At 72.6% G+C, this 57377-nt stretch carries 51 protein-coding genes (1 of these 51 only partly in view); 41 read left to right on the top strand and 10 right to left on the bottom strand.

From position 1 onward, the window contains the following. The 4 genes from smc to Ari01nite_RS05670 all read left to right on the top strand — a co-directional run. On the top strand, positions 1–3363 hold the 3' portion of the coding sequence (gene smc, locus Ari01nite_RS05685) for a chromosome segregation protein SMC (protein WP_203779978.1). Its footprint begins 216 nt before the window's first position; only the last 3363 of its 3579 coding nucleotides appear in the window; the start codon falls outside the window, past its left edge; it ends in the stop codon at positions 3361–3363. Between the two features lie 4 nt (positions 3364–3367). After that, on the top strand, positions 3368–3982 hold the full coding sequence (locus Ari01nite_RS05680; RefSeq protein WP_203779977.1) for an HAD family hydrolase: 615 nt from the start codon (positions 3368–3370) through the stop codon (positions 3980–3982). Between the two features lie 290 nt (positions 3983–4272). After that, the gene (locus Ari01nite_RS49620) at positions 4273–4773 is read left to right on the top strand and encodes a hypothetical protein (RefSeq protein WP_239162496.1); all 501 of its coding nucleotides are present in this window, start codon (positions 4273–4275) and stop codon (positions 4771–4773) included. Next, a complete protein-coding gene (locus Ari01nite_RS05670) occupies positions 4770–5141 on the top strand; it encodes a type II toxin-antitoxin system VapC family toxin (RefSeq protein WP_203779976.1) in 372 nt (123 codons plus the stop codon). Before Ari01nite_RS49620 ends, Ari01nite_RS05670 begins: the two co-directional genes overlap by 4 nt. 32 nt (positions 5142–5173) lie before the next feature. Here Ari01nite_RS05670 and Ari01nite_RS05665 read toward each other — a convergent pair whose 3' ends face one another. After that, a complete protein-coding gene (locus Ari01nite_RS05665; RefSeq protein WP_203780326.1) occupies positions 5174–6847 on the bottom strand; it encodes an alkaline phosphatase D family protein in 1674 nt (557 codons plus the stop codon). A 185-nt stretch (positions 6848–7032) separates the two neighbouring features. Between Ari01nite_RS05665 and ftsY the strand changes: the two genes are divergently transcribed. The 7 genes from ftsY (at position 7033) to Ari01nite_RS05630 (ending at position 16794) form a co-directional block, all read left to right on the top strand. Next, positions 7033–8220 (top strand): signal recognition particle-docking protein FtsY, encoded by a 1188-nt coding sequence (ftsY, locus tag Ari01nite_RS05660; protein ID WP_203779975.1) that lies wholly within the window; start codon positions 7033–7035, stop codon positions 8218–8220. Between the two features lie 40 nt (positions 8221–8260). Next, complete coding sequence (locus Ari01nite_RS05655; RefSeq protein ID WP_203779974.1) at positions 8261–9058, top strand: phosphotransferase; 798 nt, start codon at positions 8261–8263, stop codon at positions 9056–9058. Between the two features lie 219 nt (positions 9059–9277). Next, a complete protein-coding gene (locus Ari01nite_RS05650; RefSeq protein WP_203779973.1) occupies positions 9278–10666 on the top strand; it encodes an ammonium transporter in 1389 nt (462 codons plus the stop codon). A 25-nt stretch (positions 10667–10691) separates the two neighbouring features. Continuing rightward, a complete protein-coding gene (locus Ari01nite_RS05645) occupies positions 10692–11030 on the top strand; it encodes a P-II family nitrogen regulator (RefSeq protein ID WP_203780325.1) in 339 nt (112 codons plus the stop codon). After that, entirely contained in the window at positions 11030–13297 is a 2268-nt protein-coding gene (locus tag Ari01nite_RS05640; protein ID WP_203779972.1) for a [protein-PII] uridylyltransferase, read from the top strand. The genes Ari01nite_RS05645 and Ari01nite_RS05640 overlap by 1 nt, the downstream gene beginning before the upstream one ends. A gap of 36 nt (positions 13298–13333) precedes the next feature. Beyond that, entirely contained in the window at positions 13334–15811 is a 2478-nt protein-coding gene (locus tag Ari01nite_RS05635) for a glycosyltransferase family A protein (RefSeq protein ID WP_203779971.1), read from the top strand. Continuing rightward, positions 15811–16794, top strand: a complete 984-nt coding sequence (locus Ari01nite_RS05630) for a class I SAM-dependent methyltransferase (RefSeq protein WP_203779970.1) — start codon at positions 15811–15813, stop codon at positions 16792–16794. The genes Ari01nite_RS05635 and Ari01nite_RS05630 overlap by 1 nt, the downstream gene beginning before the upstream one ends. 184 nt (positions 16795–16978) lie before the next feature. On the opposite strand, the gene Ari01nite_RS05625 is transcribed toward Ari01nite_RS05630, so the two are convergent. Then, positions 16979–19315: a glycosyltransferase family 2 protein gene (locus Ari01nite_RS05625; RefSeq protein WP_203779969.1), complete on the bottom strand. Its 2337-nt coding sequence runs from the start codon at positions 19313–19315 to the stop codon at positions 16979–16981. A gap of 97 nt (positions 19316–19412) precedes the next feature. Here Ari01nite_RS05625 and Ari01nite_RS05620 point away from each other — a divergent pair, with 97 nt between their 5' ends. Genes Ari01nite_RS05620 through Ari01nite_RS05605 form a run of 4 tightly spaced genes read left to right on the top strand, consistent with a single transcriptional unit; the run spans position 19413 to position 24671 of the window. Continuing rightward, a complete protein-coding gene (locus Ari01nite_RS05620; protein WP_203779968.1) occupies positions 19413–21449 on the top strand; it encodes a glycosyltransferase in 2037 nt (678 codons plus the stop codon). Beyond that, on the top strand, positions 21433–22056 hold the full coding sequence (locus Ari01nite_RS05615; protein WP_239162494.1) for a hypothetical protein: 624 nt from the start codon (positions 21433–21435) through the stop codon (positions 22054–22056). Before Ari01nite_RS05620 ends, Ari01nite_RS05615 begins: the two co-directional genes overlap by 17 nt. A gap of 41 nt (positions 22057–22097) precedes the next feature. After that, on the top strand, positions 22098–23624 hold the full coding sequence (locus Ari01nite_RS05610) for a hypothetical protein (protein WP_203779967.1): 1527 nt from the start codon (positions 22098–22100) through the stop codon (positions 23622–23624). 12 nt (positions 23625–23636) lie between these two features. Further along, a complete protein-coding gene (locus tag Ari01nite_RS05605; RefSeq protein WP_203779966.1) occupies positions 23637–24671 on the top strand; it encodes an O-methyltransferase in 1035 nt (344 codons plus the stop codon). Here the strand turns inward: Ari01nite_RS05605 and Ari01nite_RS05600 are convergent. Then, positions 24649–25134, bottom strand: coding sequence for a CAP domain-containing protein (locus Ari01nite_RS05600; RefSeq protein WP_203779965.1), 486 nt, complete (start codon positions 25132–25134; stop codon positions 24649–24651). The two genes, Ari01nite_RS05605 and Ari01nite_RS05600, sit on opposite strands and share 23 nt — an antisense overlap. A gap of 233 nt (positions 25135–25367) precedes the next feature. Between Ari01nite_RS05600 and Ari01nite_RS05595 the strand changes: the two genes are divergently transcribed. Both Ari01nite_RS05595 and Ari01nite_RS05590 read left to right on the top strand, forming a co-directional pair. Further along, positions 25368–27545: a glycosyl transferase gene (locus Ari01nite_RS05595; RefSeq protein WP_203779964.1), complete on the top strand. Its 2178-nt coding sequence runs from the start codon at positions 25368–25370 to the stop codon at positions 27543–27545. 1 nt (position 27546) lies between these two features. After that, positions 27547–28218, top strand: coding sequence for a hypothetical protein (locus tag Ari01nite_RS05590; protein ID WP_203779962.1), 672 nt, complete (start codon positions 27547–27549; stop codon positions 28216–28218). On the opposite strand, the gene Ari01nite_RS05585 is transcribed toward Ari01nite_RS05590, so the two are convergent. Continuing rightward, the gene (locus Ari01nite_RS05585) at positions 28193–30307 is read right to left on the bottom strand and encodes an acyltransferase family protein (RefSeq protein ID WP_203779960.1); all 2115 of its coding nucleotides are present in this window, start codon (positions 30305–30307) and stop codon (positions 28193–28195) included. The genes Ari01nite_RS05590 and Ari01nite_RS05585 overlap by 26 nt on opposite strands. A 75-nt stretch (positions 30308–30382) precedes the next feature. On the opposite strand from Ari01nite_RS05585, the gene Ari01nite_RS05580 reads away from it, so the two are divergent. From Ari01nite_RS05580 to Ari01nite_RS05565, 4 genes are read left to right on the top strand one after another with little or no spacing between them, the layout of a single operon-like run. After that, on the top strand, positions 30383–31933 hold the full coding sequence (locus tag Ari01nite_RS05580; RefSeq protein WP_203779958.1) for a hypothetical protein: 1551 nt from the start codon (positions 30383–30385) through the stop codon (positions 31931–31933). Next, positions 31930–32907, top strand: coding sequence for a glycosyltransferase family 2 protein (locus tag Ari01nite_RS05575; protein WP_203779956.1), 978 nt, complete (start codon positions 31930–31932; stop codon positions 32905–32907). The genes Ari01nite_RS05580 and Ari01nite_RS05575 overlap by 4 nt, the downstream gene beginning before the upstream one ends. After that, complete coding sequence (locus Ari01nite_RS05570; protein WP_203779954.1) at positions 32904–34484, top strand: hypothetical protein; 1581 nt, start codon at positions 32904–32906, stop codon at positions 34482–34484. Before Ari01nite_RS05575 ends, Ari01nite_RS05570 begins: the two co-directional genes overlap by 4 nt. Further along, complete coding sequence (locus Ari01nite_RS05565) at positions 34481–34867, top strand: GtrA family protein (protein ID WP_203779953.1); 387 nt, start codon at positions 34481–34483, stop codon at positions 34865–34867. The genes Ari01nite_RS05570 and Ari01nite_RS05565 overlap by 4 nt, the downstream gene beginning before the upstream one ends. 33 nt (positions 34868–34900) lie before the next feature. Here Ari01nite_RS05565 and Ari01nite_RS05560 read toward each other — a convergent pair whose 3' ends face one another. Both Ari01nite_RS05560 and Ari01nite_RS05555 read right to left on the bottom strand, forming a co-directional pair. Next, positions 34901–36163, bottom strand: a complete 1263-nt coding sequence (locus Ari01nite_RS05560; RefSeq protein ID WP_203779951.1) for a nucleotide sugar dehydrogenase — start codon at positions 36161–36163, stop codon at positions 34901–34903. A 15-nt stretch (positions 36164–36178) separates the two neighbouring features. Further along, a complete protein-coding gene (locus tag Ari01nite_RS05555) occupies positions 36179–38065 on the bottom strand; it encodes a stealth family protein (protein ID WP_203779949.1) in 1887 nt (628 codons plus the stop codon). Between the two features lie 290 nt (positions 38066–38355). On the opposite strand from Ari01nite_RS05555, the gene Ari01nite_RS05550 reads away from it, so the two are divergent. The 5 genes from Ari01nite_RS05550 to Ari01nite_RS05530 all read left to right on the top strand — a co-directional run bounded on the left by Ari01nite_RS05550 (position 38356) and on the right by Ari01nite_RS05530 (position 42541). After that, positions 38356–38586, top strand: a complete 231-nt coding sequence (locus tag Ari01nite_RS05550) for a hypothetical protein (RefSeq protein ID WP_203779947.1) — start codon at positions 38356–38358, stop codon at positions 38584–38586. 65 nt (positions 38587–38651) lie between these two features. Continuing rightward, complete coding sequence (gene ffh, locus Ari01nite_RS05545; RefSeq protein ID WP_203779945.1) at positions 38652–40214, top strand: signal recognition particle protein; 1563 nt, start codon at positions 38652–38654, stop codon at positions 40212–40214. Positions 40215–40275: 61 nt separating this feature from the next. After that, positions 40276–40863 (top strand): Uma2 family endonuclease, encoded by a 588-nt coding sequence (locus Ari01nite_RS05540; RefSeq protein WP_203779943.1) that lies wholly within the window; start codon positions 40276–40278, stop codon positions 40861–40863. Further along, a complete protein-coding gene (locus Ari01nite_RS05535) occupies positions 40860–41447 on the top strand; it encodes a Uma2 family endonuclease (RefSeq protein WP_203779941.1) in 588 nt (195 codons plus the stop codon). Before Ari01nite_RS05540 ends, Ari01nite_RS05535 begins: the two co-directional genes overlap by 4 nt. Positions 41448–41464: 17 nt before the next feature. Further along, on the top strand, positions 41465–42541 hold the full coding sequence (locus Ari01nite_RS05530) for an amidohydrolase family protein (protein ID WP_203779939.1): 1077 nt from the start codon (positions 41465–41467) through the stop codon (positions 42539–42541). A gap of 5 nt (positions 42542–42546) precedes the next feature. Here the strand turns inward: Ari01nite_RS05530 and Ari01nite_RS05525 are convergent, their stop codons facing one another. After that, positions 42547–44238, bottom strand: coding sequence for a sigma factor (locus Ari01nite_RS05525; RefSeq protein ID WP_203779937.1), 1692 nt, complete (start codon positions 44236–44238; stop codon positions 42547–42549). 79 nt (positions 44239–44317) lie between these two features. On the opposite strand from Ari01nite_RS05525, the gene proS reads away from it, so the two are divergent. The 13 genes from proS (at position 44318) to Ari01nite_RS05460 (ending at position 53207) form a co-directional block, all read left to right on the top strand. Further along, positions 44318–45724: a proline--tRNA ligase gene (proS, locus tag Ari01nite_RS05520; protein ID WP_203779935.1), complete on the top strand. Its 1407-nt coding sequence runs from the start codon at positions 44318–44320 to the stop codon at positions 45722–45724. Continuing rightward, positions 45721–46374, top strand: coding sequence for a ribonuclease FAU-1 family protein (locus tag Ari01nite_RS05515; protein ID WP_203780323.1), 654 nt, complete (start codon positions 45721–45723; stop codon positions 46372–46374). Before proS ends, Ari01nite_RS05515 begins: the two co-directional genes overlap by 4 nt. A 189-nt stretch (positions 46375–46563) precedes the next feature. Next, positions 46564–47088, top strand: a complete 525-nt coding sequence (gene rpsP, locus Ari01nite_RS05510; RefSeq protein WP_203779933.1) for a 30S ribosomal protein S16 — start codon at positions 46564–46566, stop codon at positions 47086–47088. Continuing rightward, a complete protein-coding gene (locus Ari01nite_RS05505; protein WP_014447131.1) occupies positions 47066–47323 on the top strand; it encodes an RNA-binding protein in 258 nt (85 codons plus the stop codon). The genes rpsP and Ari01nite_RS05505 overlap by 23 nt, the downstream gene beginning before the upstream one ends. Before the next feature lie 43 nt (positions 47324–47366). Further along, a complete protein-coding gene (gene rimM / locus Ari01nite_RS05500) occupies positions 47367–47927 on the top strand; it encodes a ribosome maturation factor RimM (RefSeq protein WP_203780322.1) in 561 nt (186 codons plus the stop codon). Continuing rightward, on the top strand, positions 47928–48686 hold the full coding sequence (gene trmD / locus Ari01nite_RS05495; protein WP_203779931.1) for a tRNA (guanosine(37)-N1)-methyltransferase TrmD: 759 nt from the start codon (positions 47928–47930) through the stop codon (positions 48684–48686). It abuts the gene before it with no gap. Positions 48687–48812: 126 nt separating this feature from the next. Beyond that, positions 48813–49169, top strand: coding sequence for a 50S ribosomal protein L19 (gene rplS, locus Ari01nite_RS05490; RefSeq protein WP_203780321.1), 357 nt, complete (start codon positions 48813–48815; stop codon positions 49167–49169). Positions 49170–49342: 173 nt separating this feature from the next. Beyond that, entirely contained in the window at positions 49343–50224 is an 882-nt protein-coding gene (gene lepB, locus Ari01nite_RS05485; protein ID WP_239162493.1) for a signal peptidase I, read from the top strand. Further along, positions 50221–50868, top strand: a complete 648-nt coding sequence (lepB, locus tag Ari01nite_RS05480) for a signal peptidase I (protein ID WP_203779928.1) — start codon at positions 50221–50223, stop codon at positions 50866–50868. Before lepB (Ari01nite_RS05485) ends, lepB (Ari01nite_RS05480) begins: the two co-directional genes overlap by 4 nt. Positions 50869–50930: 62 nt before the next feature. Then, entirely contained in the window at positions 50931–51398 is a 468-nt protein-coding gene (locus Ari01nite_RS05475) for an NUDIX hydrolase (protein WP_203779926.1), read from the top strand. Further along, positions 51398–52297, top strand: a complete 900-nt coding sequence (locus tag Ari01nite_RS05470) for a ribonuclease HII (protein WP_203779924.1) — start codon at positions 51398–51400, stop codon at positions 52295–52297. The genes Ari01nite_RS05475 and Ari01nite_RS05470 overlap by 1 nt, the downstream gene beginning before the upstream one ends. Next, positions 52294–52617 (top strand): DUF2469 domain-containing protein, encoded by a 324-nt coding sequence (locus Ari01nite_RS05465; RefSeq protein ID WP_020517955.1) that lies wholly within the window; start codon positions 52294–52296, stop codon positions 52615–52617. Before Ari01nite_RS05470 ends, Ari01nite_RS05465 begins: the two co-directional genes overlap by 4 nt. A gap of 74 nt (positions 52618–52691) precedes the next feature. Beyond that, positions 52692–53207, top strand: coding sequence for a murein hydrolase activator EnvC family protein (locus tag Ari01nite_RS05460; protein WP_203779922.1), 516 nt, complete (start codon positions 52692–52694; stop codon positions 53205–53207). Positions 53208–53221: 14 nt separating this feature from the next. Here Ari01nite_RS05460 and Ari01nite_RS05455 read toward each other — a convergent pair whose 3' ends face one another. Beyond that, complete coding sequence (locus Ari01nite_RS05455) at positions 53222–54412, bottom strand: aminotransferase class V-fold PLP-dependent enzyme (protein WP_203779921.1); 1191 nt, start codon at positions 54410–54412, stop codon at positions 53222–53224. 17 nt (positions 54413–54429) lie between these two features. Beyond that, the gene (locus tag Ari01nite_RS05450) at positions 54430–55350 is read right to left on the bottom strand and encodes a tyrosine recombinase XerC (protein ID WP_239162492.1); all 921 of its coding nucleotides are present in this window, start codon (positions 55348–55350) and stop codon (positions 54430–54432) included. An 84-nt stretch (positions 55351–55434) separates the two neighbouring features. Here Ari01nite_RS05450 and Ari01nite_RS05445 point away from each other — a divergent pair, with 84 nt between their 5' ends. Together Ari01nite_RS05445 and Ari01nite_RS05440 are read left to right on the top strand one after the other, a co-directional pair. Beyond that, the gene (locus Ari01nite_RS05445; protein WP_203779917.1) at positions 55435–56013 is read left to right on the top strand and encodes a DUF6636 domain-containing protein; all 579 of its coding nucleotides are present in this window, start codon (positions 55435–55437) and stop codon (positions 56011–56013) included. Between the two features lie 36 nt (positions 56014–56049). Beyond that, positions 56050–56505, top strand: a complete 456-nt coding sequence (locus Ari01nite_RS05440) for a pyridoxamine 5'-phosphate oxidase family protein (protein ID WP_203779915.1) — start codon at positions 56050–56052, stop codon at positions 56503–56505. A gap of 7 nt (positions 56506–56512) precedes the next feature. Here Ari01nite_RS05440 and Ari01nite_RS05435 read toward each other — a convergent pair whose 3' ends face one another. Beyond that, on the bottom strand, positions 56513–56917 hold the full coding sequence (locus Ari01nite_RS05435; protein WP_203779913.1) for a winged helix-turn-helix domain-containing protein: 405 nt from the start codon (positions 56915–56917) through the stop codon (positions 56513–56515). Between the last annotated feature and the right edge of the window lie 460 nt (positions 56918–57377).

Genomic DNA, 57377 nt, shown 5'->3' with positions numbered 1-57377 from the left:
GCGCCGCTGGGCCGCGCCGAGGTGACGCTCACGATCGACAACAACGACGGCGCTCTGCCGATCGAATACACCGAGGTGTCGATCACCCGCCGGATGTTCCGCGACGGTGCGAGCGAATACGAGATCAACGGGAACTCCTGCCGGCTGCTCGACATTCAGGAACTGCTCAGCGACTCCGGCATCGGCCGCGAGATGCACATAATCGTGGGCCAGGGCCGGCTCGACGCGATGCTGCACGCCAAGCCCGAGGACCGCCGCGCCTTCATCGAGGAGGCGGCCGGCGTACTCAAGCACCGCAAGCGCAAGGAAAAGGCGATCCGCAAGCTGGACGCCATGCAGGTCAACCTCAACCGCCTCACCGACCTCACGGCCGAACTGCGGCGCCAGCTCAAGCCGCTCGGCAAGCAGGCCGAGGTGGCCCGGCGCGCGGCCGGTATCCAGGCCGACCTGCGCGACGCCCGGCTCCGGCTGCTCGCCGACGACCTGCATACGCTGCGCACCACGCTGGACAAGGAGATCGCCGACGAGTCGGCGATGCGCGAGCGCCGGCAGCAGGTGGAAGAGGAGAACCGCGAGATCCAGCGGCTGCTCGTCGACCTCGAGGCCGCGCACGCCGAGGACGCGCCGCAGCTCCAGGCCGCGCAGGACACCTGGTACAAGCTGTCCACGCTGCAGGAACGGTTCCGGTCCACCGAGCAGCTGGCCACCGAGCGCCTGCGGCACCTCGCGGCCACCCCCGACGAGGAACGCCCCGGCCGCGACCCCGACCAGCTGGTGGCCGAGGCCGAGCGGGTCCGCGAGCAGGAGGAGGAGCTGCGCGAGGCCCTCACCGACGACCAGATGCGGCTGGCCGAGGCGGTCGAGCACCGGCAGGAGCTGGAACGCCAGCTGGCCGCGGCCGAGGGGGCGCTGCGTACCGCGGCCAAGGCCATCGCCGACCGGCGGGAGGGCCTGGCCAAGCTCACCGGCAACGTGAACGCCGCCCGGGCGCGTACCGAGGGTGCCGCCGAGGAGATCGAACGCCTCGCCGCCGCGCACACCGACGCGCTGATGCGCGCCGAAGCCGCACAGACCGACGTCGACGCGGTGGCCGCCGAGTCCACCGAGGCCGACCGGGACAACGTCGAGCTGGACGCCCGGCACGCCGAGGCGGTCGCGGCGCATGACCGGGCCGCCGCGGTGGTCCGCGAGCTGTCCGACGCCGAGCGTGCCGCGGAAAAGGACGCGGCCAGCTGGAAGGCGCGCGAGGAGGCCCTCGGGCTCGGCCTCAGGCGCAAGGACGGTGCCGGGGCGCTGCTGGCCAAGGCCGGCGAGGTGCCCGGCCTGCTCGGCAGCCTCGCGTCGATGCTGACCGTCCGGCCCGGACACGAGGCGGCCCTGGCCGCGGCGCTGGGCGGACTCGCCGACGGTGTCGCTCTGTCCGGCGTGGACGAGGCCGTCGAGGCCATGCGTACGCTCAAAATTGCCGACGCCGGACGCGCCGAGCTGGTGGTCGCCAGTGCGGCCGCACCCGGCATGCGCGGATCGCTGGAATCGCTGCGACCGCAGCTGCCCGAGGGCGCCGTCTGGGCGCCCGAGGTGGTCGACTGCCCCGAGCAGATCCGGCCGGCGCTCAACCGGGCGCTGCGCGACGTCGTGCTGGTGCCCGACCTGCCCGCGGCCGTCCGCCTGGTGGCGCAAAATGCCGAACTGCGGGCGGTCACCCCGGACGGCGACGTGCTCGGTGCCTTCGTCGCGGCCGGCGGTTCCGGCAAGGCGACGAGCTACATCGAGGTGCAGGCCGCGGTCGACGAGGCCAAGGCCAACCGGACCATCGCCGAGGAGTCGATCCGCGAGCTCAAGGGCCAGCTGGTCGAGGCGCGGGCCGAGGTGGCCGAGCGCAAGGAAGCGGTGAACGTCGCGGCCGCCGCCAAGCGGGCCGCCGAGGGCGAGCGCAACGCCGCCGCCCGCCGGCTCGCCGAACTCGGTGCCGCCGCCCGGTCGGCCACCGCGGAGAGCGAGCGGCTCGGCGCGGCCCGGCAGAAGGCCGAGGCGGCCCGGGAGAGCGACCTGCTGCGCCTGGCCGAGCTCGAGGAGCGGCTGGAGGCGGCCGAGTCCACCCCGATCGACGAGGAACCCTCCACCGAGGAGCGCGACACTCTCGCCGCGCTGGTGCCGCAGGCCCGGCAGAACGAGATGGAGGTACGCCTCGCGGTGCGTACCGCCGAGGAGCGGGTGTCCTCGATCGCCGGCCGGGCCGACTCGCTGATGCGCCAGGCCAACGCGGAACGGCAGGCCCGGGAGCGGGCCGCGGCCCGCCGGGCGGCACGGGCCCGCGGTGCCGAGATCGCCCGGGCGGTGGCCCGCGGCGCGGCCGCCGCGCTCAAGCGGGTCGAGGTGTCGTTGGCCGCGGCCGTCGAGGCACGCGACGAACTGGCCCAGGCGCGCACCGCGCGCGAGGCGGAGTTGCAGGAGGTGCGCGCCGGCGCGAAGCGGCTCGGGTCCGAACTGGAGCGGCTCACCAGCGAGGTGCACCGGGACGAGATGGCCCGGGCCGAACAGCGGATGCGCATCGAGCAGCTGGAGGCCAAGGCCGCCGAGGACTTCTCGCTCGACGTGGACACGCTGATCAACGAATACGGCCCGGACCAGCTGGTGCCGCCGACCGCGGCCGAGACCGCGCAGGCCGAGAAGGACGGCAAGCCGGCGCCCGGCCCGGCCCCGTTCCACCGGCCCACCCAGGAGAAGCGGGGCAACAAGGCGGAACGCGACCTCCAGCTGCTCGGCAAGGTCAACCCGCTGGCGCTGGAGGAGTTCGCGGCGCTGGAGGAGCGTTTCAAGTTCCTCTCCGACCAGCTCGAGGACCTCAAGGCCACCCGCAAGGACCTGCTCACCGTCGTCAAGGACGTGGACGACCGGATCCTCGAGGTGTTCACGTCGGCGTTCGAGGACACCGCCCGCGAGTTCCAACTCGTGTTCCAGGTGCTGTTCCCCGGTGGCGAGGGCCGCCTGGTGCTGACCGACCCCGAGGACATGCTGACCACCGGCGTCGAGGTCGAGGCCCGCCCGCCGGGCAAAAAGATCAAGCGCCTGTCGCTGCTGTCCGGCGGCGAGCGGTCGCTGACCGCGGTGGCCATGCTCTGCGCCATCTTCCGGGCCCGTCCCAGCCCCTTCTACATCATGGACGAGGTCGAGGCCGCCCTCGACGACGTCAACCTGGGCCGGTTGATTACCCTCTTCGCACAGCTGCGGGAGAAGAGTCAGCTGCTCATCATCACGCACCAGAAACGCACGATGGAGGTCGCCGACGCCCTCTACGGCGTCACCATGCGCGCGGGTGTCACCCAGGTGATCAGCCAGCGCCTCAACACCGCGGAGGACTAACGGCATGCGCGACCGCGCCCAGGCCCTGCTCATCGACCTGGACGGCGTGCTGCGCCGCTGGGACCCGGCTCCGATGATCACCGTCGAGCTGGACTACGGGCTGAAGCCGGCCGCGCTGCTGGAGACCGCGATGTCCTGGGACATCTACCGCCCCGCCGTCACCGGCGAGATCACCGACGCCGAGTGGATGCGCCTGGTGGCGGAGCGCCTGCCGATCGACGGCGACAAGGCCACCGAGGCGGTGGCCCGCTGGCAGTCCTACCGCGGCGAGCCCGACCCGGACGCGCTGGCCTTCGTCCGCGAGGTCCGGGCCGCCGGCCGCCCGGTCGGTCTGGCCACCAACGCCACCGACCGGCTGCGCCCCGACCTGGACGCCCTCGGCCTGACGGCCGAGCTCGACGTGGTGATCAGCTCGTGGGAGCAGCGGGTGCACAAGCCGGCTCCGGAGTACTTCCAGCGGGCCTGCGAGCTGATCGGTTTCGAGCCCAAGAAGGTCCTCTTCGTGGACGACGACGACCGAGCGGTCCGCGGCGCCCGGTCCGCGGGCCTGTCGGCTTACCGCTGGAGCGGCCCGCAGCACCTGCCGTACCTCCGGAAGGCGCTCGACCTCCCGGGCTGACGCTCGTAGGACCTCCGCCGATTTTGCCGCCGCGCCGGCGCCCCTCGACTTTCGCCGTTTCGGTATGGGCACGCTCAACGGGTCGTCAGGGCCGGCGCACTTGGTCAACAGCGTCTGACGGTGCCAGGTCAGCCAGCCCTGAAGCAGGGTGCGCTCGGGGCCCTGCACGGGGCCCTGCTCGGGTAGGCAGCGCGGTCGACTTCGGGCGCGGTCCAGGTGGTTGCTTGGTTTGCTTTTTTTGCTTGCTTTATGTTCTTGATTTGCGTTACGTTGGCGGCGGAGGTGGCACGATGGCAACCATCGAGGTCGACGAGGACACCAAGCGCACCTTGTCCTTCGCCGCGCGGATGGCGCGACTCACCGAGGGGCAGATCGTTCGCCGCCTGATCGAAACGGGCCCCTGGGCAGAGGAACGCGCACCATCCCCGCCGGGCGTCGAGGGCGTGGCGATCTATGCCGACTACGAAGGTCACCGGGTGCGCGCCCGCTACCTCGAACCGGGCCGGGTGCACATAGTCGATGGGCCGCTTGCCGGTCAGACGTTCAAGACCCCGACCGCAGCTGCACGAGCCGTGATCCGGCATTTCAATCCGGCCGTCAACGACAATCGCAACGGCTGGACCTTCTGGCAGATCGATGAGGCAGGCGTACGGAAACCGCTGCAATCCATCCGTCCCGGCGCCCAACGGCCCGGGCGCGGTTCGTTGCGGGGCCGGCTGGTGCTCTCCGACGACTGGGACTCCGACGAGGTGAACGAAGGTATCGCCCGCGACTTCGGGCTGGCACCGTGAGCCTGCTTCTCGACACGCACGTGGTGCTGTGGTGGCTGGCGGACGATCCCACCCTGGCCGACGAGATCAAGGAACGCCTCGACCGTGAAGCCGACATCTATCTCAGTGCGGTGACCGTGTGGGAGGTTGCCATCAAGCAGGCCCTCGGCAAGATAGCGCCGCCTGACCTTCCGGAACAGATACGGGACAGCGGGTTCCCGATACTGGGCATCACCGCAGAGCACGGCATAGCGGCGGGGCGGTTGCCGATGCACCACCGCGACCCCTTCGACCGCATGCTAATCGCCCAGGCGCGGCTGGAGGGCCTGACGCTGGTGACCCGTGACGGCCAGATATCGAAGTACGACGTCGATCTGCTGACCGTCTGAAGGTCGGTCGCCACCTGCGGCTGAACCTCTCGTCAGTCCGGGTAGCGTACCCGGGCAACCTCGAACAGGCCGCCGTCGGCGTTGGTGCCCTCGACTATGGCGGTGGCGGCGGGGCCGGTCAGCAGCAGGGTGCTCACCGCGTTGCCGAAGTAGGGGCCGGCCAGGCGTTTCCAGCTCCAGGCGGGGCGGCGTACGCCGGCCGTGCGGGCCAGGCCGCGGACCCCCTGGGCGGCCGCTCGTGACCAGGCGAAGCGCATCAGCGGGCGCATCACGGCCGGGACCTGGTTGTGCACCGGTGAGCAGGTCAGCTGCATCACGGGGGTCGCCATGGCTACGCCGAATTCGGCCCGGGCGACGTACGAGTGGTGCACGTCGCCGGACAGCACACTGATCGTGGCCGGTGCGGCGTATGCCCCGCCGGCGCCCACCCGGTGGCTGGGCGCGCCGTCGCTGCCCTCGCCGAGGCGCTTGAACAACTCGCCGAGCGCCGCGAACGAGCGGCCGAACGCCGCCCAGTGCTCCAGGTCGACGGCCCGCCGCAGCTTTTCCGAGGCGGACGCCACCCAGGGGCGCGACGAGTCGGCGTTGCGCTCGTTCCACGCCTCCAGGTAATGGATGGCGGGCGGCATCAGCCACGGCAGCGACGAGCCCACCACCAGGTGGTCGTAGTCGCCGTGCGCCTGGTCGACGAACCAGGCCCACTCCTGCGGTGGCAGCATCTCGCGGGCGCCGGGGGTGAGCACCCGGTTGCACCGGTTGTCGAGCATCGCGAGCCGGGTGCGGCCCACGTCGAGGGAGAAGCTCCACTGGTAGCTCTGCGCGGTGTTGTCGACCGAGCGGCCGAAGTCGTGCAGCAGCACGGTGGCGTCCTCGGCCTCGGACACCTTCTGGAAGATCGGGTCGGCGGCCAGCTCGTCGGGGCTCAGGTTGCCCAGGTGCTGATAGACCCAGTACGACGCGAGGCCGCCGGCGATCCGCTCGACCCACCACGGCTGGGCGTTCATGTCCTCGCGCCAGGACGCCGAGGTGTTCCAGTCGTCGATCAGCTCGTGGTCGTCGAAGATCATTACGCTCGGCACGGTGGCCAGCAGCCAGCGGATCTCCGGGTCGCGCCACGACTCCAGGTACAGCTTGGTGTACTCGTCGAACGTCACCACCTGGTCGTCCGGGCCCTGGTGGCCGGCGCTGCGGCGGCGGCGCAGGAAGCGTCGCACCTTGGCCGAGGTCTTGTCGGCGTAGACCTGGTCGCCGAGCAGGACGATCAGGTCGGGGCGCAGGTCGGCGCTGGTGGGATCGGCCATCAAACGGCGCGAGTACGCGTCCAGCGCGTCCGGCGGCAGGCTCCGGGCGGTGGCGTGCGGTGTCGCCTCGCGGCACGACCCGAAGATCAGGCGAACGGGGGCGGCGCGGTCGTCGGCCGGGCGGGTGCGGATCATCGAGGCCGGGTACGGCGAGTCGGCCGTCGGCCAGACCTGCCGGTCGTCCAGGTACACCCGGTATTCGCTGGCCGCGTCGGGGGTCAGCCCCTCGACCACCACGAGCGCGTAGTGATGCCCGTACGCCGAAAAGGTGTGCGCGGAGCCGGCGCCGCCGCCCTCGGCCTCGACCCGGACGGTGGCCGGCTCGGTGATCTCGACCCAGATGGTGGCGCGATCGCCGACCACCCGGCGCAGGATCGGGCCGATAAGGAGATGAGCAGTCACCAGACTTTAGTCCGGTCAAGGGCGGTGGATGGGGCGGTCGGACGGGCGACCGCCATCCGGGTTTCGCGCATGGGGAGAGCCTTCCACGCTTGGTTACCAGGGGCGTCCCATCCTCCGTCAGAGCGGCCGTTGCCGCCACTGTGCGGCCGACGCCACGTGCCGACGGCTCATCTGTCAGGATTTCGGCTATGGAATACGTCGTCGCCGCAGTCATCCTGCTCGTCGTGCTGGTGGCCGGTGCCGTCGGCCTGATGGTGCCGCGGATGCGCCGCCGGGAGCTGCCGCCGACGGACACCGCACCGACCACCACCCTGGAGCGGCCCCCGGCGACCGTCGAGGAGCAGCCCGTCGACCAGGCACCGCCGCTGGTCGTGCCGCCGGTCGCGGACGAGGAACTGCCGCCGCTGGTGGTGGTCGAGCCGGAGAAGCCGGCGCTGGAGCAGCCGGAACCGACCGCCGGTCGCCTGGTGCGGCTGCGGGCCCGGCTGTCCCGCTCGCAGAACGTCTTCGGCCGCGGCCTGCTCAGCGTGCTCTCCCGGGACCACCTGGACGAGGACGCCTGGGAGGAGATCGAGGACAGCCTGATCACCGCGGACGTCGGGGTGGAGGCCACCCAGGTGATCGTGGAGCGGCTGCGCGAGCGGGTGCGCGTGCTCGGCACCCGGACCGTGGCCGAGGTGCGCGCGCAGCTGGCCGAGGAGCTCACCTCGGCGCTCGAGCCCGACCTGGACCGCAGCCTGCGGACCGCGCCGCACGACGGCCGGCCCGCGGTGCTGCTGGTGGTCGGCGTGAACGGGGCCGGCAAGACCACCACCTGCGGCAAGATCGGCCGGGTGCTGATCGCGGATGGGCGGACCGTGCTGTTCGGCGCGGCCGACACGTTCCGCGCCGCGGCCGCCGACCAGCTGGCCACCTGGGGTGAGCGGGTGGGCGCCGAGACCGTCCGCGGCCCGGAGGCCGGCGACCCGGCGAGTGTGGCGTTCGACGCGGTGAAGCGCGGCATCGATCTGGGTATCGACACGGTGCTGGTGGACACGGCCGGCCGGCTGCAGAACAAGGTCGGCCTGATGGACGAGCTGGGCAAGGTCAAGCGGGTGGTGGAGAAGCACGGCCCGGTCGACGAGACGCTGCTGATCCTGGACGCCACGACCGGGCAGAACGGGCTGGAGCAGGCCCGGGTGTTCACCGAAGTGGTGGATGTGACCGGCGTGGTGCTGACGAAGCTGGACGGCACCGCCAAGGGCGGCATCGTCATCGCGGTGCAGCGCAAGCTGGGAATTCCGGTCAAGCTGGTGGGACTGGGCGAGGGACCGGACGACCTGGCCCCGTTCGAGCCGGCCGCGTTCGTCGAGGCGCTCCTTGGTACCGACGCGTAGTCTCGGTGCGGGGCAGTTGAACGGAACTGGGGGAGGCTGGGTGGCGCAGGAGCCGGTGCGGGAGATTCCGCTGCACGGCGGCAACGTCAGCACGGTCTCGCGGATCGGCGACACCGTCCGGCGTAACACCGGGCCGTGGACGCCGGCGGTGCACGCCCTGCTCAACCATCTGGAGCGGGTCGGTTTCACCGGGTCACCGCACGCCCTGGGGGTGGACGAGAAGGGCCGCGAGGTCCTCTCCTACCTCGACGGCGAGTGCGGGGAATACCCGCTGGCCCCGCACTGGGTGACCGAGGAGGCACTGGTCACGGTCGCGACCATGTTGCGCATGTTCCACGACGCGCAGTACGGCTTCGCGCCGCCGCCGAACGCGGTGTGGCGCTCGTTCGGCCCGCCGCCGCCGGACACCGAGGTGATCTGCCACCACGACGCGGCCCCGCACAACGTGGTCTGGCGGCCGGACGGCACGCTCGCCCTGATCGACTTCGACCTGGCCTCGCCGGGTGCCCGGATCTACGACGTGGCGTACGCGGCGTGGACCTGGGTGCCGCTGTTCAGCGACCGCGACTCGTACACCCTCGGCTGGAAGCGCCCGAACCGGCCGCGCCGGCTGCGGCTGTTCGCCGACGCGTACGGCCTCATCCCGCGGGACCGGCACCGGCTGGTGCGCACCATCCGCAAGCGGATCGTCGATCACGTGGAGGGGATCCGCCGGATGGCGGCCGCCGGCGACCCCGCGTTCGTTAGAATCGTGCATAAGGGTCATTTGCGGCGTCCGATGCGAGATCTCCGCCTTCTCGATTACGAGCGTCATACCCTCGAATACGCGCTCCGCTGATCGACGATCGTCAAAACAACCCTCATTGCCCCGGTATAGGGTGTTTCGTGCGGGGGGCTGTGAGGGTTTCTTCACACGTACGAAACAACTGGTCACGTTCCCGAAACCGGGCGTAGACCGTGCGTGAAACAGCGGGTGGAGAGGCTTCCGCGCAACCGGCCAGAGGCGATGCTGCCACGCTGAGCCGGGAGGGAGGTTACTCAACTCTAGGAGGCCAGCGTGCCTGAAGCACCTGCGATCGATCCAGCGAACACCGTCTGGCTGCTGGTTTCGACCGCCCTTGTGCTGCTGATGACGCCGGGACTTGCGCTGTTCTACGGCGGCCTCAACCGCTCCAAGGGCGTACTGAACATGATGATGATGAGCTTCTCCGCCATCGGGCTCATCTCTGTTCTGTGGCTTTTCTACGGCTTCTCCATGGCGTTCGGGTCGGACCAGGGCGGCATCATCGGCAACATCGGTGACTACCTGGGCACTCAGACCTTCCTCGGCGAGGGCGACCTGTGGGGCGCCACCGACGAGAATCCGAGCGGCATCGGCGTCCCGTTGTACGTCTTCATGGCGTTCCAGATGGTCTTCGCGGTGATCACCGTCGCGCTGATCAGCGGTGCCATCTCGGACCGCACCAAGTTCGCCGGCTGGCTGCTGTTCGCCGGCCTGTGGGCCACCATCGTCTACTTCCCGGTCGCGCACTGGGTCTGGGGCGGCGGCTGGATCGGTGCGAAGCTGCACGCGCTCGACTTCGCCGGTGGTACCGCGGTGCACATCAACGCCGGTGCGGCGGCGCTCGGCCTGGTGCTCGCGCTGGGCAAGCGGGTCGGCTGGCCGCGTGAGACGTTCAAGCCGCACAACGTCCCGTTCGTTGCGCTCGGCGCCGGCCTGCTGTGGTTCGGCTGGTTCGGCTTCAACGCCGGGTCGGAACTCACCGTCGACTCGATCGCCGGCCTCGCGTTCATCAACACCCAGGTCGCGACGGCCGCCGCGGTGCTCGGCTGGATCTTCGTGGAGTGGATCCGGGACGGCAAGCCGACCCTGGTCGGTGCCTCCTCCGGTGCCATCGCCGGCCTGGTCGCGATCACCCCGGCCTGTGGCTTCATCGCCCCGTGGGCCTCGGTCCTGCTCGGCCTGGTGGCCGGTGTGGTCTGTGCCCTGGCCATCGCGCTGAAGTACAAGCTCGGCTACGACGACTCACTCGACGTGGTCGGCGTGCACTTCGTCGGCGGCTGGATCGGCTCGCTCTGGCTGGGCTTCTTCGCCAGCACCAACCTCAACGGCGCGATCAGCGACGTGGTCGGTGCCTCGGACGGCCTGTTCTACGGCGGCGGGCTCACCCAGCTCGGCCGGCAGGCGCTGGCCGGCCTGGCCGTCACGGTGTTCTCCGGCCTGGTCGCCTTCCTGCTCGGCAAGGCGATCGACAAGACCATCGGCTTCCGGGCCACGCCCGAGGCCGAGGTCGACGGCATCGACGTCGCCGAGCACGCGGAGAGCGGGTACGACCTGTCGCCGTCGACCGGCTCGAGCGGTGGCGCCTTCGCGATGGCCGGCATCACTCCGTCCGGTAACGCTGCCCCGGCTTCCGAGCCGAGCAGCGAAAAGGTCGCCGGTTAATTTTGTGCAGATGGAGGGACTGAGCATGAAGCTGGTGACCGCGGTCATCAAGCCATACCAGCTCGACGCGGTGAAAGAGGCCCTGCACGCGCTTGGCGTGACCGGCCTGACCGTGAGCGAGGTACAGGGCTACGGACGGCAGAAGGGGCACACCGAGGTCTATCGGGGTGCCGAATACACGGTGGAGTTCCTGCCCAAGATCAGGGTCGAGGTGGTCACCGACGAGATCGACGTGGAAAAGATCGTCGACGCCGTCGTCACCTCGGCGCGGACCGGCAAGATCGGCGACGGCAAGGTCTGGGTGACCTCCGTCGACGAGGTGGTCCGGGTCCGCACCGGCGAGCGCGGCCTCGACGCGCTCTGATGATTAACACGTCCAGCGAGCCGCCGGCGCCACCTGCCGTGCCGACCGGCGGCTCGCTCGACAAGCTACGCGAGCACATCGGCGCCGCGGCCCGGGTCGACCGGGCTGCGGCGCTCGACACCTGGCTGCGGGACATCTTCCCGGCGCACCTGGCCGGCGTCAGCCTCGTCGCGGTTGGCGGCCTCGGCCGGCGCGACTGCGCCCCGTACAGCGACCTGGACCTGGTGCTGCTGCACCACGGCACGGCCGGGATCGACCGGATCGCCTCGGCGCTCTGGTACCCGATCTGGGACGCCCGGCTCGGCCTCGACCACTCGGTGCGTACCCTGCCCGAGGCACTCTCGGTGGCCCACGACGACGTGAAGGTCGCGCTCGGCCTGCTCGACGCCCGGCACGTGGCCGGCGACCCGGCCCTGACCACCGAGCTGGTGACCGCCGCCGGTGACCAGTGGCGGCGCACCGCCGTACGGCTCCTGCCGCAGCTCAAGGACCTCACCACGCGTCGCTGGGCCAGCCACGGCGAGCTCGCCTTCCTGCTCGAGGGCGACCTCAAGGAGGCGGCCGGCGGCCTGCGCGACGTGACCATCCTGCGCGGCATCGGCCGGGCCGGGGTGGCCGACACCATGCGGCCCGCGGCCCGGGCCGCCAACCTGCGCCTGCTCGACACCCGCGACGCCCTGCACCTCGCGGTCGGCCGCCGGGTCGACCGGCTGGTGGCCCAGGAGCGGACCGCGGTGGCCGAACTGCTCGAACTCGACGACGGCGACACCCTGCTGCGCCGGGTGGCCGGCGACGCGCGGACCGTGGCGCACGCGGTCGACGACGCCTGGCGGGCCGTCGACCGGCTCCGGGCCGGGCGCCGCCGCGGTGGCACGCCCGGCACCTCCGGCCGCCGCCCGGTCGCCCGCGACGTGGTCGAGCAGGACGGCGAACTGGTGCTGGCGCGTACCGCCATCGGACCGGTGCCGGACCCGAGCCTGTCGCTGCGGGTGGCCGCTGCCGCGGCCACCGTGCAGTTGCCCATCGCCCGGGCCACCAGCGAGTGGCTGGCCGCGTTCTGCCCGCCGCTGCCCACGCCGTGGCCGCCCGCCGCCCGTGCCGCGCTGGTCTCGCTGCTCGGCTCCGGCGTCGGACTGCTGCCCGCCTGGGAGGCCTGCGACCGGTACGGGCTGATCGACGCCTGGCTGCCGGAGTGGGCCCGGATGCGCAGCCTGCCCCAGCACCACCCGGTGCACCGCTTCACCCTGGACCGGCACCTGGTGCAGGCCGCGTACGAGGCGACCGCGTACGCCCGCGAGGTGGACCGCCCCGACCTGCTGCTGATCGGCGCGTTCCTGCACGACGTGGGCAAGGGGTTGCCGGGCGACCACAGCATCGTGGGCGCGCCGATCGCCGCCGACATCGCCGCCCGGGTCGGCCTGCCACCCGCCGACGTGGCGACCATCGCCAAACTCGTACGCCTGCATCTGCTCTTGCCTGATGTGGCGACCCGGCGGGACCTGAGCGACCCGGTGACGATCTCGACGGTGGCCGGTCAGGTCGGCGACTCCGCCACCCTGGACCTGCTGCACGCGCTGGCCCGGGCCGACTCACACGCCACCGGACCGGCCGCCTGGTCGGACTGGAAGGGCCGGCTGATGGCCGAGCTGGTGGCCCGGGTGCACACCGCGCTGGACACCGGCGAACTGCCCGAGCCGCCGGCGCCCGAACCCGAGCTGCTCGAGGGCGACCTGCCGGCCGTGCACCTGGACGGCGACCGGCTCGCGGTGGCCGCGGCCGACCGGCGCGGACTGCTCGGCGCGGTGGCCGCCTGCCTGGCCATGCACCGGCTCGACGTGGTCGGCGCGAACGCCTCGACCGCCGGCAGCCGGGCCATCGTCGAATTCCTCACCCAGCCGCGGTACGGCTCGCCGTACGACCCGGTGGCGCTCGCCGCCGACCTGCGCCGGGTGGCGGCCGGCGACGTGTCGGTGACCCAGCGGGTGCGGGCCCGGGCGATGAGCGCCCGCGGCGGCACCGCCTCGCCCCGGGTGGTGTGGCAGCGCGACGTGGCCACCGACGCCGCCGTCCTGGAGCTGCGCGCGGCCGACTCGCCGGGCCTGCTCTACCGGGTGGCGACCGCGCTCGACGAGGCCGGTGCCGAAGTGCGCGCGGCCCGCATCTCGACCCTGGGTGGCGACGTGGTTGACGCGTTCTACCTGGTCGGATCGTGGGCCGACGCGGCCGAGCGGGAGCGGGTCGAGGCGGCCGTGCTGGCCGCGGTCTGACCGTCACCCGCCCGGCCGCGACCGCGTTGGTCGGGCATGCGGGATTCTGATCTGCTCGATGATCACATCCGGGCGATCGGCCCCGGGCTGCGGCTGGCGCTGACCGCCACCGCGTCCCGTAACCGCTCGTTCGACGCCCGGCAGCTGCTGGCCCGGGCCGCGCTCGGCGACGCCGGCACGCTCGACGACCTGCTCGCGGCCGCCCGGGCCGGCGATCGGCGGTGGCTGCGCCGGATCCGCCGCCGGGTGGTGCCCGGCCTGGTCGCCGCGGTCGCGCACACCATCGCGCTGCAGGACCAGACGCCCACCGACACGGCCGACGCGCTGGCGCTGTACGAGCTGATCCGGCGCGCCCTCGGTCCGCGCGCACTGTCCCCGGCCAACCAGGGCCTGCACGCCCAGCTGGCACTCGCCCACGAGGGGCCGGAGCGCTGCCGGCGGCTGCTGGCCGGATACCGGCGGATCGGCGAGCCGTTCCTGGCCGGGCTGCGCGCCGACCTGATCAACCCGTTCGTGGCGGACCGGCCGGTGGAGCCGTGGCTGCGCGCGTTCCAGGCGATGCTGCCCGAGCCCGGCCCGGTGGTGGGCGACGGCGAGGGGATGCCGTTCGACCGCCTGGCGGCGCCGCCGGCCGAGCGGGTCGAGGGCGCGCACCGGGTCTCGGTGGTGGTGACCGCGTTCAAACCGGACCGTGGGCTGCTCACCGCGGTCCGCTCGATCCTGGCGCAGAGCTACGCGAACGTCGAGATCGTCATCGTCGACGACGCGTCGCCGCCGGAGTACGACGAGGTGCTGCGCGCCGCGACCGCGCTGGGCGACCGGATCCGGCTGGTGAAGCTCGCCGTCAACGCCGGCACCTACGCGGCCCGCAACGCCGGGCTGGACGCGGCCGGCGGCGAGTTCGCGGCGTTCCAGGACTCCGACGACTGGTCCCATCCGCGCCGGCTGGAACTCCAGGTGGCGCCGCTGCTCGCCGACCGGCGGCTGGTGGCCACCACCTCGGACGGGCTGGCCGTCACCGACCAGTTGCTGCTCAACCGGCCGGGGGTGCGCAGCGGCCGGTTCAACCCGTCGTCGCTGCTGTTCCGCCGCTCCACGGTGCTGCGCACGGTCGGCTACTTCGACCGGGTGCGCAAGGCCGCGGACAGCGAGTTCATCGGCCGGATCCAGGCCGCGTTCGGCGTGCGCCGGGTGCGGCACCTCGACTCGCTGCCGCTGGCGCTGATCCGGTTGTCGGCGAACTCGCTGTCCCGCTCGGAGATCAAGCCGCACTGGATGCACCCGGCACGGACCTCGTACAGCTCGGCGTACCTGCGCCGGCACCAGCTGATCGCGGCCGGTGACGCGCCCGCGTTCCGGCCGGCGGACGGGTCGGACCGGCCGTTCCCGGCGCCCGCGCACCTGCTCGGCGCCGACCCGGACGCGGTCACCGGGTACGACGTGGTGCTGGTGGCCGACTGGCGGTTCCTGGAGAGTTGCCAGCGCACCGCGGTGGACGAGATGACCGCGCTGGCCGCGGCCGGACTGCGGGTGGCGGTGCTGCACCTGGAGTCGTACCGGGCGGTGTACCTGAAACGGCAGCCGATCTGCTCGCCGGTGCAGGACCTGATCAACGCGGGCGTGGTGACGCGGATCGGGCTGCACGAACGGGTCGAGGCCGCGCTGGTGCTGGTGCGGCAGGCCGCGGTGCTGCAGTTCGCGAACGTGAGCACGGACAGCCGGGTGCGCGCCGGGCGGACCGTGCTGGTGGCCGACCGGGCCCCGGTGCGCGGCGACGGGACGGACCGGCGCTATCTGCCGGAGGCGTGCGCGGCGACGGCCCGCAAGCTGTTCGGCGCCGACCCGGTCTGGGTGCCGCAGGATCCCGGGGTGCGGGCGGCACTGCGTACCCTCGACCCGGCCCTGCCGGTCGCCGAGCGTGACCTGCCCACCGCCGTGGCCCCGCCCGGCTGGGTCGAGCAGCGCACCGGCGCGGCTGCCGGGCCGGCCGTGGTGGGCACCGACCTCTGTGACGCGGCCGCCTGGCCCCCCGATCTGGCCGAGTCCCTCGCGGTCTGCCGCCGGCTGCCCGAGGCGGACGTCCGGGTGCGGCTGCCGCACCGGCCGCGGGCCGAGTTCACCCTGGAACTGCCCCGCGCCTGGCTCGGTTTCGAGGTGGCCGACCTGGGCCCGCGTCCGTTCCTCCACCAGGTCGACTTCTACCTGCACTTCCCGCCGCGGGAGAGCGCCGAATGGTACTCCCGGCCGGCGCTCGAGGCGGCCGCCATGGGCTGCGTCGTGGTGATGCCGGAGCGCTACGCCGGCTGGTACGGCGACGCCGCCGTCTACTGCGGACCGTCCGAGGTGGCCCCGCTGCTCGCCCGGTACCGCACCGACCGCGCGCTGTTCGCCGAGCAGAGCCGCCGGGCCCGCTCGGTGGTCGCCCGGGCGCACGACCCGGCCCTGCTGGTCGAGCGGATCTTGGACCTGCTTCCCGTAACGGCCGCCGCGACGGGCGCGTTACCGATGTTGTGATGTCCAAGCTGAAGCGCCTGGTGAAGCTGTTCTCCGTCCGCCAGGTGGCCGGTCTGCTGGCGACCGCCGCGATCGGTGCCGGGGTGGCGGTCGCGTCGCTGGCGGGCCAGGCCGCGGTGGCCACCTGCCTGCTCGCCCTGTTGCTGCTGGCGCTGCCGACCGGGGTGATGTATCTGTCCCGCCGGGTCGGCGGGGTCAACCGCAACACCCAGGCGGCCGTACGCGACCTGCGCGTGCTCGTCGAGCAGCTCCAGCGCCGGGTGATCGCGTCCGTGGAGAAGGAGCGCCTGGCGGCCGGTGACCGGCACCGCGAGCTGACCGAGGCGCTGGCCCGCACCGAGCGGCTCACCGGCCGCGGCGCCGAACTGCTGCTGCGCGAGCAGAGCCAGGAGATCGAGGCGCTGTTCCAGCTGTTCCAGCAGGTGACCCCGCGGGCGTCGATGCCGGCCGGTGGCACCCTCAACCCGACCGACCTGCTCGGCCTGCTGAACATCGCGGCCAGCCGGCGACCGCGGGTGACGGTGGCGCTGGGCAGCGGGCCGGCCACGATCTGGCTCGGCTACGCGCTGGAGGCGGTCGGCGGCCGGCTGGTCGCGGTGGACCACGACGCGCTGCGGGCCGAGACCACCCGGGGCATGCTGCGCGAGCACGGCCTCACCGCGGCCGAGGTGCGGCATGCGCCGGTCGCCGAGCTTTCGGTGGAGGGCCGGACCGTCGACTGGTACGACGTGGACGCGCTCGACGGTCTGAGCGACATCGACCTGCTGGTGGTCGACGGCACCGCCGCGCCCGGCCGGGAGGCGGTGGCGCCGGCCCTGCACGTGCTGGGCCGCCGGCTGGCCGCCGGTGCCGCCGTGGTGGTGGACGAGGCGCCGGCGCGCAGCGCGCCGCGGCAGGGCGGCGGTTTCGGTCTGACCGAGCAGCGCCGGCTGGCCGGCCGCTGGATCACCCTGGCGTCGCCGCAGGCACCGGTCTCCGCCTGACCGGCGACCGCGGGAAAGGACGCGACCCCGCCGCGGGGGACGGCGGGGTCGCGAGTCGCGGGGTCCAGGGGAAGTAGCCCACGACGAGCCGGCGGGGGCCGGCCGTTTTCGGTTGTCGTTGTCGTGCGCTGATCAGATCGGCGGCGACCGGGCCTCCTTGACGGAACTCCCGGTTGCCGGCCGGTCATCCTTGCGTTGCCAACCGGGCAGCGCGCTCCGCGTAGATCTCGTGGAGGTGGTGCCGGCGCACGTACTCCGGGCCACGGGCCGCCTGGGCCCGCAGCGCCGGCCGGTCCCCGTGCAGCATCCGGACCGTGTCCGCCACCTCGTCGGCGGTGCAGTACACCGCCGCCTCGCCGAAGGTGGCCGCGTACCGGTAGGGGAGCAGCACCACGCAGCCGGCCGCCAGCGCGGCCAGCAGGTCCGGGTCCGGGTCGGCCGGCGCGTCCGGCCGGGGCAGGTGCAGATAGAAGTCGACCTGGTAGAGGAACGACCGCAGGGTCACCTCGGCCGGCCGGTAGACCAGCCAGCTGCGCGGCGCCCCGAACCGGCCGAACGCCCGGTCGGCGGTGCCGTCCGAGTCCAGCAGCCGGACGTCGACCCGGGCCGAGTCGGGCAGTTCGTCGCGCAGCCGCCGCCATTCGGCCCGGCCGCCGCGGCAGTGCCGGCCGATCACCGGCCGGTCGGCCCGCGGCCCGCGCCGGTCCAGGCGCCACACCGCCGGGTCGACCGTGCCCGGCAGGTCGACCGCGGTGACCAGGTCGGCCGGTGCGCCGGCGGCCAGCGGGTCCTCGGCCAGCGCGGCGGTGAGCAGCCGGCGCCCGTCCGGCCCGGCCGGCGCCCAGAGCGGCCGGCGGCCGAACAGGCGGCGTCCCGCGGCCGCGGCCGAGCGGGACACGGCGGCCGACTCGATCACCACGCGCTGGGCCCGGACCCCGCTGATCAGATCGGGCGCGTGCTGGAGCACCCGGGCCGAGCGGACCACCACGAGCCGGGTCCGGACGTCGTCGGTGAGCTCCACCTGGGTGAGCTCGCCCGCGTTGATCAGCTCCTGCACGGCCGGGTCCAGGTTGCGCGGGCCCTGCCGCAGGTTGCCGAGCATGTCGAGGTGCAGCAGCGCGGCCCGCTGCCGGCGGCCGGTCAGCGCCCGCAACTGCCCGATCCCGGCGGTGCCGGCGCCGCCCGCGGTGGTCCAGTCGCCGGCCAGCACCACGTCGTACGCGCGGGCGCCGGTCTCACCGCGGATCCGGCGCGGTGCCGCGAACGCGCGCGGCTCCCGCGGCGACGCGAGGCCGGCCCGGATCCGGCCGTGCCAGGACTGGAACGCGGACAGGTAGGAGCGGCGGGCCGGGTGCATCCAGCCGGGCCGGTAGTCGGCGCTGGACAGCGAGCCGGTGGAGAGCCGGATCAGGGCCAGCGGCGGGCCGGTGAGGTGCTGGGTGGCCGGCCGGCCGAAGACCGCGCGGGCGCGTTCCACGTACTCGGCGTCGGCGCCCTTGCGGACCGGGTCGAGGTAGCCGACCCGGTTCAGCGCCTCGACCCGCCGGATCATCAGCGAGGAGAGGTTGTACGACCGGGTCTGCTCGACGCCGGGCCGGGTCACCACCAGGTCCGGCGTCACCCGCATCCCGGTGGAGGTGGTCGAGAAGATCGCCTCGTCGGCCAGCAGCGGGGCGACCTGCTTCTCCAGCCGCAGCGGGTGGGACCAGTCGTCGGCGTCCTGGAACGTGACGAAGTCGCCGGTGGCGGCGTCCAGGCCGGCGTTGCGGGCCACGTAGGTGCCGCCGTTGGCGACCATCCGGATCACCCGGACCCGCGGGTCGAGCGCGGCCACCGCCCGCAGCACCGGGTCGAATCCGCTCGGCGAGCCGTCGTCGACCACCAGGATCTCGTGGTTGGTCCAGGTCTGGCCGACCAGCGACCGGACCGCGGTGAGCAGGGCCTGGTCCGGTCGCCAGGTGGTGACGACGGTGGTGATCCGGCGCGGGTGGCCGGTGCGCTGGGCGGCGCCGGCGACCAGCCGGTCGAGCGCGTCGCCCGGGCCCTCCCCGACCCGCACCGCCGGATGCGGCAGCAGCGCCGCGAAACCGGTCGCCCAGCCCTCGCCAATCCAGTTGTCGCCGGTGCCGCCGGTGAACGGGTTGGCGAGGTCGAGCCGCACCCCGGCGCGGATCGGCGCGGCCACCTCGGGATACTCGTCGAGCAGCGTGGCGGCCAGCCGCCGGTCGCCGGCCGCGTACGCCAGCTGGCAGTGCAGCCCCTGGTGGACCGGCGCGATCGTGCCGGCCCGCCGCAGCCGGGCCAGGATCGACAGCGCGTCGGCCTGGTCGTCCGGGCGCAGATCCTGGAGCGCGATCACCCGGGCCAGTTCGCCGGCCAGCCACGGGTCGGCGGGTGCGCCCGCCACCACGGCCTCGGCCGACGGCGCGCCGGCCGCGCGGGCGAGCGGCCCGCGGGCGGCGATCGAGCGGGCCTGCAACGCCGCGACGGCGAGCGGGTCCGGTCCGGGTGTCTCCGGCATGCAACGGCCTCCTCGGTAAACTCTCGGAGGTTCAACGAGCCAGACCCCCGGGTGAATTGTCCGTATCGCCCCCTTGGTTCCCGTCGTTTGTTCCGTCGTGACCTTGTACGACGTCGCGATCCTGTCCGACCTGCGCTATCCGGGCGGCAACTCGGCGAGCATCGTCGCGGAGGTACAGGCGCAGGCCGCCGCGGGACTGTCCACGGTGCTCATCCATGTGCCGTCGCCACATCTGCGGCACGCCCGGCCGTTCCAGTCCCGGATTGTCGCCTGCCTGCGTGACGGCCTCGCCGACCTGGCCCACGACGACGGCACCGAGATCGCCGCGAAGGTGCTGCTCATCCGGCAGCCGCGGATCTTCACGGTGGAGCCGGCCCCGGTGCCACGGATCCGCGCCGAACACACCATCGTGGTGCTCAACCAGCCGCCCGGCGACGAGCAGGACGACGAGCGCTACTACGTCTTCGCCGACGTGCGGGCGCGTGTCGAGCGGCTGTTCGGCACCGGCGTGGTGTGGGCGCCGATCAGCTCACAGGTGCGCGACAACGTGCACCGGGTGGCGCCGCAGACGATCCTGCCGGACACCGACTGGCACGAGATCATCGACGTCGCCGAATGGCAGGTGGAGCGCCGGCCGCCCGGCCCGGTGCCGGTGATCGGGCGGCACGGCCGGCCGGATCCGGTGAAGTGGCCGCGCTCGGCCGGCGACCTGCTGGCCGCCTATCCGGACTCCCGCGAGGTCAAGGTCCGGATCCTGGGTGGCGGCGAGATCGGCGTACAGCGCCTCGGCCGTCAGCCGAAGTCCTGGGACGTCGTCGAGTTCGGCGCCGAGTCGCCCCGCGACTTCCTCGCCAGCCTGGACTTCTTCGTGTACTTCCACGACCCGGACTGGGTGGAGGCATTCGGCCGCACCATCCTGGAGGCGATGGCCAGCGGCGTGCCGGTCATCGTGGGCCCGCACTTCCGGGCCGTGTTCGGCGAGGCCGCGCTCTACACCGACCCGGTCGGCGTCCGCGAGCTGGTGCACCGGCTGCACGACGACCGCCCGGTGTACGCCGCCCAGGTGGCCCGCGCCCGGCGATACGTCACCGAGCAGTTCGGCAGCGCCTCGCACATCGCCCGGCTCGCCTCGCTGGGGGTGCTGCCAACGGGGCCGACCCGGCCCGAACCGTCCATCGAGGCACCGCCGCTGCTGCCGGCCGTCCGGCCGAACCGGCGGGTGCTGCTGGTCGGCGACGACGTGGACCGGTTCCGGGCGATCGCGCGCCGGTTGCCGGCCGGCCTCGAGGCTGTGGTGGTGGCCGGCTCGGCCGGCCTGGCCGACGCGCACGCCGCCGGCCTGCTCACCGAATACCTGCCCGGCGCCGGCGATCTCGGCGTGCCGGACGGCCGCTGGCACGGCTTCGTCCGGGACCGGCTGCGTCACCTGGTCGAGCTGTACCGGCCGCGGGCCGTGCTGGTCGGCGGCCTGCCGCACGACGGGATCACCGCGGCCATCGCGGACAACCCGGCGCCGCGCTGGCTCTGGCTGCGGCCGGCCATGTGGCGGCGCGGCACCGGCGGCGAATGGGCCGGCCGGGGCGCGGCCTTCGCCGGCATCCTGGAGCCCGGCGAGTTCGCCGCGGCCGGTGACGAGGGCTGGACCACCACCAGCCGGGCCGGGGTGTCCACCGTGGACCCGATCACCGACCTGCCGGCCCGGTTGCCCCGGCGCACCCGGGAGCAGACCCTGCTGTGCCGCGGCGTCGAGGCGTCGCTGCCCGGTTACCGGGTGGTCGAGCCGGGCACCGGTCCGGCCGGCGTCGCGGTGGCGGTGTCCCGGGCCGGCTACACGAGCTTTCACGAGCTGATCGGCGCCCGGGTGCCGACCGTGTTCGTACCCGATCCGGGGGCCGCCGACGACGAGCTGGCCCGGGCCCGGTTCGCGGCCGCCGCGGGGGTGGCGCTGTACGCCACCGACGACGAGGCGGCGGCCGCCCAGCTGCAGCGGCTGGCCGACCCGGCGGTGCGCACCGAACTGCGCCGCCGCTGCGCCGAACTCGCGTTCGGCAACGGTGCCACGGACGCCGCGGCCTGGCTGGCCGCTCACTGCCGGGGACGCAACGAGGAGGCAGATCTTGTCGGAGGCCGATGACCTGGCGCTGGCCCGGTGGGAGGTGGCCACGCTGACCGGCCGGCTGCGCTGGGTCGAGGACGAGCGCGACGCCGCGGTCCGCGACCGGGACCGCAACGTCGAGCTGGTGACGGCGCTGCGCCGCAGCCGCTCGTACCGGCTCGGCCGGGCCCTGGTCGACCTGGCCCGCGATCCGGTGCGTACCGGACCGGCGCTGGCCGGTCAGGCCTGCAGGCGGCTGCGCCGGCGACCGCCCGCGAAGCCGCGCCGCAAGCCGCCGGCCGGACCGGTGCCGGCCCGGGTGTACGTGGCGGTCGGGCTGGACCACCCGGCGTCGCACGCGCTGATCCGGGCGCTGCGGCAGCGGATCCTGGTCGACGGCGACCACCTGCCGGTGGTGGTGACCGACCAGCCGGCGCTGCGCGGCCTCCAGGTGCCGGGCGTGGTGCTGGAATACCTGCCGGACCCGAGGACCTGGTCGCGGCACGACCCGGGCGCGGACTGGGAGGCGCTGCTGGCCGGCCGGATCGCCCAGCTCTGCCGGGACCACCGGGCCTGCCGGGCGGTGGTGGTCGACCCGCGTGACCCGCCCAGCCTGGCCCGGTTGCTGGAGCCCCCGACTTATTGACCCTGCGTTACTGAGTCCGCTGCGGTCTCGTTGCCCTGCACATGAACCCGCTCTGGCGGCGGGCGCTGCTGCGGGCGGCGCTCGTTCCGCTCGTGGTGCTGGCGCCGCTGGTGGCGCTGGCACCGACCGCCGACCACCGGTTCAACGTGTACTGGCACGGCGGACTCTTCCGGGACGACCCGCTGCGGATCGTGCCGCACACCCTTGACTCGCTGCCCGGCTACCTGCGGGCCGGCAACTTCCGGCCGCTGGGCCGGATGCTGGAGAAGCTGCTCGACCTGGTCGCGTACACCCTCGGTGATGTCTTCGGGTTGCCGGCGAACGTGGCGTTCCGGCTGGTCTCGTTCGCGGCCGCGGTGTTGCTCTGTGTGCTGGCGCTGGTCTTCGCGCAGAGCGTGCTCACCCGCGGCCGGCTGTTCCGGGAACCACCGTCCACGGTGGCCGCGCTGCTGCCGTTCGCGGCCGGCGGCGGGCTGATCGCGGCCGGCAAGTCCAGCCCGGTGGTGCTGTTCGGCGGCCTCTACCTCACCTCGGCCGCCGTCGTGCTGGCGGTCGCCGCGGCGGTGTGCCGGATCGACCCGGACCGCCGGATCCGGCTGTGGTGGGTGCCGGCGGTGCTCGCCGCGGGCGCGGTCCTGGCGGTCTGCAACGAGATCGTCTATCTGGCACTGCCGCTGGCCACCGTCGCGGCCCTGGCGCGTGGCCGGTGGGTGCTCGGGCTGCCGCCGCGCCGGCTGCTCGCCGCCGCCCCGGCCCGGGTGCTGGCCCTGATGTGGCTCGGCTTCCTGCCGGCGTTCGTGGCGGCCCGGCTGGTCATCCAGGGTTACTGCGCCCGGGGTGCGTGCTACAAGGGCTCGGATGTGGCGGCCGGCCCGGCGGTGCTGGAGGCCTTTCCGGTACGCCTGGTGTCCTGGTTCCCGGCGCTGATGTGGCAGACCGCGGCGCGCGGCCGGGGCTGGCTCGGCGGCGTGGTGCTGATCCTCGCCCTGCTCGTCCTGGTCGTGCTGGTCGTGCAGGCGATCCGCGACCTGCCCGGGCTGTCCACGGTGGACCGTCCGGCGGCCGCCGCGCTGGCGGTGAGCGCGGCCGCGCTGGTTGCCCTCGGCGCCGGGCTGGGCTCGTTGAGCATCGACGTGCAGGACATCGTGGCCGCCGGGCGCTGGGGCCAGGCCTGGCGCGACTCGGCGGTGACCATGCCGGCCGGCGCGCTGCTGCTGGCCGGGCTCGCCCACCTGGTACGGCCGCGGCCGGTCGTGCTGGCCGGGCTGGTGCTGCTGCTGGCCGGCACGGCGAGCGTCTCGGCGGCGGCCAACAAACGCTTCCGGGACAAGGTGGCGGCCACCCCGGCAGCCCGGCTGGACGACCGGCTGGCGCAGTCGGTGGCCGAGTTCGACCCGACGCCGGCGGGCGCGGCCCGGCGCTGCGCGCTGCGCGCCGAGTTCTTCGCCATGTTCGCCGGCACGCCGTTCTCGCTGCGCCGCTTCGACCAGTCCTTCAACCGGGCCGCCCAGCAACGTGCCGGTGTCCCGTTCTGCCCGGGCGTAACCGGCACCGAGCAGGGCCGTTGACGAGATGTGAAGATGCGCCCGTTGCCGAGACCGACCCGTCGCCAGGCGGCCCTGCTGGGCGCCGCGGCCGTCCTGTGTGCCGCGGCCGGCGGCAGTGCGCTCACCGGCCATCTCGGCGTGGCGCTCACCGTGCTCGCCGTTTTTCTGGCCGGTCTGCTCGGCCTGGTGCTGCTGCTCGCCCGGCGGCTCGGCGCGCTGCTGGCCGCCAACCGCAAGACGCAGCGGGACGTGCGGTCGGTGCTCGACCAGACGCAGCGGCGGGTGCTCGGCGCGGTCGAGGAGATGCTGCTGGCGGCCGGCGACCGGCACCGCGAGCTGACCGACGCGCTGGCCGCCCAGCAGAAGGCCGCCGCGGCCGGCACCGACCGGTTGCTGCGCGCCCAGACCAGCGAGGTCGAGGCGCTCGTGCAGCTGTTCCAGGGCTTCACGCCGCGGGCGCCGATGCCGTCCTCGGGCGGGTTCGCGCTCAACCCCACCGACCTGCTCGACCTGCTGCACCTGATCCGCAGCCGGCGGCCGCGGCTGGTGCTCGAACTGGGCAGCGGCACGTCGTCGGTGTGGATCGCGTACGCGCTGGAGCAGACCGGCGGCAGGCTGATCTCGTTGGACCACGAACCGATGTACGCCGAGAAGACCCGCAGCGCGCTGGCCGAGCACCAGCTGACCGGCGTGGCCGAGGTCCGCGACGCCCCGCTGCGCCCGGTGGTCCTGGACGGCCGCAGCTTCCCCTGGTACGACGTCGACGCGGTGGCCGACCTGCGGGCCGTGGACCTGCTGCTGATCGACGGCCCGCCGGAGAAGACCGGGCCGGACGCGCGCTACCCGGCGATGCGGGTGCTCGAGGACAAGCTGGCCGACGCGGCCACCGTGGTCTTCGACGACGCGCACCGGCACGACGAGCAGCAGGCCCTGCGCCGCTGGGTGGAAACGATCGAGGGCCTCACCCAGGAAGGTGAGGCCCTCGGACGGCACGCGGTGCTGTCGTACCGGCGGATCGTGCGTCAGCACGGTCCGGTCGACGAGATCAGTAGCCGAAGTTCTGGGTGAAGTACGGCGTGCCGCTCTTGGCGTAGACCGCGCCCACGCCGACCGTCTTGACCGAGCAGTTCAGCAGGTTCTTGCGGTGCCCCGGGCTGGCCAGCCAGGCCTTCACGACGTCCAGGCCGGAGCGGTAGCCGAAGGCGATGTTCTCGCTGGCCGGCTGCGGGTACCTGGCGGCCTTGGCCCGGGTGATGAAGCTGGAGCCGGCGTTGCCGGTGTGGCTGAAGGTGCCGGTGCGGCCCATCCACGCGCTGTGGCCGCGGGCGGCGGTGGTCAGCCGGGCGTCCACTCGGACCGCCTTGCAGCCGTGCAGCGTGCGCTGCTTGTTGGTCAGGTAGACGATGTCGCCCTGGAGCTTCGCCTCGCTCACCACCGCGGCCGACGCCGGTGAGGCGACCATGACCAGGCCGAGCAGGGTGGCGGGGATCATCGCGATCAGGGCCAGACGCTTGGTGATCGAGGCACGCATCAGGTCGGACTGCCTTTCGGTGGTGGAGGCCCGGCTGCTACCGCCGGGTTCACCGACACAGTTCGGCCCGTGAGCAGCGGCGATGACCCCGTAGCGGTTGCCTTGGCGGGGTCCTTGGGTTGCCGCGCGGTTGGCTACCGGAGCCCGGTCGCAGCCGGGTTGCCGTCACGGTGCATGCCCGTTTTCGTTGGTATGTCCGGGAGCTGGATGCGCCTAACTGAGGAGACAGCACCGTGTACGACGTGGCCATCCTGTCCGACTTCCGGTATCCCGGTGGCACCTCGGCGAGCATCGCCGCGGAGGTGCACGCGCAGGCCGAGGCGGCCCTTTCCACGGTGCTCGTGCACGTGCCCTCGCCGCACCAGCCGCGGGCTCTGCCGTTCAGTCCGCGGATCAGCGAACTGCTCCGGGACGGGGTGGCCACGCTGGCCCGCGACGACGAGCCGGTCAGCGCCCGGCTGCTGCTGGTGCGCCAGCCACGGATCTTCACCGAGGACCTGGCGCTGCCGCCCCGGGTGCGGGCCGAGCGGACGGTCATGGTGATCAACCAGCCGCCCGGGGACGCCGGCAACCCGTACCGCTACTACGACTTCGCCGCGGTCCGCGAGCGCGTGCACCGCTACTTCGGCCCGGACGTGCAGTGGGCGCCGATCAGCTCGCAGGTGCGCGACCAGGTGCGCCAGGTGGCACCGGACGCCCGGCTCGCGGACGGCGACTGGCACGAGATCATCGACGTGGCGCACTGGTGGCGCGACCGGGACGGCTTCGTCGGCGACCTGCCGGTGATCGGCCGGCACGGGCGGGCCGACGCGGTGAAGTGGCCCCGCGACCCGGACGAGATCCTGCAGGCCTACCCGGACGACGACGCCCTGCGGGTGCGCGTGCTGGGCGGCGGTGAGATCGCGGTGAAGGCGCTCGGGCACACCCCGGCGAACTGGGACGTGGTCCGGTTCGGCAAGGAGGCGCCGGAGGAGTTCCTGCGCACCATCGACTTCTTCGTCTACTTCCACGACCCGGACCTGGTCGAGGCGTTCGGTCGCACCATTCTCGAGGCGATGGCCAGCGGCGTCCCGGTGATCATCGGTGCGCATTTCCGGCCCACCTTCGCCGACGCCGCGCTCTACACCACCCCGGCCGGGGTGCCGGCGCTGGTCCGCGAGCTGTACGCCGACCCGGCCCGGTACCGCGCGGTGGTGAGCCGGGCCCGGGAGTTCGCCGAGCGCCGGTACGGCCACCAGTCGCACCTGACCCGGCTGGCCGAACTCGGCATCCGGCCGCGGATCTCCGGCGGCACCTCGGGCACCTCCGGCTCGTCCGGCCCGGCGGTGCGCCGCCGGGTGCTGATGGTCAGCGACAACGGCGCCGGGATGGGCCACCTGTCCCGGCTCATGGCGATCGCCCGGCGGTTCCCGGCGGACACCGCCACGGTGATCGCCACCCAGTCGTACGCGGCCTCAGTCGCCCACCAGGAGGGCTTCCTCACCGAGTACATCCCGTCCCGCAAGGTGCTCGACTTCGCCAAGCCGCGCTGGTCGGCACTGCTGCGCGACCGGATCGACCACCTCGTCGCGCTGCACGAGCCGGACGTGGTCGCGGTGGACAGCGTGCCGCACCCCGGGATCGTCGAGGCGGTACAGGCGCATCCCGAGATCACCTGGGTCTGGGTGCGCCGGGCCATGTGGCAGCGCGGCGTGGGCGCCGAGTGGATCACCGAGGGCAAGGTCTTCGACCACGTGCTCGAACCCGGCGAGTTCGCGGGCGCCGCCGACCTCGGCCCGACCGTGGCCGACCGGGCGAACGCATACCAGGTCGGCCCGATCACCTTCCTGGACGAGAGCGAGCTGCTGGACGCCGCCGCGGCCAGGGCCGAGCTGGGCCTGGACGACCGGCCGGCCGCGCTGCTGCAGCTGGGCGCCGGGAACATCAACGACATCGCCTCGCCGGTCGGCCGGATCTGCCGGCACCTGTCCGGCCACGGCTTCCAGCTGGTGCTGGCCGAGTCCACGATCGCGACCACGCCGATGCCCCGGATCCCGGGTGCCAAGGTGGTCAAGCTCTACCCGGTCAGCCGCTACCTGCGCGCGTTCGACCTCACCGTGAGCGCGGCCGGCTACAACTCGTTCCACGAGCAGATCGGCTTCGGCATCCCCACGGTCTTCCTGCCGAACACCGCCACCAAGCTGGACGACCAGGTGGGCCGGGCCCGCTTCGCGGCGGCCACCGGTGTGGCGCTGTCGGTCGAGAACCCGGCCCTGGTCGAGCTCGAGGAAGCGCTGGACCGGGTGGTTCGTCCCGAGGTGCGGGCCGGGCTGACCCGGCGCTGTGCTGAGCTGGGTTTTCCCAACGGCGGCGCCGCGGCGGCCGCGTGGATAAGCGGGCTGCCGGCCCGCTCCGAAGGCTTCGGAGGCTGACGTGCAGGACCTGAAGGTGCCCGGGCACCCCGGGCTGGAGGCACCCGAGCGGGCGCGCTGGGAGCTGGCCGCGATGGCCGGCCGGTTGCGCTCGCTGGAGGCGCGGCTGGCCGAGGAGCAGCAGAACGCGGAGACGCTGCGCAAGGAGCGCGACCGCGAGCGGCTGCGGCTGGAACGGCTGCGCGACTCGGAGTCCTACCGGCTCGGGTACGGCCTGGTGTCGCTGGTCAAGGACCCGGTGCACACGGTGCCCCGGCTGACCCGGGCGGTGCTGCGCCGGATGCGCGGCCGTCGTCCCGCGGGCCGGCCGGCCACCGTACGACGGGCACCGGCCGCGCCCCAGCGCCCGCCCGCATACCTGTACGTGGCGCTCGGCCTCGACCTCGCCGCGGTCCGCGACTTCGTGCTGACCCTGCGGCAGCGGATGCTGGTCAGCCCGGACCACAAGCCGGTGGTGCTCACCGACTGCTCGTCCTTCGCGCTGCTCCGCGACCTCGGCGTGCTGCTGGAGTACGTGCCGGACCGGGCCACCTGGGAGCGGCACCGCCCGGACCGGCCCTGGGAGGACGTGCTGTCCCAGCGCCTGTCCCGGCTGTACCGCGACCACGAGACGGCCCGGACCATCGTGGTGGACCGGGACCAGCCGCTCAGCCTGGCTGATCTGCTGCGCTGAGGCGCGCCGCCAGCAGCGGCACCAGCGCCTCGGCGTACGCCGTGGTCATGTGGTTCGAGTCGCGGTAGACCAGCACGTTGCCGATCACCGGCGGGCACACGTCGGTGCAGAACCAGGCGAGCGGGTTGATGATCTCGGCGCGCCGGCCGCCGGCGTACGACAGGAACACCTCGCGCTGGTCCAGGCCGCGCAGCGCCGACCGGCGGCTCCGGGTGCAGTTGCCGGCCTTCGCGGCGTTGTCCGGCTTGGCCAGGCACTCCGGCACCGACCCGCCCATGTACGGGGTGTCCGCGATGGCCGCCACCCGGGCGCCGCTGCGGCGTACCTGGTCGAAGGTCCGGTCCCAGGCGGACCGCCACAGCGCCGCCGGGTCGCCCGCCGGGCGGGCCGGGGTGTAGTTGAAGCTGGACCCGATCACCACGAGGTCCGGCTTCAGCGCCTGGATCCGGGCGATGGCCGAACGATGGAACGCCGTGCACTCGGTGTAGGTGCGCTTCAGCGAGTCGTGCCACAGCGGCACGTCGGCCGCCGAGCAGGAACTCTTGGTCAACTCGACGAGCCGCCACCGGTGGGACACCGCGATCTGTTCCAGGGCCGGGAACCAGTGCGCCGCGTGCGAGTCGCCGAACAGCACCACCGTGGTGTCGCCGGCCGGATCGCCGTACACGCAGCCGGCCGGCGCCGCGGTGGCCGGCACGTCGGCGTGGCAGCCGTCGGCCCACACCCGGGGCCGGTTCTTGCCGGCCGCGGCCAGCTTGGGCCGCAGGTTGGCCGGCAGCCGGCCCAGCCGGCGACCGGCCTCGATGTGCCGGGTCAGCTCGGCCGCCGGGTCGGCCGCGGCCGACAGCGTCGCGCGCAGATCGGGCCGCCGCTCGCCGGCCGGCACGCCGTGCGGCAGCAGCAGGAGCGCCACCCCGGCGGCAGCCACCGAGCCGGACAGCGCGGCGCCCAGGCCCAGCCCACGGGCGGCCCGGTCGCGCAGGTGCGGCCGGTGCCGCAGCGGATTTTCCACCCAGCGGTGGGTGGCCCAGGCCAGCCCGAGTGCCGCCGCCGCGAGCAGCACCTTCTGCGGGAGCGTGCCGCGCACGCCGAGCGCCGCCGGGCCGATCAGCAGCAGCGGCCAGTGCCAGAGATACCAGGAGTAGGAGAGCCGGCCCACGGCCTGAAGCGGACGCACCGCCAGCAGCTTGCCGGCACCGGCGCCGCCGGCCGCGATCAGCGCGACCGCGCCGGCCACCGGGAGCGCGGCCCGCCAGCCGGGGAACGCGGTGCTCTCGTCGTAGCGGACCGCGGCCAGCAGGATCGCGGCCACCCCGGCCCAGCCGAGCGCGAACCGGGCCGCGGCGGGCAGCCGGCGCAGCCGGACCGCGGCCAGCGCCAGCAGCGCGCCGGCGCCGAGTTCCCAGGCCCGGGTGTGCGGTCCGAAGTAGGCCCACGGCTGCGACCGCACGGTCTCCGTGACGCTCAGCACGAACGAGCCGGCGACCAGCACGGCGAGCACCGCGGCCAGCGGGCGGCGGCGCTTGCCCAGGTACGCGGCGGCCACGATGAGCAGCGGCCAGACCAGGTAGAACTGCTCCTCCACGGCCAGCGACCAGAAGTGCTGGAACGGCGAGGGCGGTTGGTCCGCGGACAGGTAGTCGGTGCCGATCACGGCGAACCGCAGGTTGGCGACGTAGCCGGTGGCGGCCAGCGCGTCCCGGACGTACTCGCCCAGCCGGGTGGCCGGCAGGAACAGCCGGGCCGCGGCCAGGGTGGCGAGCAGCACCACGGCGGCGGCCGGCAGCAGGCGTACCGCCCGCCGGGCATAGAACCGGGCCACCGAGATCCGGCCGGCCTGCTCGGCCTCGCGCAGCAGCAGCGAGGTGATCAGGAAGCCGGAGATGACGAAGAAGACGTCCACGCCCACGTAGCCGCCGGCCAGGCCGGGCACCCCGGCATGACCGGCCACCACCAGCAGCACGGCAATGGCCCGCAGGCCCTCGATGTCGGTACGGAATCCGCGCTCGGCCGGCAGCACCGACGAGGGCAGCGAATCACGCTGGCCGGGCAACCGGGTGGCGGGGCTGATGGTGGCTACGTTGCGCACCTCAGCCCAACGCGCGCGGACCCCACCAGGTCGCGTGTCTCGCAACTTTCGACTCGGCGCGGTCGTTGGTCCGTCGTGACCGCCGAGATCGTCGAGGTGCCGCCACGGCCGCGCCGGCCGCTGCCGCCCACTGCCGAACCGGCCGGAACCCCGGACTCCGGGCGGCACTGGCGACGGCTCGCGCTGCGCGGCGTACTCGTGCCCCTGATTGTGCTTTTTCCGCTGTTGACCCTGACCCCGTCGGCGGATCACCGGTTCAACATCTACGCCAACGGCGGCCTGTACGCGAGCCGGCCCTGGCACCTGCTGCGGGTGGCCGTCGAGTCGGTGCCGATGTTCCTGGACCGGGGCAACTTCCGCCCGCTCGGCCGGGTCGTCGAATGGTCACTGGACGTCGTCGCGTTCGCCCTCACCGGGCTGGTCGGCCTGCCCGCGAACATCGGGCTGCGGCTGGTCTCGTTCGGCGCCGCGGTGCTGCTGACCCTGGCCGCCGTGCTGTTCGCCGCGGCGGTCACCACCCGCGGCCGGCTGTTCGGCGCGGCGCCCTCGGTGCCGGTGGCGCTGGTGCCGTTCGCGGTCGGCGCCGGGCTGGTGGCGGCCGGCCGGACCAGCACCACCGTCCTGTTCGGCGGGTTGTACCTGACCACCTCGGCGCTGGTGCTCGCGGTCGGCGCGTGGGCCTGCCGTAGCCGCCGGCCGGGCCTGCTCGTGGTGCTGGCCGGCGCCGCGCTGGCCGCGTTCAACGAACTGGCCTATCTGGCCGTGCCGCTGGCCACCGCGGCGGTGCTGCTGCGCGGCCGGGTGGTGCTCGGCAACGACTGGCGGACCACGCTGCGCGGCTCGGGGGTGCGGTTCGCCGGCCTGCTCTGGCTCGGGTTCCTGCCGGTCTTCGTGCCGGTGCGGCTGCTCATCATGCAGCGCTGCGCGGGCGGCGGCTGCTACACCGGCTCCGACCTGGCGCTCGGCGGCGCGCCCGCGGCCCTGCCCAACCGGCTGCTGTCCTGGCTGCCGCCGCTGATGTGGCGGCGGGCCGGGGGCGACCCGCTGCCGCACCTCGCCGCGCTCCTGCCGGTGCTGGCGTTCATGCTGCTCGCGGTGCTGGCCTGGCGGGCGCTCCGGCAGTTGCCGCAACTGCCGGCCCTGGACCGGGGCCAGGCGCTCGGCCTGGCCGGTGCCGCGGCCGTGCTGCTGCTCCTGGCCGGGACGCTGGCCGCCCTCAACGCCGACGTGCAGGCGATCGCCGGGCAGGGCCGCTGGGGGCAGGGCTGGCGGGACAGCGGGCTCACCACGGCCGCCGGCAGCCTGCTGGTGCTCGCCTGCTGGCGGCGCTTCGTGCCGGTGCTGCTGGTGCTGCTGATGGCCGGCGGCGTGCTGGCCGCGGCCGCCAACAAGGACTACCGGGACACGTCCGGGCGCGGGCAGTACCCGTACCTGCACGACCGGATCGCGCAGGAGATCGCCGGCTTCGACCGGACCCCGGCCGGCGACGCACGGCGCTGCGCGCTGCGGGCCGCCGTCATCACCATCGCCGCCACCGAGCGGGAAGTGGAGCGCTTCGACGTGAGTGTCACCCGGGCCACCCGGCACCTGGCCGGCCGTCCCTTCTGCACCCGGGCCGGCCGGTGACCAGCCTGGTGTCGGTGGTCGCGCCGATCTACAACGAGGGGCCGGGCGTCGACCGGTTCGTCCGGCGGCTCGGCGAGGTGCTCGGCGAGGCCGGCCTGCGCTACGAACTGGTGCTGGTCGACGACGGCTCGTCCGACGACTCCTGGGACCGGATCAGCCGGCAGGCGCTGCTCGACGACCGGGTCCGCGGGATCCAGCTGTCCCGCAACTTCGGCAAGGAACCGGCCGTGCTGGCCGGGCTCGAGCATGCGGCCGGCGACGCGGTGGTGGTCATCGACTCCGACCTCCAGCACCCGCCCGGCGCCATCCCGGCCATGGTGCAGCGCTGGCAGGACGGCGCGCACGTGGTCGAGGCGGTCAAGCGCAACCGCACCGGGCAGGGCCTGATCGGCCGGCTCGGCGGCAAGCTGTTCAACCGCGCGTTCACCGGGCTCACCAAGGTGGACCTGGTCGACGCCACCGACTTCCGGCTGCTGAGCCGGCCCGCGCTGGAGGCGCTGCTGCGGTTGCCCGAGCACTCCTCGTTCTTCCGCGGCACCAGCAGCTGGATCGGGTTCCGCCGGGCCACCATCGAGGTGGACATCGACCACCGGGAGGGCGGCGCGTCGCGCTGGACGTTCCGGTCGCTGTTCCGGCTGGCGGTCAACGGGATCACGTCGTTCAGCTCGGCGCCGCTGCACCTGGTCACCCTGATGGGACTGGCGTTCGCCGGATTCGCCGTGGTGCTCGGCGCGCAGACCCTGATCCGCTGGCTGCGCGGCGGCTCGGTGGCCGGCTTCCCGACCGTCATCCTGCTGCTGCTGGTGCTGGGCACCTTCATCCTGCTGGGGCTCGGTGTGATCGGGGAGTATCTGGCCCGGATCCATGAGGAGGTACGCGGCCGGCCGCGCTACCTGGTGCAGGAGAAGTCGGTGCGGGCAGCGGTGCCCGAGCAGTGGATGGCCGAGCAGGCTTCCCAGGCCGACCGCACGTGACGGCGGTGCTGGCCCCCGCCGCGACCGGCACGGGTGCCGCGGTGGGTGCCTGGCGGCGGCTGTTCCTGCGCTGCCTGCTGGTGCCGCTCACGGTGACGGCGCCACTCACGTACCTGGCCCTGGGTTTCGACCACCGGTACAACGTGTACTGGCATGGCGCCGTGGTGCAGGCCCGGCCCTGGAGCCTGGTCACCGAAAACCTGCGCACGGTCCCGATGTACCTGGACTTCGGCAACTTCCGGCCGCTCGGCCGGATGCTGGAGTGGTCGGTCGACGTGCTGGCCTACCTGCTCACCGGTCTGCTGCAGTTGCCCGCGCAGGTGGGGCTGCGGCTGATGTCGGCGCTGGCCGCGGCGGTGCTGACCGCGGCGGCCGTGCTGCTCGCCGAGGCGGTCACCGCGCGCGGCCGGATGTTCGGTGCGCCGCCGGCCCGGCCACTGGTGGTGGTGCCGTTCGCGCTCGGCGCGAGTCTGGCCGCGGCCGGGCAGTTGAGCAGCACGGTCCTCTTTGGTGGGCTGTATTTCCTGTCGGCGGCGATCGTGCTGGCGGTGGCCGCCTGGCTGGCTCGCGCGCCCCGCTCGATGCCGTTGGTGGTGGTGGCCGGCGCGGCGCTGGCCACGGTGAACGAAATGGCGGCGCTGGCGCTGCCGGTGGCCACGGTCGCGGTGCTGGCCCGAGCCCGCCTCGGGCCGGCGGCACTTCCCAATCCTGCATCGGCCGGCCCCGCCGGCCCCGCTCGGCCGCTGCGGGCGGTTGTGGCGCTCTGGGCCGGCTTTCTGCCGGTCTTCGTGCCGGTGCGCATCCTCATCTGGGCCGCCTGCCGGGACGGCGACTGCTACCGCAACTCCGATCTGCTCCTCGGCTCCGGCCTGGGCTCCGCGCTGCCGCACCGGTTGGTCGCCTGGCTGCCCCCGCTGCAGTGGGACGAGGCGCTGCGCGAGGCCGCGGCGCCCGGCCGGGTGGTGCTCGCGGCCGCGGTCCTGGCGCTCGCCGCGCTGGCCGTCCGCCCGCTCGCCGACCTGGCCCGGCTGCCCAGCCTCGGCCGCCGCCCGGCGATCGCCCTGGCCCTGACCGGCGCCGCGGTGCTGCTGCTCGGCGCCGGGCTCGGCTCGGTCAACCGGCAGGGCCAGCTGATGGCGTCGATGGACCGCTGGGGTGCCGGCTGGCGGGACAGCGGGCTCACCGCGGCCGGCGGCGCGCTGCTGCTGACCGGCCTGCTGGCGCTCGCCGCCCGGGCGGTCGTGCTGCGTACGGCTCTCGTCGTGGTCGCGCTCGGCGCGGCCGTCAGCACCGCGGTCAACCACGCCTACGCGCAGGCCGCGAACCGGCGTCCGGCCGCACTGGTCAGCGCCGCGATCTCCGCCGAGATCGCGCAGTTCGACACCACCGCGGCCGGCGACCGGCGGCGGTGCGAGCTGCGCGACCGGTTCGCCGCGCTGTTCGCCGACGACGCCTACTCGCGCTTCGCGGCCGGTGAACTGCCCGGCACCCGTAGCGCGGCGGATCGGATGCAGGTCACCGCCGACCTGGCGACCAGGCAGCGGTACGGGCGGCCGTTCTGCCGGGGTGCGGAGTGAACGGGCTGGGCCGGCTGGTCCGGTACGGGATCAGCGGCGGCGCGAGTGCCCTGACCCACTTCGGGATCGGGCTGGCGCTGGCCGAGGGCGCACAGGTGCGGCCGGTGGTGGCGTCGACGGCCGGATTCGTGGCGAGCATCCTGGTCTCGTACGGCCTTCAGCATGCCTGGGTTTTCCGCTCGTCCGCCGGTCATGCGGTGGCCGGCAGCAGGTTCCTCACGGTGACCGCGGTGGCGTTCGCGCTCAACACGATCGTGCTGTGGTGCGGCACGGAGCTGATGGCCGCACCGTATCCGCTGGTTCAGGGTGTCGCGCTGGTCGCCATCCCGGTCGTCAACTACACGCTGAACTCGCGCTGGACGTTCCGGGTGCGCTCCGGCTAGGTGCGCGGCCCGGGCGGACCGCGCACCCCCGTGTCACAGGCGGTGCGCTTGCTTGAGGGTGGTCACGCCGCGGGTGTCGAAGAAGCGCTTGGCCAGGCCGGCCAGGTGGTCGGCGTCGTATTCGCGGTGGTGTTGCACCAGGATCACCAGGTCGGCCGCGGCGGCCGCGCCCTCCAGGTCGTCGGTGCGGGCCACCTCGACGTCGCCCACGGTCCAGGACGGCACGTGCGGGTCGTGGTAGAGCACGGTGGCGCCGAGCGCGCTGAGCTGGCGGGCCAGCGGGGTGGCCGGGGACTCGCGCTGGTCGGCGATGTTGGCCTTGTAGGTGACGCCGAGCAGCAGGACCGTGGCGCCGTGCACCGCCTGGCCGTCCGCGTTCAGCAGGTTCTGCGCGCGCCGGGCCACGTAGTCCGGCATGGTCGCGTTGATCTCCTGGGCCAGCTCGACGAAGCGGAACGGGTAGCCGAGCTTGCTGCGCACATTGTGCGAAAGGTAGTTGGGGTCGATCGGGATGCAGTGCCCGCCCACGCCCGGTCCGGGGTAGAAGGCCTGGAAGCCGAACGGCTTGGTGGACGCCGCCCGGATCACGTCCCACAGGTCGATGTCCAGCTCGTGGCAGAACCGGGCCATCTCGTTGACCAGCGCGATGTTGACGTGCCGGTAGGTGTTCTCGAGCAGCTTCGCGGTCTCCGCCTCCCGGGTGCCCCGGGTGCGCACCACGGTGTCGACGAACCGGCCGTAGAACGCGGCGACCCGGTCGGCGCACCCGATCGTGTAGCCGCCGACCACCTTGGGCGTGTTGCGCGGGCCGAACTGCTCGTTGCCCGGGTCGATCCGTTCGGGCGAGAAGGCCAGGTGGAAGTCGATGCCGGCGGTCAGCCCGGAGAGCTTCTCGAGCAGCGGCCGGACCACCTCGTCGGTGGTGCCGGGGTAGGTGGTCGACTCCAGCACGACGAGCATGCCGGGGCGCAGGTTGCGGCCGATGGCCTCGGTGGCGCCGACCACGGCGCGCAGGTCGGGGCCGTCGCCCTCGGCGAGCGGGGTGGGCACGCAGATGACCGCGGTGTCGGCGGTACCGATCATCGCCTCGTCGGCGGTGGTGCGGAAGCCGCCGGCCAGCATTTCGGCCACGTCGGCGTCGCTCAGGTCGTCCACGTGCGACGCGCCGGCGGCCAGCGAGGCGACGACGCGCTCGTTGACGTCGAAGCCGAGGACCCGCATGCCGGCGCGGGTAGCTTGCTGGGCGAGGGGCAGCCCGACGTAGCCGAGCCCGAGGACCACAACATCATAAGACACGAAATTTCCCCTTAATCAGGTCAGCGATGAGTCCGGCAGGGCAATGTCCGGGTGCACCGGGCCGCCCGGATTGGCCCGCGAGCCTTGGCGGCCGGGGTTGGCCGCGGAGCCGGGGCGGGCCGGGTTGGCCGGGGACCCTGGCCGGGACCGGGAGCCCTGCCGGGCCACCAGCGCCGGGCGCGGCGCCGCGGTGAGTGCCGCGGTGAGTGCCGTGGTGGCCGGCCGCGGCGCTGTCAGCTCGTACGGCGACGGGAACGGCAGGTAGAGCGGCAGGAACTCGGCCAGCAGCGCCGCCTGTTCGGCCGCGGCGGCCGGCGACGAGTCGGTGTCGTTGAGGCAGAACGCGTCCAGGTGCCGGTCGTGCAGCGCCCGGGCCAGCCGCAGCGGCGTCACCGGGTCGGCCAGGTCGGTGTACATGTATTTGATGTCGCCGGGGGCGGCACGGCCGGTCAGGTACGCGTAGTACTGCTGCAGCGACGAGAGCATCGCGATGTCGTCCGGGTGCCGGAACTGGTGCCCGGCGGTGGCCGTCACGTGCTCGGCGAAGCGCAGTTCGATCTCGGCCAGCACACTGCGCCGCGACGGGTGCGGGGTGTGCTTCATCTTGCGGGTCAGCACCCGGCCGAACGCCTGCTGGATGAGCCGCCGGTTGTTCTTGCCGGCCGAGTTCGCGGGTGGGTCGGTGGGCTGCCGCGGCGCCGAGTCGACCAGGGCGGTGGACGGGAAGAACCGGGTCAGCCCGCCCGGCGTGAAGAACATCTCGGGCGCCACCGGCCGGCCCAGGATGACGTCGTCGTTCAGGTAGAGGAAGTGCTCGGCCAGGCCCGGGATCCGGTGCAGCCGGGACTCGATGGCCTGCGAGTTGAACGTCGGCAGCCGCCCGGTGTCACCGAAGATCTCCCGGTGCGTCACCACGGTCAGATCCGGCCGCCCGGTGTCCAGCCAGGCCGGCACCTGGCCGTCGGTGACCAGGAAGATGTGCCGGACCCAGGGGGCGAACGCGTGCAGCGCGCGCAGCGAGTAGCGCAACTCGTCCCGGGAGACGAACCGCGAGTCGTTGGCCGCCTGCCCGCTGACCTCGGAGACCCAGCCGTTCTCGCGCAGCGCCGCGGCCTTGCGGGCGCGCCAGTCCGGATCACCGCCGTCCACCCAGGTGTAGACCACGTCGATGGGGAAGGCCACCCGGTCCGGGCTGACCATGGTGAAGACCTCGCGGGTCCGGTACGTGCCGGGTTCGGACGCGGCCGCGAACGAACCGAAGACCGACTCGGACGCCACCACCGCCGGCTCGTCCGCGGCCACCAGGTTGGACACCGGGTTGCTGCGCGGCCCGGACAGGGTGCCGTTCTCGTCGCGCCAGAACTCGATCTCGCAGCCGTACTCGGTGCCGAAGGTGAGGCTGCCGCGCGGATCGGTGACCGGCCAGCTCAGCCGCAGCACCGCGGCCTTCTGCCGGGCTCGCCGCCCGGATCCACCCCCGACGGCCTCCAGCACGCCGGCGTCACTCGCGCTCAGCGTTTCCAGCAGAGGGAGTACGCGGTACCGGTCGCGCTCCGGCACGGCCAGGGCCGAGCCGGTCAGGGACTCCACCGGGACCCGGAACCACTCGATGCCTGCGATGTCGAGCGCGGCCACGATCCTGTCGAGGTTCGCCCGGCGTACGGCCGACGGGTTTGTCGCGGCAGTGGCCCGGGCAGCCAGCCGGCGCCGACCCACCCGGACCTTGCGGATGGCCGCCTCGGCGGTGGGACGCCGGGCCGTCGCACCCAGCGGAACCACCCGCCGGGAGACCGCCAGGCGACGCTCGGCCGGAACGTAGCGGAGCAGCCGGTGTTGCGCGCTGGCCAGCACCCGGCGCCGGACCGGCCAGGGCGTCAGCTGAAAGATCCGCCGTAGGGGCACGCCGTCGTCCTTCCGCCGGGGTACGTCTCCGACCGCGGGAACGGACGGCCCGCCGCGGTCACTGACCCTCAACGGCGGCTCCGGACTCGAAGTTGCGGTTTCTTGTCCTGTCCCGCGTCGGATGCACTTTTTGTGACGCCTGATAATGCCGGTATACGGCAATTGCCCTTTATGGCGTGCGGAAATGCCCGGGACGGACCCCTACGGGTGTGCTCAGGGTTACCGCCGATGGGCGGGCTTGCCCCGGTGCGGCATGGTGGAGTCAGGTTTATCGACCCGGGGAGGACCCGATGGGCAAGGCTCTCGCGTTTCTGGTCGCACTGATCGCCGGTGTGATCGTGGTCGGCTGGGTGGTCAGCGCACTGCTCGGGCCGGCGCTGTTCTACCTGATCGTGGGCGCGCTGGTGGTCGGCGGCGGGGCACTGGCGTACGCCAAGATGAAAAAGTCGCTGGCGCCCGGCACCCGCACCCAGCGGCGGATCGAGGCGGCGGCCAAGACGTACCGCATGCGCAACCAGTGAGCTTTCCCGCGGGCGGCTAGGCTAGCGGACATCGCCAGTACCTCTGACCTACCGGAAGTCGAGCCGTGTTTGACACCCTGAGTGACCGCCTGTCCGGGATCTTCACCAAGCTCCGCGGCAAGGGCCGGCTCACCGATGCCGACATCGACGCCACCGCCCGCGAGATCCGCCTCGCGCTGCTCGAGGCGGACGTTGCGCTGCCCGTGGTCAAGTCCTTCATCTTCAACCTGAAGGACCGGGCCCGGGGCGCCGAGGTCTCCCAGGCGCTCAATCCGGCCCAGCAGATCATCAAGATCGTCCACGACGAGCTCATCACCGTCCTCGGCGGCGAGGGCCGGCGGCTCCAGTTCGCCAAGACCCCGCCGACCGTGATCATGCTGGCCGGCCTCCAGGGTTCCGGTAAGACGACGCTGGCCGGCAAGCTGTCCCGCTGGCTCAAGGGTCAGGGGCACCAGCCACTGCTGGTCGCCTGTGACCTCCAGCGGCCCAACGCGGTCAACCAGCTCCAGGTGCTCGCCGGCCGGGCCGGCGTGGACGTGTACGCTCCGCAGCCCGGCAACGGCGTCGGCGACCCGGTGCAGGTGGCCAAGGACTCGATCGAGCACGCCCGGCGCACCGCCAAGGACATCGTCATCGTCGACACCGCGGGCCGCCTCGGTATCGACGCCGAGATGATGCAGCAGGCCCGCGACATCCGGGCCGCGGTCGACCCCGACGAGGTCATCTTCGTCATCGACGCCATGGTCGGCCAGGACGCGGTGCAGACCGCCGAGGCCTTCCGCGACGGCGTCGGCATCACCGGCGTGGTCCTCTCCAAGCTGGACGGCGACGCCCGCGGTGGTGCCGCGCTGTCCGTCCGGCAGGTCACCGGTGAGCCCATCCTGTTCGCGTCCACCGGTGAAAAGCTCGAGGACTTCGACCTCTTCCACCCCGACCGGATGGCCAGCCGGATCCTCGGCATGGGCGACGTGCTGACCCTCATCGAGCAGGCCGAGCAGGCCTTCGACGAGGATCAGAAGGAAAAGATGACCTCCAAGCTGCTCGGTGGCGAGCAGTTCACCCTGGAGGACTTCCTGGACCAGCTGGTGGCGGTGCGCCGGATGGGCCCGATCGCCAACATCCTCGGCATGATGCCCGGCATGGGCCAGCTCAAGGGCCAGCTGGACGACCTGGACGACAGCCACTTCGACCGGGTCACCGCGATCATCCGCTCGATGACCCCCGGCGAGCGCACCAACCCGAAAATCATCAACGGCTCCCGCCGCGCCCGCATCGCGAACGGCTCCGGCGTCACCGTCATGGACGTCAACCAGCTGCTCAACCGCTTCGCCGACGCGCAAAAGATGATGAAGCAGATGACCGGCATGATGGGCCTGCCCGGCGCGCGGCGCAAGGCCACCAAGAGCCCGAAGAACAAGCGCAAGGGCACCAAGGGCGGCTCGAGCCGTCCCCGCACCGGCGCCGCCGGCGGCGGCCTGCCCGCCGGCTTCCCGGGTGGCATGCCCCAGCTCCCTCCGGGCCTCGACCCGAACGCCCTGGGCGGTGCCCCGGGCGGCGGTTTCAAACTGCCCAACCTCGACTTCAACAAGCTGATGAAGCCCCCGAAGGACGACGACGACAAGCAGTGAGCGGGCTGGCGCCTCTAGTCATGGGTAAGGATGTCTGGTGACATCCCCCGAGGAGGTCCCGATGACCGCGGCCCTAAAGCTGCCGAGCCTGCTGGATGAAAAGCAGGACTGGACCGTCGACGACCTGGCGAGCCTTCCTCCGGATCTTCGCTATGAGTTGATCGACGGAAGGCTCATCGTGCCGTCCCCTACCGGATTTCCTCAGATCCTTGGTGTCGAGATCGTCCTGGCGTTACGGCCGAGCTGCCCGCCCGGCTATGCGCCCGCACCCGATCTCTCGCTGAGTATCGATCGGCGTAACGAGCCGCGTCCTGACGTGGTGGTCATCCCGGAACGGGAACTGCATCGGAGTCCCGTGCCGGTGAGCAACGCGCTTCTCGCGGTCGAGTTCGTGTCGCCGAGTTCGCATTTCCGCGACATGACGGCCAAGGCTGCGGCCTATGCGACCGCGGGAGTGCGGGGCTATTGGGTGGTCAACCCGGCGGTCCCGGACGGCATCGTGCTCACCGAGTTCCGGATGGGCGCGGACGCCGGCTACGACATGGTGACGAGCACCAACAAGGTGTTCGAGACGACCGAGCCCTACCCGGTGACGCTCGACCTGCCCGCCCTCACCCGGGTCCGCGACCGGGTGGCCGGGCCCGCATGAACCGGCCCGAACCCGGCGATTGGACCGTCGACGAACTGGTCCGGGCGCCGAACGATCGCCGGTACGAGCTGATCGACGGCTGCCTCGTGCCCGTCGATCACCCGCCGATCTTTCAGTTTCCGATGCTCGACCTGGGCCGGGCGCTCGAGGCGGAGTGCCCGCCCGACCTCGTTGTGCTGCCTCGGATACCGCTGCGGGTGGACGCCAGGAGTCAGCCGTGTCCCGATGTCGTGGTTCTGCAGCCCGATCATCTTGACCGTAGCCCGGTCCCGATCGCCGACGCTGTCCTCGTCTGCGAGGTTGTCGCGCCCGATTGGCATTTCCGCGACCAGAACGCGAAGACGGGAATCTATGCACGCGCGGGCGTGACCGACTACTGGCTGGTGGATCGGTCGGAGCCCGCCGGATTCACCCTCATGGTCTTCCGTCCGCGGGCGAAGGGCGGCGGTTTCGACATGGTCGACTCCACCCATGACGTGTTCTCCACCAAACGGCCGTACCCGGTGACGATCGATCTGCCGACGTTGACGGAGAGATGGCGGAAGCGGTGGGAACGGATCCGTTCGGCGGGTGTGCGGTGTTGATCGGGTAGGAAGTAGCCATGGCGTTGCATGTGCGTGGGACGGTGCTACCCGACGACGAAGTGCGGGATCTGTGGCTGGTGGGGGATCGGGTCACGCTCGAGCCCGTCGCCGGGGCCCAGACGATCAGTGACGGCGGGTTTGTGGTGCCGGGGCTGGTTGATGCGCACTGTCACCTCGGCATTGCCTACGGCGCTCGGCCCATCGAGAGCCTCGACCAGGCCCGCGACCTGGCCCGCACCGACCGGGACGCCGGCGTTCTTGCGCTCCGGGACGCCGGGTCGCCGTACCCCTATCCGGAACTGGACGACGAGGACGGCATCCCGCGGCTGGTCCGGGCCGGCCGGCACGTCGCCCCGCCGCGGCGCTACCTGCGGGACATCGGGATCGAGGTGGCCGCCGAGGACGTCGCGGCCACGGTGACCGCGCAGGCCAAGGCGGGCACCGGGTGGGTCAAGCTGGTCGGCGACTGGATCGACCGCGAGGTGGGTGACCTCGCGCCCTCCTGGGACGCGGCCACCATGGCGTCCGCGGTCGAGGCCGCGCACGCGGCCGGTGCGCGGGCGGCGGTGCACACCTTCTCCGAGGAGGGCGTGGAGATCATGGTGCGCGCCGGCGTCGACTCGGTCGAGCACGGCACCGGGCTGTCAATCGACCTGATCGACGAGATGGCGCGGCGGGGGACCGCGCTGGTGCCCACAATGATCAACATCCGGACGTTCGGGACCATCGCCGAGCAGGCCCGGGCCAAGTTCGGCGGGTACGCGGATCACATGATCGCGCTGCGGGACCGCTTCCCGTCGGTGGTGCGGGCGGCGCACGAGGCGGGCGTGCCGATCTATGTGGGCACCGACGCGGGCGGCGGCATCCGGCATGGTCTGGCTGCCGAGGAAATGCTGATCATGCAGGAGGCGGGGCTGCCGGCCGCGGACATCCTGGCCAGCGCCTCGTGGAAGGCGCGGGAGTGGCTGGGCTTCCCGGGGCTGGTCGAGGGTGGCCTCGCCGACCTGGTGGTCTACGAGGCCGACCCCCGGCAGGACCTGCGCGTGGTGCGGGCGCCGCACCGGATCGTGCTGCGCGGTCAGGTGGTGCGCTGAGGACGTCACCGTACTCGGAAGATCTTGAAGGACCGGCCGGTCGCGCAGGCCAGGCGGTCCGTGGTGGACGTGCAACCGCCGATCAGATCCAGGTACGGGATGTTCAGCGGGGTCAGGCTCGCATCCACGGCCGACCACCGGGACAGCGCCTTGCTGCCGTCGGGATTGGGCACCACGAGCGTGTCCGGGCCGAGCCAGCCACCGGCCGCGGCCGAATAGACCGTGATGCCGGACGCGTCGAAGAAGTCCAGGCCGGCGCCGCCCTCACCCTGCACCATGATCCGGCCGTGCGCGGACGAGACGACGTCGCCGCCGCGCGGTCCGGTGGTCGAGAGCCAGGCCCGCTGCCCGGTGTGCACGTCGAACGCGGTCAGCACGGGCGGTCCGGCATGGCCCTGGGTGACCGAGCAGACCCGGGCCGGACCGCACGCCGCGAGCCGCAGGAAGTGACCGTCCGCGGTGCCGACCTCGACCGTGCCGCCGGTCCCGATCAGGTCGGTGGAGCGGATCCGCTGCGGTCCGTCCCGATCGGCCGTCCGGTCGCGGGCGTAGAGCCGGCCGTCCTGGGCCACCATGCTCGCCGGATCGCCCGGGCCGACCGCCACCTCGCGCAGCAGCCGTCCGGTGCCGGCGTCGCGCACCTGGGCCATGCCGTCCGCGGTGACCACCACGACCCGGTCGTCGCTGAAGGTGGCCGGCGGCCCGGACCGGTCGATCCGTTCCTCGTCGGACGCCACCCCCATGCCGAGCGCCCGCACCGGCCGGTCACCGTTCACCGTCCAGGCCACCCGCCCGCTGGCCCAGTCGACGCCCTGGGTCCGGTCGGTATCGGTGACCACCAGCGCCCGCTCGGTGAAGACCAGCGAACTCCCGGCCGGGCGGGACCGGTCCCACTGCAGCGCACCGGTCGACGGATTGAGGGCGTACACGATCCGGGCCTGCTCGGAGCGGGTGACCACGAGCACCGCGCCCGGCACCGACACCACCCGCTCAAGCGTGGCACTGCTGCCGGCCAGTGCCCGCGGCGCCGGCCAGGCCGAGGCCCCGGTGCGCAGGTCGGCCGCGGTCACCCAGAGGCTGTTGTCGTCCTGGCGCACCCACGCCAGATAGGCCCGCCGGCCGTCGGTCGCCGCCCGCGAGGCGGCCACCTCGCCGCCCAGCGAGAGCGGCGAGCCGACGAGCGGCCCGTCGGTGGCCGGGAGCGGGTGCGGGGTCGCCGGCCGCCAGACCATCACCCCGGCGGCGAGCAGGGCCACCGCGAGCGCCGTGGACAGGCCGGCGCGGAGTTGACTGCGCTGCCGGCCCCGGCGGCGGGCCGAGCCGGCCCCGCCGAGCGCCACCGAGCGGTCGAGCAGGTAGTGCAGGGCGAGCGCCCGCCGCTGTGCCGCCGGCAGTCTGCGCATGGCGGTGACCAGCAGCACCACGTTTTCCGACGGCGGCTCCACCGGCGGCTGCGGCGGCTCGGCCCGCTGCCGCCGCACGCCGAGCCGGCGCCAGCGGTCGGTGGCCAGCCGGTTGACGACCAGCCGCAGCCAGGCCTCGGGATCCTCGTACCGGGTGAGGCGGCGCCACCGTTGCCAGCCGCGGGCGTACGCCTCCTGCACCAGATCTTGAGCTTCCGCCGGATCGCCGGTCAGCCCGTACGCATATCGCAGCAGCCGCCGGGAGGTGTCCCGGTAGAACGCGTCGAAATCCATCAGCCACCGCCCTTTCACCGATTGACACGGCATGCCCACTCGGCTGGTTGCATCCGGGACGCGGCTAAGATGCACCCTCATGGCTCGTGTGCTCACACCCCGCGCGGAAGACTTCCCCCGCTGGTACCAGGACCTGATCGCCAAGGCGCAGCTCGCCGACAACGGGCCGGTGCGCGGCACCATGGTGATCCGGCCGACGGGTTATGCCATCTGGGAGCGCATGCAGGCCGACATGGACGCGCGCATCAAGGAAGCCGGCGTGCAGAACGCCTACTTCCCGCTGTTCATCCCGGAAAGCTACCTGCGCCGCGAGGCCGACCACGTGGAGGGCTTCTCGCCCGAGCTGGCGGTGGTCACCCACGCCGGCGGCAAGCAGCTGGCCGAGCCGCTGGTGGTGCGCCCGACCAGCGAGACCGTGATCGGCGAGTTCATGGCCAAGTGGGTCGACTCGTACCGGGACCTGCCGTTGCTGCTCAATCAGTGGGCCAACGTGGTGCGCTGGGAGCTGCGGCCGCGCACGTTCCTGCGCACCACCGAGTTCCTCTGGCAGGAGGGGCACACCGCGCACGCCACCGAGGCCGACGCCCGGGAGCACGCCCGGGACATTCACAAGAACGTGTACGAGGCGTTCATGACCGACCTGCTGGCGGTGCCGGTGGTGCCGGGCCGCAAGACCAGGGGTGAGCGGTTCGCCGGCGCCACCAACACGATGACCGTCGAGGCCATGATGGGCGACACCAAGGCGCTCCAGATGGGCACGTCGCACGAGCTCGGGCAGAACTTCGCGAAGGCGTTCGACATCACCTACTCGTCGGCGTCCAGCACGGTCGAGCACGCCTGGACCACCTCGTGGGGCACGTCCACCCGGATGATGGGCGGGCTGATCATGGTGCACGGCGACGACAACGGCCTGCGGCTGCCGCCGCGCCTCGCGCCGATCCAGGTGCAGGTCATGGTGGTCAAGGCGGGCGAGGGCGTGGTGGAGGCGGCGGCCAAGCTTCGCGACGAGCTCAAAGCGGCAGGCGTACGCGTGAAGCTCGACGACCGGGCCGACGTGCCGTTCGGTCGCCGGGCCGTGGACGCCGAACTGCAGGGCATCCCGATCCGGGTCGAGGTGGGCCCGCGCGACCTGGCCACCGGCAACGTTACGGTGGCCCGCCGGGTGGACGGCTCGAAGTCGCCGATCCCGCTGGGTGACCTGGTGGGCGCGGTCACCTCCGCGCTCAAGGCCGACCAGCAGCGGCTGTACGACGACGCGCTGGCCTTCCGCGAGGAGCGCACGGTCGACGTCAAGACCCTGGGCGACGCGATCGAGGCGGCGCAGACCGGCTGGGCCCGGGTGCCCTGGTCGGCGGTCGGCGAGCAGGGCGAGCAGGAGGCGAACGGCAAGGCCGTCACGGTCCGCTGCCTGACCCGGCCGGACGGCACCATGCCCGACTCAGATGAGGAGCCCGGCCTGATCGCGTACCTGGCCCGCTCCTACTGATGTTCGAGACCGGTCGCACCGTTCTCTACCGCAACATCGACGAGAACCGGCTGGCGTGCCTGCGCCCCGGCCGGGTGATCTCGGACGACGAGCGCGGGCTGCTCATCTGGGTGGCCCGCGGCTCGATCACCGCGGTGCAGATGGCCGCCGACGGCCGCGGCATCCGGGACATGCCGTTCACCGAGTGGGTCGGCCAGTCGTACCGGATCGATCTGCTCACCTGGCAGGGCCCCGGCCTGCTCAAGTTCTTCCCGGCGGAGGCCGACCACTCGGTCTGGTTCTTCCGGGACGACCAGGAGCGCTTCGCGAACTGGTACGTGAACCTGGAGGAGCGGGCGCTGCGCTGGGACGACGGCGCCGCGGCCGGGATCGACACCGTCGACCAGGACCTGGACATCGTGGTCGAGCCGGACCGCACCTGGTGGTGGAAGGACGAGGACGAGTTCACCGAGCGGCTCGCGCTGCCCGGGCACTACTGGGTCCGCGACGAGGCCGCGGTCCGGGCCGAAGGGCTCCGGGTGGTCAAGTTGATCGAGGCCGGCGAGTTCCCGTTCGACGGCACCTGGACCGACTTCCAGCCCGACCCGTCCTGGCCGGTGCCGCGGGAACTGCCGCCGGGCTGGGACCGGCCGGCGGTGGTCCGCGCCTGACCGGCTGCCAAAAACCCGCCCGATTGGGAGCCGCCCGCCACCGTCTGGCAGAATGGACCCCCGGTATTCGGCACGCGTGAGGCGCCCTCTAACCCTGAGCGCGTTGCCAGTCCATGAGACAACGGTCCCGCATCCCCACGTGGGCTCCGTCGGCTCAACCTCACGCAGTCATCAGGAGCGAAGAGAACCGTGGCCGTTAAGATCCGGCTCCTGCGGATGGGCAAGATCCGCAACCCGCAGTACCGCATCGTCGTCGCCGACTCGCGCACCAAGCGCGACGGTCGCGCCATCGAGTACATCGGCATCTACCAGCCGAAGGAACACCCCTCGATCATCGAGGTGAAGTCCGACCGGGCGCAGTACTGGCTGTCGGTCGGCGCGCAGCCGAGCGAGGCCGTCCAGCGCCTGCTGGAAAAGACCGGCGACTGGCAGAAGTTCAAGGGCCTGCCGGCTCCGCCGCCGCTGCTGGTGGCCGAGTCCAAGAAGTCCCGCACCGAGGTGTACGAGGCCGAGGCCAAGTCGGCCGCCGGTGTCGCCGACACCAAGCCGGCGACGACCCCCAAGAAGTCGAAGAGCGACAAGGTCGCCGCGGCTCCGGAGGCCGCCGAGGCCAAGCCGGCGCAGACCAAGGCCGCCGACCCGGCCGAGCCGAACCGCGAGGCCGTCGCGGAGACCGCAGGGGATCCGGCCGGTGCCGGCGCCGACAAGAGCTGACGGGGCGCTCCGGCCGGCGCTGGAGCACCTCGTCAAGGGCATCGTCGACAACCCGGACGACGTCCGGGTCCGGCTGGTCGACTCGCGTCGCGGCAAGCGGCTCGAGGTTCGCGTGCACCCCGAGGACCTCGGTACGGTCATCGGCCGGGGCGGGCGGACGGCCAAGGCCCTGCGGCAGGTCATCGGGTCGATCGGTGGGCGCGGCATCCGCGTCGACATCGTCGACGCGTACTGAGCTTCCTGAACGGCTTCGCCGTACTGCAAGGGGAGTTTGAGTGCTGCTAGTCGTCGGTCAGATCGGTAAGCCGCACGGCGTCCGGGGCGAGGTCTCGGTGGCCGTGCGGACGGACCAGCCCGAGGAGCGTTTCGCTGCCGGCGCGGTGTTCGCCACGGAGGTCCCCCGGGACCGCCGGGTGGGCGCCGGGCCGGCAGTTGCCGTGCCTTCGTCCTTCCAGGTGCCGGAAAAGCTGGTCGTCGAGTCGGTGCGCTGGCATCAGGGCCGCGGCATCGTGGCCTTCGAGGGTGTCCAGGACCGCAACGGGGCCGAGGCCCTGCGCGGCGTCCTGCTCCAGGTCGACAGCTCGTCCCTGGAGCCGCCGGACGACCCGGACGAGTTCCACGACCACCAGTTGGTCGGTCTGCGCGTGGTGTCCGTCGACGGCACCGACCTGGGCACGGTGGCCCGGATCGAGCACGCGCCCGCGTCAGAACTCATTGTTCTAGACAAAACGGGCGGCGGAACCGGGTTGATCCCGTTCGTCAGCCAGATGGTCCCGACCGTCGACCTTCCCGGCGGCCGGATCGTCGTCGACCTGCCCGAGGGACTGCTGGACCTCTAGATGCGCGTCGACATCATCTCGATCTTCCCGGACTACTTCACTCCGCTCGACCTGTCGCTGATCGGCAAGGCCCGCACCTCGGGCCTGCTCGACCTGGTCGTGCACGACCTGCGTACCTGGACCTCCGACGTGCACCGGACGGTCGACGACACCCCGTACGGCGGCGGCCCCGGCATGGTGATGCGCCCCGAGCCGTGGTCCCAGGCGCTGGACGCGGTGGGTCCCGGCACCCTGATCGTGCCGTCCCCGGTCGGCAAGCCGTTCACCCAGGCCGACGCCCACGAGTTGGCCGCCGCCGAGCACCTGATCTTCGCCTGCGGCCGGTACGAGGGCATCGACCAGCGGGTGATCGACGACGCGGCCGGGCGGATGCCGGTGCGCGAGGTGTCGCTCGGCGACTACGTGCTCTTCGGTGGCGAGGTCGCGGTCATCGTGATCATGGAGGCGGTGACCCGGCTGCTGCCCGGGGTGCTGGGCAACGCCGACTCGCTGACCGAGGAGTCGCACGCGGCCGGGCTGCTGGAGGCGCCGGTCTACACCAAGCCGGCCTCGTGGCGGGGCCGGGACGTGCCTGAGATCCTGCGTTCCGGCGATCACGGCCGGATCGCGCGCTGGCGCCGCGACCAGTCGCTGCTGCGGACCGCGGAGCGCCGGCCGGACATGTTCGCCGCCTACCCGCCGGCCCAATTGGACAGGGCGGACAGGCGAGCGCTGGACGAGGCCGGATTTCAGATCCCGGGCCCGGGTGTGGCAGAGTAGGGAGGTTGCCGTTTTCCCTCCGCGCCGCGGCGGGAAGCGAGGATCCTCTGGAGTGGCGGAGGATCAGTAGTGCCCACCTCGCGCATCGAACTCCCGATGCGCTTTGAGTACGACGAGGATGCAGCGATGAACACGCTGGACGCTCTCGACGCCCAGTCGCAGCGCACCGACATTCCTGACTTCCGCGCCGGTGACACCCTCAAGGTGCACGTGCGGGTCCAGGAAGGTAACCGGTCCCGGGTCCAGGTCTTCCAGGGTGTCGTGATCGCCCGTCAGGGTGCCGGCCTCCGCGAGACCTTCAAGGTCCGGAAGATCAGCTTCGGCGTCGGTGTCGAGCGGACCTACCCGATCAACAGCCCGGCGATCGACCGGATCGAGGTCGTGACCCGCGGCGACGTGCGTCGCGCCAAGCTGTACTACCTCCGCGAGCTCCGCGGTAAGAAGGCCAAGATCAAGGAGCTCCGGGAAAAGCAGACCGTCTGATACCCGTCGATCCGGCGATCGGCGAACTACGCTTGCGCCAGTGCCGGACGGGATCAGTGTGAACCCTTCCAGCACTACCGCCCGTAAGACCTCGCGAGGGTCGACTCGGGCGGTAGTGCTGTATCCGGGGCGGTTCGGCCGGCCGGCGGCGGGAGATGCGAAGCGTGGAACCGATGCAGGGCTATCGTCCGTCCGAGCGACGGCGGCGCGCGATGGTGCGGCGCAAGGAGATGCCTCTCTGGCAGGAGCTTCCGCTGCTGCTGGTAGTGGCCTTCTGCCTGGCCGTGCTCATTCGTACGTTCCTGGTCCAGGCGTTCTACATCCCCAGCGGGTCGATGGAAAACACGCTTGAGGTCAAAGACCGCGTGCTGGTCAACAAGGTCGTCTACGACATGCGCGACCCGCTGCGCGGCGAGATCGTGGTCTTCCGCGGCACCGACAACTGGGCGCCTGAGGTCACCGAGCAGGTCAGCAACACGTTCGCGGCCAAGCTCGGCCGGACGATCGGCGACCTGGTCGGGGTCAGCCGCCCGGGCGAACGTGACTTCATCAAACGGGTGATCGGCCTGCCGGGTGACAAGGTCGCCTGTTGCGACGACCAGGGCCGGATCACGGTCAACGGCGACGGCATCGACGAGGCGTACATCTCCGAGGGTTTCAACTCCGACCTGAACCAGCCGCCGAACCCCAACCAGTGCACCAGCCGCCGGTTCGCCGAGATCACCGTCCCCCAGGGTGAGATGTTCGTCATGGGTGACCACCGTTCGGTGTCCCAGGACGCCCGGTGTCAGGGACCGGTGCCGATCAAGAACGTGATCGGCCGGGCATTCGTCATCGTCTGGCCGAGTGACCGGTTCACCAGCCTCTCCGTGCCGGACGTGTGGAAGACGTACGCGATCGACCATCCGACGGCCGCCGCTGCCGAGCCCGGGATTCCGGCACGCCAGGACAGTCCCGCCACCGAGGCGCTTGTTCTCCCGTTTCTGCTTAGTGCGGGGTTATCCGCGCGTTCCGGACTGCCCTACGTGACTCGGCGTCGTAGGCTCCGTTCGTGATTGACGAGCAGACCGCCAAGCGCCGTGGTTCCTTCTGGCGCGAGCTTCCAATTCTGCTGGGTGTGGCGATCCTCGTTGCCTTTCTGGTGCGAGCCTTCGTCCTGCAGACCTTCTACATCCCGTCGCCGTCCATGGAGCACACGCTCAACGTGCTGGACCGGGTACTGGTCAACAAGCTCGTCTACGACTTCCGCGACCCCCGCCGGGGCGAGATCATCGTGTTCAAGGCGCCGCAGAACTGGCAGTCCGGCGCCGACGGCGAAGACTTCATCAAGCGCATCATCGGCACTCCCGGCGACCGGGTGGAATGCTGCGACGCCCAGGGCCGCCTGATGATCAACGGGCACTCGCTCGACGAGCCGTACATCTACCGGGATGCCGACGGCCGCCAGGACAAGCCGGCCGAGGACAAGTTCGCGATCACCGTGCCGGCCGGGCGTCTCTGGGTGATGGGCGACCACCGGTCCGCCTCGGGCGACTCGCTGCAGCACTACGAGGACACCGAGAGCGTCGACGAGGCGACCATCCCGCAGGACTCGATCATCGGACGCGCCTTCACCGTCTTCTGGCCGGTCGGCCGGGCCACCTGGCTCTCGGTGCCGGACGGCTTCGACGACATCCCGGACGCCACGGCGGCGAAGTAGCGGCCTGCCGCCCCGGTCGGAAGATCCATCGCGGGCGCAATAGGCTTGGTCGCGTGACCGGCATGAGTTCTCCCGTCATCGAGCGCCGCGCGGCGCGCGTGCTGCTGGTCGACCGGGCTGGCCGCACCCTGCTGCTGCACGGCGGCGATCCGGCGCGGCCCGGTCTGCACTGGTGGTTCACCCCCGGCGGCGGCCTGAGCGGCGACGAGACCCCCACCCAGGGCGCCGCGCGCGAGTTGCACGAGGAGACCGGCCTGCGGATCGACCCGGCCGAGCTGGGCGAGCCGGTGTGGCGCGACGTCACCGAGTTCAGCTTCGACGGCCGGCAGTACCGCCAGGACCAGGATTTCTACCTGCTGCGGGTCGACGAGTGGCAGGTCGACACGGCCGGCATGGACGACAATGAGCAGCGCACCATCACCGAGCACCGGTGGTGGGCGGCCGCCGAGATCGACGCGAGCGACGAGCTGATCTACCCGCCCGAGCTGGCCGATCTGCTGCGCCGCCTGACGGTCTCAGAGGGGCGCTGATGCTGGCCCCTCCCCGCACGGTGGTCCGTCGCGAGGGCGGTCTCTACGCCCTCGAGCGTGCCCTGCAGCGGCGCGGCTTCCGCAACGTGGCCGGTGCCGACGAGGCCGGCCGGGGCGCCTGTGCCGGTCCGCTGGTGGCCGCCGCCGCGATCCTGCCCGAGGGCAAGCGCGGCGAGATCGCCGAGCTGGCCGACTCCAAGCTGCTCACCCCGGCGGCCCGCGAGCGTGTCTACGAGCAGGTGGTGGCCCGGGCGCTCGCCTGGTCCGTCATGATCATCCCGGCCACCGAGGTCGATTCCCGCGGCCTGCACGTGTGCAATCTCGCGGCGATGCGCCGCGCGCTCGCGTCGCTGACAACCCCGCCCGAGTACGTGTTGACCGACGGCTTCCCGGTCGACGGCCTGGGCGTTCCGGGTCTCGCGGTGTGGAAGGGCGACCGGGTGGCAGCGTGTGTGGCCGCGGCCAGCGTGCTCGCCAAGGTGACCCGGGACCGGATCATGGTGGAGCTGGACGGCAAGTTCCCGAATTACGGCTTTGCGGTGCATAAAGGATATATCACCGACGAGCACAGCGCCGCACTCACCCGGCACGGCCCGTGCGCGGAACACCGTTTCTCGTACGTGAACGTGGCGACCGCCTCCGGCCGGGTCAACCGTCCGCCGCGGGCTCGGCGTCCCGTCGAGTTGCCGACGCTGTTCGACGGGGCCCAGCTTGAAGGGCCCGAGCTTGAAGGGCCCGAGCTTGAAGGGTGTGTGCCCGTGCTGTTTGATGCATCCGGGGCCGAGCCGCCGGTGCTCCCGGGCGCCACTGAGGGTACCGTCGGCGTGGCGTCGGGCGACCAGCCTCAGCCGTCGCCGATGGTGGGGGAAGATGAGGCCATGGAGGGCGAGAAACGATGAGCGCAGAGGATCTCGAGAAGTACGAGACCGAGATGGAGCTCCAGCTCTACCGGGAGTACCGCGACATCGTCCGCCAGTTCTCCTACGTGGTGGAGACGGAGCGCCGGTTCTACCTGGCCAATCAGGTCGACCTGCACGTGCGCAACTCCGACGGCGAGGTCTACTTCGAGGTCGAGATGCACGACGCCTGGGTCTGGGACATGTACCGCCCGGCCCGCTTCGTCAAGAACGTCCGCGTGATGACCTTCAAGGACGTCAACGTCGAGGAGCTGGAGAAGCCCGACATCTCCCTCCCGGACGACGCCGGCTTCGGCAGCTAGCGCGCTCATCCACAGTGCGCGGCTGTCCACAGGGCGAGTCGCGCGGCCGCTGACCCGGCGGCACAGTGGCGGGCATGTCGCTGGCCATAGCTCTAGCCCTGATCACCGCGGTGTCCCTGGCACCGCATCCCGCCCCGGCCGCGCCGGCGCCGGTGCCCGCATCCCGGTTCGGCTGGCCCCTGGCCGCCGGCAGCGTGGTGCGGCGCTTCGATCCGCCGCCCCGGCCCTGGCTCGCCGGCCACCGCGGCGTCGACCTGGCCGGGGCGCCCGCCGCCGAGGTTCGGGCCGTCGAGGTTCGGGCCGCGGGTGCCGGGACCGTCGTCTATGCCGGCGTGCTCGCCGGGCGCGGCGTGATCAGCGTCGCCCACCCCGGCGGGCTGCGCACCACCTACGAGCCGGTCACGCCCTCGGTGGCGGTCGGCGCGGTTGTCCCGGCCGGTTCGGCGCTGGGCACGCTGGAGGCCGGCCACCCGGGCTGCCCGGCGACCGCCTGCCTGCACTGGGGACTGCGGCGCGGCGACACCTACCTGGATCCGCTGATCCTCCTCGGGTTGGGTCGCGTGCGGCTCCTGCCGACCGCGCGCCAGTAGCGGCCGGCGGCGGATCAGCTGCGGCGGTAGCTCGCCAACAGCGGTGGCAGGCGTTCGGCCAGGCGGTCGTACTCCTCGGCGCGGTTGTAGACCTGGGCGCTCAGGCGCAGCAGGCCGCGGCCGTTCCACGGATTGACCGCGGTCTCGGTGGCCAGCTTGTCGGAGATGTGGTGCCGCAGCGCCACCGCTTCGGGCATCGTGGTGGCCAGGCCGGGCGGCAACGGCACGATGCGCATGGCCAGGTCGGGATGGGTGGGCTGGGGGAGGTCGGCCGGTGCCGCGCCCAGGGCGGCGCCGAGCACGCGCTGGCCGTAGGCGACCAACGCGGCGTTGTGCGACCGCACCGCCTCCCAGCCGAGCGTGCGCAGCGTGAACAGGCCGGCCGGCGCGGCCAGCCAGGACGTGTAGTCGAGGGTGCCCTGGAACTCGACCGACAGGGGGAAGCCCTGTTCCTGCTCCCACGAGACGATCAGCGGCTCGATCCGGCGGCGCCAGGCCGGTGCCACCGAGAGCAGGGCCGTGCCGCGCGGGGCGAAGGCCCACTTGTGCAGGTTGCCCACCCAGAAGTCGGCGGCGATCGCCCCCACGTCGACGGGCAGCATGCCGGGCACGTGTGCGGCGTCGACCAGGACCGGGATGTCGTGTTCGCGGGCGGCTGCGGCGATCTTGCGCACCGGAAAGGCGGTCGCGGTGGCCGAGGAGATCTGGTCGATGATCAGCAGCTTGGTCTTGCCGGGGCGGAGCGCCGCGCGTACCCGGCTGAGCATCTCGTCGTCGGTGGCACCCAGCGGGAGCGCGACGGTGCGCGCGGTGGCGCTCTGCCGGCGGCAGCGGCGCTGTGCGGCCAGCGCGACGGCGCCGTACCCGTGATCGGTGAGCAGGACCTCGTCGCCCGGCTCGAGCCGCACCGACTGGAGCACCAGCGAGACCGCGGTGGTCGTGTTCGGCACCAGCGCGCTGCCGTCCGGGTCGGCGCCCAGGAACGTGGCGACGTGGCGTCGGGTGTGGATGATCCGGTCGACCATGCCCTGGGTGTGGAACCGGTGCGGGTTGGCCTCGACCTCGTCGCGCAGCCGCTGCTGGGCGCGCTGCACGCCGATCGGGACGGTGCCGAACGAGCCGTGGTTGAGATAGGACACGCCGGGGTCGAGCGAGAAGAGAAGGCGGGCGCCGGGGATGGGGGCAGGCGGGCTTCCGTCGCTCACGCTTCGATCGTACGGGGTCAGGCCCTGGGGTGTGCCTGTTTGAAAGCGGCCCGGAGCCGTTCGGTGGACACGTGCGTGTAGATCTGCGTGCTGTTCAGCGAGGCGTGCCCGAGCAGATCCTGTACGGCGCGCAGGTCGGCGCCCCCGTCGAGCAGGTGGGTGGCCGCCGAGTGGCGCAGGTCGTGCGGGCTGGTGTGCGGCAGCCCGGCGGCGCGGGCGGCGGCCAGCACGATGCGCCGCACCACGGTCTGCTGCAGACGCCCGCCCTTGACCCCGAGAAAGAGCGCGTCGCCGCTGGTCTTGCGCTCCAGAGCGGGCCGTCCGTGGCGCAGCCAGTCGTCGAGCGCGCGCTGGGCCGGGACGCCGTACGGGACGGCCCGTTCCTTGGCGCCCTTGCCGAACACGCGCACGACCCGCCGGGACTCGTCGACGTCGGCGCGGTTCAGGCCGCACAACTCGCTGACGCGTACGCCGGTGGCATAGAGCATCTCGAGCACCGCGCGGTCGCGTACCCCCTCAGGATCTTGATTTTGCTGCTCCACCAACCGGGCCGCCTGATCGGCGCGCAGCACGGTCGGCAGGTCGCGATGCGCACGCGGACTGGCCAGGTGGGCACCGGGATCCGAGGGGGAGCGGCCGGTGCGACGGGCCCAGGCGGTGAAGGTGCGGGCGGCGGCGGCGCGACGGGCCTGCGAGGTGCGGGCGGAACCTTCGCGCATCCGAGCCGCGAGCCAGCCGCGCAGCACCGTGATGTCGAGGTCGGCCGGGGTGGTGCAGCCCAGGTGGGCGGCATGGTCCAGCAGAGAGACAACATCAGAGAGGTACGCGCGTACGGTGTGCACGGACCTGTTGTCCACGGCGGCGAGGTGCCGGCCGAACTCGTCCACCGCGTCGCGCATGGCGACCGGTAGCCCCTCGTGCATCCCGCGAGTGCCCATCGGGTCGACCGTCATCGTTGTGCGCGCCGCCGTCAAGTTCCCGCGCCGGTGCGGTTGCGGCCCGTGCCTAGACTGCGCGTCACTATGGGGCATGTCACCGGATGGGCCGCGCTCGCACCGGCTGGCGTGCTGGCCGTCGCACCGGCCGGTGGGCGGGCCGTCGCACCGGCTGGCGTGCTGGCCGTCGCACCGGCCGGCGTGCTGGCCTTCGTGCTGGCCTTCGTGCTGGCCGGGTGCACGACGCCGGCCGCCTCTGAGCCGCCGGCCGGCGCGGCGCCGTCGGCCCGGGCCGGATTCGGCGGCCCCGACCCGGCCGAGTCCGTCGACGAGGTCGTCTTCCGCACGCCGTCGAAAAACATCGCCTGCGCCCTGAGCCCGTCCGCGGTCCGCTGCGACATCCTGCGCAAAGACTGGCAGCCGCCGTCGAAACCGGCCGACTGCGAGCTGGACTGGGGCAACGGCGCCCACATCCGGGCCGGCGAGGCGGCGCTGACCTGCTCCGGTGACACGGTGCTCGGGGAGGCGACGACGACGCTGGAGTACGGCAAGGCGTACCGGTCGGGCACCGTCCGCTGCGACAGCGAGTCGTCCGGCCTGACCTGCAAGGACGAGAAGACGGGCCGGGGCTTTACGCTGGCGGTGGCGCGCTACAGCCTCTTCTGAGCATTTCTGTCGTACCCCCGCCCTACCCTTCACCCCATGGCTAGCTGGCATCAGATCGAGCAGGACGCACCGGCGTTCGCGGCCCGGGTCCGGGCCCTTTTCGACGCCGGGACCAACAAGACCATCGCCACGCTGCGCCGCGACGGCGCACCCCGGATCAGCGCGAGCGAGGCCAAGTTCTCCGACGGCGAGCTGACCTTCGGCATGATGGCCGGCTCGCTCAAGCTGCTGGACGTCCGCCGCGACCCGCGGATCGCGATGCACGCGCCGACCCTGGAGCCGTCCCCCGACGCGGCCGTCACCGGCGACGCCAAGCTGGCCGGGCTGGCCGTCGAGGTCGACCCGCCACCGGACAATCCGTTTCCTGGCGCGGGTTTCTTCCGCATCGACATCCGGGAGGTGACTCTGACCTATGTGGGCGATCCGCCAGATCACCTGGTCATCGAGTCGTGGCACGAGGGGAGGGGATACACGCGCCGCACCCGCGCCTAAGTTCGGGTTACGGCCGGGTGAGCTGCACCCGGTCGGCGGGGTGAACGGTCTCGGTGCCGTCGCCGGCCGTCACGACCAGCACCGGCACGCCCTCGCCGAGGCGGTACTTCCGGCGCTCGGCGTCGGTGGGCATGCGCGCGCTGGCGTGCTCGCCGCGGGCCAGCGGGATGATTTCGATCGGCTCCGGCACCCGGACGAACGTGCCCCGCGGCCGATCAACGGTGACCAGCCCCTCCGTGCGCAACTGCCCGATCGCCTGCCGCACCGTGGTGCGGCTGATGTTGTATTCCTGCGCCAGCCGCAACTCGCTGGGCAACGGCTCGCCGGGACCCAGCTCGCCAGACTCGATCTGATTGCGGAGCAGGTCGGCCAGTTGGCGGAACACTGCACGGTCCGCAGAAGGATCGATCATGCCAGTCACTTTACATGACCACGATGCTCCATCGTATTGTACGTATGACGTCATGTAGATATGATACAGCTGCCGCACTGAGAAGGCCGAGACTTGATCGGGCGGCAGGCGGGTGGCGGTCAACGATCGCTCGCAGGACGCCAGGCGTCTGGTGCGCGGTTTGGCTGCCGCCCGTTCTCCGCAGCCTCGGCGCGAGCGCTGGCCGGTCATCGCCCGGCGCCGCGCATCCCCTGCCCTGCCGGGCAATGATCGGCGGTGCCGGGCGGTGCCGGGCCGGGCGGTGCCGGGCCGGGCGGTGCCGGGCCGGGCGGTGCCGGGCCGGGCGGTGCCGGCTTCGTGATGGACCGCTCCCGGACTCGTCGACCGTGTCTTTGGGTTGCCGAGGCTTGGTCGGATTCCCTGCCGTGGGTCGGATTCCCTGCCGTTGGGGGTTCTCGCCGTTGGGGGTTCTCGCCGTGGG

This window comes from Paractinoplanes rishiriensis (assembly GCF_016862375.1).
GTDB lineage: Bacteria > Actinomycetota > Actinomycetes > Mycobacteriales > Micromonosporaceae > Actinoplanes > Actinoplanes rishiriensis.
This window is presented reverse-complemented; position numbering and strand designations above follow the sequence as displayed.

What these genes read in the sequence shown, in the direction of transcription:
- Ari01nite_RS05435 (WP_203779913.1), bottom strand. Translation starts at nt 56,917, where the DNA reads ATGATCGATCCTTCTGCGGACCGTGCAGTGTTCCGCCAACTGGCCGAC.
- Ari01nite_RS05475 (WP_203779926.1), top strand. Translation starts at nt 50,931, where the DNA reads ATGAGTTCTCCCGTCATCGAGCGCCGCGCGGCGCGCGTGCTGCTGGTC.
- Ari01nite_RS05680 (WP_203779977.1), top strand. Translation starts at nt 3,368, where the DNA reads ATGCGCGACCGCGCCCAGGCCCTGCTCATCGACCTGGACGGCGTGCTG.
- proS (WP_203779935.1), top strand. Translation starts at nt 44,318, where the DNA reads ATGGCTCGTGTGCTCACACCCCGCGCGGAAGACTTCCCCCGCTGGTAC.
- Ari01nite_RS05460 (WP_203779922.1), top strand. Translation starts at nt 52,692, where the DNA reads ATGTCGCTGGCCATAGCTCTAGCCCTGATCACCGCGGTGTCCCTGGCA.
- Ari01nite_RS05540 (WP_203779943.1), top strand. Translation starts at nt 40,276, where the DNA reads ATGACCGCGGCCCTAAAGCTGCCGAGCCTGCTGGATGAAAAGCAGGAC.
- Ari01nite_RS05625 (WP_203779969.1), bottom strand. Translation starts at nt 19,315, where the DNA reads ATGCCGGAGACACCCGGACCGGACCCGCTCGCCGTCGCGGCGTTGCAG.
- Ari01nite_RS05470 (WP_203779924.1), top strand. Translation starts at nt 51,398, where the DNA reads ATGCTGGCCCCTCCCCGCACGGTGGTCCGTCGCGAGGGCGGTCTCTAC.
- Ari01nite_RS49620 (WP_239162496.1), top strand. Translation starts at nt 4,273, where the DNA reads ATGGCAACCATCGAGGTCGACGAGGACACCAAGCGCACCTTGTCCTTC.
- Ari01nite_RS05550 (WP_203779947.1), top strand. Translation starts at nt 38,356, where the DNA reads ATGGGCAAGGCTCTCGCGTTTCTGGTCGCACTGATCGCCGGTGTGATC.
- Ari01nite_RS05440 (WP_203779915.1), top strand. Translation starts at nt 56,050, where the DNA reads ATGGCTAGCTGGCATCAGATCGAGCAGGACGCACCGGCGTTCGCGGCC.
- Ari01nite_RS05605 (WP_203779966.1), top strand. Translation starts at nt 23,637, where the DNA reads ATGCGCCCGTTGCCGAGACCGACCCGTCGCCAGGCGGCCCTGCTGGGC.
- Ari01nite_RS05610 (WP_203779967.1), top strand. Translation starts at nt 22,098, where the DNA reads ATGAACCCGCTCTGGCGGCGGGCGCTGCTGCGGGCGGCGCTCGTTCCG.
- Ari01nite_RS05450 (WP_239162492.1), bottom strand. Translation starts at nt 55,350, where the DNA reads ATGGGCACTCGCGGGATGCACGAGGGGCTACCGGTCGCCATGCGCGAC.
- lepB (WP_239162493.1), top strand. Translation starts at nt 49,343, where the DNA reads ATGCAGGGCTATCGTCCGTCCGAGCGACGGCGGCGCGCGATGGTGCGG.
- Ari01nite_RS05635 (WP_203779971.1), top strand. Translation starts at nt 13,334, where the DNA reads ATGCGGGATTCTGATCTGCTCGATGATCACATCCGGGCGATCGGCCCC.
- ftsY (WP_203779975.1), top strand. Translation starts at nt 7,033, where the DNA reads ATGGAATACGTCGTCGCCGCAGTCATCCTGCTCGTCGTGCTGGTGGCC.
- Ari01nite_RS05525 (WP_203779937.1), bottom strand. Translation starts at nt 44,238, where the DNA reads ATGGATTTCGACGCGTTCTACCGGGACACCTCCCGGCGGCTGCTGCGA.
- Ari01nite_RS05530 (WP_203779939.1), top strand. Translation starts at nt 41,465, where the DNA reads ATGGCGTTGCATGTGCGTGGGACGGTGCTACCCGACGACGAAGTGCGG.
- Ari01nite_RS05465 (WP_020517955.1), top strand. Translation starts at nt 52,294, where the DNA reads ATGAGCGCAGAGGATCTCGAGAAGTACGAGACCGAGATGGAGCTCCAG.
- trmD (WP_203779931.1), top strand. Translation starts at nt 47,928, where the DNA reads ATGCGCGTCGACATCATCTCGATCTTCCCGGACTACTTCACTCCGCTC.
- rplS (WP_203780321.1), top strand. Translation starts at nt 48,813, where the DNA reads ATGAACACGCTGGACGCTCTCGACGCCCAGTCGCAGCGCACCGACATT.
- Ari01nite_RS05645 (WP_203780325.1), top strand. Translation starts at nt 10,692, where the DNA reads ATGAAGCTGGTGACCGCGGTCATCAAGCCATACCAGCTCGACGCGGTG.
- Ari01nite_RS05630 (WP_203779970.1), top strand. Translation starts at nt 15,811, where the DNA reads ATGTCCAAGCTGAAGCGCCTGGTGAAGCTGTTCTCCGTCCGCCAGGTG.
- Ari01nite_RS05535 (WP_203779941.1), top strand. Translation starts at nt 40,860, where the DNA reads ATGAACCGGCCCGAACCCGGCGATTGGACCGTCGACGAACTGGTCCGG.
- Ari01nite_RS05445 (WP_203779917.1), top strand. Translation starts at nt 55,435, where the DNA reads ATGGGGCATGTCACCGGATGGGCCGCGCTCGCACCGGCTGGCGTGCTG.
- Ari01nite_RS05640 (WP_203779972.1), top strand. Translation starts at nt 11,030, where the DNA reads ATGATTAACACGTCCAGCGAGCCGCCGGCGCCACCTGCCGTGCCGACC.
- Ari01nite_RS05600 (WP_203779965.1), bottom strand. Translation starts at nt 25,134, where the DNA reads ATGCGTGCCTCGATCACCAAGCGTCTGGCCCTGATCGCGATGATCCCC.